The sequence below is a fragment of the Streptomyces sp. DvalAA-43 genome, assembly GCF_900091725.1.
Taxonomy (GTDB): Bacteria; Actinomycetota; Actinomycetes; order Streptomycetales; family Streptomycetaceae; genus Streptomyces; species Streptomyces pulveraceus.
Genome location: NZ_FMBW01000063.1, coordinates 1 through 57383 on the forward strand (window position 1 = coordinate 1; position 57383 = coordinate 57383).

44 protein-coding genes and 7 pseudogenes are annotated in these 57383 nt (G+C 70.2%); 22 read left to right on the top strand and 29 right to left on the bottom strand.

Annotation, left to right across the window (positions count from 1 at the left end; genetic code table 11):
* From GA0115234_RS24990 to GA0115234_RS25000, 3 genes and pseudogenes are all read right to left on the bottom strand, one after another.
* Positions 1 to 1945, bottom strand: a pseudogene (locus GA0115234_RS24990) (hypothetical protein); the annotation flags it as partial.
* An 86-nt stretch (positions 1946 to 2031) separates the two neighbouring features.
* Positions 2032 to 6183 (bottom strand): type VII secretion protein EccCa, encoded by a 4152-nt coding sequence (gene eccCa / locus GA0115234_RS24995; protein ID WP_093545718.1) that lies wholly within the window; start codon positions 6181 to 6183, stop codon positions 2032 to 2034.
* Between the two features lie 131 nt (positions 6184 to 6314).
* Positions 6315 to 6767 (bottom strand): WXG100 family type VII secretion target, encoded by a 453-nt coding sequence (locus tag GA0115234_RS25000; protein ID WP_093545721.1) that lies wholly within the window; start codon positions 6765 to 6767, stop codon positions 6315 to 6317.
* A gap of 171 nt (positions 6768 to 6938) precedes the next feature.
* Here GA0115234_RS25000 and GA0115234_RS25005 point away from each other — a divergent pair, with 171 nt between their 5' ends.
* On the top strand, positions 6939 to 7568 hold the full coding sequence (locus GA0115234_RS25005) for a hypothetical protein (RefSeq protein WP_093545724.1): 630 nt from the start codon (positions 6939 to 6941) through the stop codon (positions 7566 to 7568).
* Between the two features lie 151 nt (positions 7569 to 7719).
* On the opposite strand, the gene GA0115234_RS25010 is transcribed toward GA0115234_RS25005, so the two are convergent.
* The 5 genes from GA0115234_RS25010 to GA0115234_RS25030 form a co-directional block, all read right to left on the bottom strand.
* Positions 7720 to 8043 carry a WXG100 family type VII secretion target gene (locus GA0115234_RS25010; RefSeq protein WP_093545727.1) on the bottom strand — a complete coding sequence of 108 codons (324 nt, stop codon included), beginning with the start codon at positions 8041 to 8043 and terminating at the stop codon, positions 7720 to 7722.
* A gap of 90 nt (positions 8044 to 8133) precedes the next feature.
* Positions 8134 to 10851, bottom strand: coding sequence for a right-handed parallel beta-helix repeat-containing protein (locus GA0115234_RS25015; RefSeq protein WP_093545730.1), 2718 nt, complete (start codon positions 10849 to 10851; stop codon positions 8134 to 8136).
* Between the two features lie 91 nt (positions 10852 to 10942).
* Entirely contained in the window at positions 10943 to 12289 is a 1347-nt protein-coding gene (locus GA0115234_RS25020; protein WP_093545733.1) for an EsaB/YukD family protein, read from the bottom strand.
* An 81-nt stretch (positions 12290 to 12370) separates the two neighbouring features.
* Positions 12371 to 12685: a WXG100 family type VII secretion target gene (locus GA0115234_RS25025; protein WP_093545736.1), complete on the bottom strand. Its 315-nt coding sequence runs from the start codon at positions 12683 to 12685 to the stop codon at positions 12371 to 12373.
* An 82-nt stretch (positions 12686 to 12767) separates the two neighbouring features.
* The gene (locus tag GA0115234_RS25030; RefSeq protein ID WP_164494471.1) at positions 12768 to 13133 is read right to left on the bottom strand and encodes a WXG100 family type VII secretion target; all 366 of its coding nucleotides are present in this window, start codon (positions 13131 to 13133) and stop codon (positions 12768 to 12770) included.
* A gap of 422 nt (positions 13134 to 13555) precedes the next feature.
* On the opposite strand from GA0115234_RS25030, the pseudogene GA0115234_RS25035 reads away from it, so the two are divergent.
* A pseudogene (locus GA0115234_RS25035) lies at positions 13556 to 13741 on the top strand (transposase); the annotation flags it as partial.
* An 87-nt stretch (positions 13742 to 13828) separates the two neighbouring features.
* Here the strand turns inward: GA0115234_RS25035 and GA0115234_RS25040 are convergent.
* Entirely contained in the window at positions 13829 to 17704 is a 3876-nt protein-coding gene (locus GA0115234_RS25040) for a CHAT domain-containing protein (protein WP_141718470.1), read from the bottom strand.
* 119 nt (positions 17705 to 17823) lie between these two features.
* Between GA0115234_RS25040 and GA0115234_RS41500 the strand changes: the two genes are divergently transcribed.
* Together GA0115234_RS41500 and GA0115234_RS41505 are read left to right on the top strand one after the other, a co-directional pair.
* Positions 17824 to 18192 (top strand): CATRA system-associated protein, encoded by a 369-nt coding sequence (locus GA0115234_RS41500; protein ID WP_141718471.1) that lies wholly within the window; start codon positions 17824 to 17826, stop codon positions 18190 to 18192.
* On the top strand, positions 18182 to 19687 hold the full coding sequence (locus GA0115234_RS41505; RefSeq protein ID WP_107405809.1) for a CATRA conflict system CASPASE/TPR repeat-associated protein: 1506 nt from the start codon (positions 18182 to 18184) through the stop codon (positions 19685 to 19687). Before GA0115234_RS41500 ends, GA0115234_RS41505 begins: the two co-directional genes overlap by 11 nt.
* Before the next feature lie 935 nt (positions 19688 to 20622).
* Here the strand turns inward: GA0115234_RS41505 and GA0115234_RS25055 are convergent.
* Positions 20623 to 21150, bottom strand: coding sequence for a hypothetical protein (locus GA0115234_RS25055; protein WP_093545748.1), 528 nt, complete (start codon positions 21148 to 21150; stop codon positions 20623 to 20625).
* A 391-nt stretch (positions 21151 to 21541) separates the two neighbouring features.
* Here GA0115234_RS25055 and GA0115234_RS25060 point away from each other — a divergent pair, with 391 nt between their 5' ends.
* Positions 21542 to 22447 carry a replicative DNA helicase gene (locus GA0115234_RS25060; protein ID WP_093545751.1) on the top strand — a complete coding sequence of 302 codons (906 nt, stop codon included), beginning with the start codon at positions 21542 to 21544 and terminating at the stop codon, positions 22445 to 22447.
* 141 nt (positions 22448 to 22588) lie between these two features.
* Here the strand turns inward: GA0115234_RS25060 and GA0115234_RS25065 are convergent.
* Positions 22589 to 23472 (bottom strand): annotated as a pseudogene (locus tag GA0115234_RS25065) (IS982 family transposase).
* A gap of 70 nt (positions 23473 to 23542) precedes the next feature.
* Between GA0115234_RS25065 and GA0115234_RS25070 the strand changes: the two are divergent.
* Positions 23543 to 23932, top strand: coding sequence for a hypothetical protein (locus GA0115234_RS25070; RefSeq protein ID WP_093545754.1), 390 nt, complete (start codon positions 23543 to 23545; stop codon positions 23930 to 23932).
* A gap of 1112 nt (positions 23933 to 25044) precedes the next feature.
* Complete coding sequence (locus GA0115234_RS25075; protein ID WP_093546087.1) at positions 25045 to 25734, top strand: SDR family NAD(P)-dependent oxidoreductase; 690 nt, start codon at positions 25045 to 25047, stop codon at positions 25732 to 25734.
* Positions 25735 to 25901: 167 nt separating this feature from the next.
* On the opposite strand, the gene GA0115234_RS25080 is transcribed toward GA0115234_RS25075, so the two are convergent.
* Entirely contained in the window at positions 25902 to 26471 is a 570-nt protein-coding gene (locus GA0115234_RS25080) for a DinB family protein (protein ID WP_093545757.1), read from the bottom strand.
* Between the two features lie 381 nt (positions 26472 to 26852).
* Between GA0115234_RS25080 and GA0115234_RS25085 the strand changes: the two are divergent.
* Positions 26853 to 27268 (top strand): annotated as a pseudogene (locus GA0115234_RS25085) (carboxymuconolactone decarboxylase family protein).
* Positions 27269 to 27869: 601 nt separating this feature from the next.
* Here GA0115234_RS25085 and GA0115234_RS25095 read toward each other — a convergent pair.
* Both GA0115234_RS25095 and GA0115234_RS25100 read right to left on the bottom strand, forming a co-directional pair.
* Positions 27870 to 28706, bottom strand: coding sequence for an alpha/beta fold hydrolase (locus GA0115234_RS25095; RefSeq protein WP_093545763.1), 837 nt, complete (start codon positions 28704 to 28706; stop codon positions 27870 to 27872).
* Positions 28703 to 29296, bottom strand: a complete 594-nt coding sequence (locus tag GA0115234_RS25100) for a TetR/AcrR family transcriptional regulator (protein WP_093545767.1) — start codon at positions 29294 to 29296, stop codon at positions 28703 to 28705. The genes GA0115234_RS25095 and GA0115234_RS25100 overlap by 4 nt, the downstream gene beginning before the upstream one ends.
* A 1050-nt stretch (positions 29297 to 30346) precedes the next feature.
* Here GA0115234_RS25100 and GA0115234_RS25105 point away from each other — a divergent pair.
* On the top strand, positions 30347 to 32128 hold the full coding sequence (locus GA0115234_RS25105; RefSeq protein WP_161275658.1) for an RICIN domain-containing protein: 1782 nt from the start codon (positions 30347 to 30349) through the stop codon (positions 32126 to 32128).
* A 315-nt stretch (positions 32129 to 32443) separates the two neighbouring features.
* Here the strand turns inward: GA0115234_RS25105 and GA0115234_RS42475 are convergent, their stop codons facing one another.
* From GA0115234_RS42475 to GA0115234_RS25120, 3 genes are all read right to left on the bottom strand, one after another.
* On the bottom strand, positions 32444 to 32719 hold the full coding sequence (locus GA0115234_RS42475; RefSeq protein ID WP_176729267.1) for a hypothetical protein: 276 nt from the start codon (positions 32717 to 32719) through the stop codon (positions 32444 to 32446).
* Positions 32629 to 33024 (bottom strand): transposase, encoded by a 396-nt coding sequence (locus GA0115234_RS44435; protein ID WP_107405810.1) that lies wholly within the window; start codon positions 33022 to 33024, stop codon positions 32629 to 32631. The genes GA0115234_RS42475 and GA0115234_RS44435 overlap by 91 nt, the downstream gene beginning before the upstream one ends.
* 423 nt (positions 33025 to 33447) lie before the next feature.
* Complete coding sequence (locus GA0115234_RS25120) at positions 33448 to 33774, bottom strand: nuclear transport factor 2 family protein (protein WP_256088807.1); 327 nt, start codon at positions 33772 to 33774, stop codon at positions 33448 to 33450.
* A 390-nt stretch (positions 33775 to 34164) separates the two neighbouring features.
* Here GA0115234_RS25120 and GA0115234_RS25125 point away from each other — a divergent pair, with 390 nt between their 5' ends.
* A complete protein-coding gene (locus tag GA0115234_RS25125) occupies positions 34165 to 34572 on the top strand; it encodes a hypothetical protein (RefSeq protein ID WP_093545779.1) in 408 nt (135 codons plus the stop codon).
* A 246-nt stretch (positions 34573 to 34818) separates the two neighbouring features.
* Positions 34819 to 35226: a contact-dependent growth inhibition system immunity protein gene (locus tag GA0115234_RS25130; protein ID WP_256088808.1), complete on the top strand. Its 408-nt coding sequence runs from the start codon at positions 34819 to 34821 to the stop codon at positions 35224 to 35226.
* A gap of 24 nt (positions 35227 to 35250) precedes the next feature.
* Here GA0115234_RS25130 and GA0115234_RS25135 read toward each other — a convergent pair whose 3' ends face one another.
* The gene (locus GA0115234_RS25135) at positions 35251 to 35454 is read right to left on the bottom strand and encodes a transposase (protein ID WP_093545782.1); all 204 of its coding nucleotides are present in this window, start codon (positions 35452 to 35454) and stop codon (positions 35251 to 35253) included.
* 53 nt (positions 35455 to 35507) lie between these two features.
* Between GA0115234_RS25135 and GA0115234_RS44440 the strand changes: the two are divergent.
* A pseudogene (locus GA0115234_RS44440) lies at positions 35508 to 35663 on the top strand (GNAT family N-acetyltransferase); the annotation flags it as partial.
* A 120-nt stretch (positions 35664 to 35783) separates the two neighbouring features.
* Here the strand turns inward: GA0115234_RS44440 and GA0115234_RS25145 are convergent.
* A complete protein-coding gene (locus tag GA0115234_RS25145; RefSeq protein ID WP_093545785.1) occupies positions 35784 to 36458 on the bottom strand; it encodes a DUF4232 domain-containing protein in 675 nt (224 codons plus the stop codon).
* A 402-nt stretch (positions 36459 to 36860) separates the two neighbouring features.
* Here GA0115234_RS25145 and GA0115234_RS25150 point away from each other — a divergent pair, with 402 nt between their 5' ends.
* Positions 36861 to 37310, top strand: a complete 450-nt coding sequence (locus GA0115234_RS25150) for a hypothetical protein (protein WP_093545788.1) — start codon at positions 36861 to 36863, stop codon at positions 37308 to 37310.
* Between the two features lie 120 nt (positions 37311 to 37430).
* Here the strand turns inward: GA0115234_RS25150 and GA0115234_RS25155 are convergent, their stop codons facing one another.
* Positions 37431 to 38072, bottom strand: a complete 642-nt coding sequence (locus GA0115234_RS25155) for a hypothetical protein (protein WP_093545791.1) — start codon at positions 38070 to 38072, stop codon at positions 37431 to 37433.
* Positions 38073 to 38615: 543 nt separating this feature from the next.
* Positions 38616 to 39143: pseudogene (locus tag GA0115234_RS25160) on the bottom strand (NADPH-dependent F420 reductase); the annotation flags it as partial.
* On the opposite strand from GA0115234_RS25160, the pseudogene GA0115234_RS25165 reads away from it, so the two are divergent.
* Positions 39137 to 39460, top strand: a pseudogene (locus GA0115234_RS25165) (LysR substrate-binding domain-containing protein); the annotation flags it as partial. The pseudogenes GA0115234_RS25160 and GA0115234_RS25165 overlap by 7 nt on opposite strands.
* 512 nt (positions 39461 to 39972) lie before the next feature.
* Positions 39973 to 40110: a hypothetical protein gene (locus GA0115234_RS42480; RefSeq protein ID WP_161275659.1), complete on the top strand. Its 138-nt coding sequence runs from the start codon at positions 39973 to 39975 to the stop codon at positions 40108 to 40110.
* A 70-nt stretch (positions 40111 to 40180) separates the two neighbouring features.
* On the opposite strand, the gene GA0115234_RS25170 is transcribed toward GA0115234_RS42480, so the two are convergent.
* Positions 40181 to 41242 carry a DNA polymerase III subunit beta family protein gene (locus GA0115234_RS25170; protein ID WP_093546093.1) on the bottom strand — a complete coding sequence of 354 codons (1062 nt, stop codon included), beginning with the start codon at positions 41240 to 41242 and terminating at the stop codon, positions 40181 to 40183.
* A 584-nt stretch (positions 41243 to 41826) separates the two neighbouring features.
* Between GA0115234_RS25170 and GA0115234_RS25175 the strand changes: the two genes are divergently transcribed.
* Positions 41827 to 42477 carry a TMEM175 family protein gene (locus GA0115234_RS25175; RefSeq protein ID WP_093545794.1) on the top strand — a complete coding sequence of 217 codons (651 nt, stop codon included), beginning with the start codon at positions 41827 to 41829 and terminating at the stop codon, positions 42475 to 42477.
* 216 nt (positions 42478 to 42693) lie between these two features.
* Here GA0115234_RS25175 and GA0115234_RS25180 read toward each other — a convergent pair whose 3' ends face one another.
* Positions 42694 to 43494: an SAM-dependent methyltransferase gene (locus tag GA0115234_RS25180; protein WP_093545797.1), complete on the bottom strand. Its 801-nt coding sequence runs from the start codon at positions 43492 to 43494 to the stop codon at positions 42694 to 42696.
* Entirely contained in the window at positions 43491 to 43658 is a 168-nt protein-coding gene (locus GA0115234_RS42485) for a hypothetical protein (protein ID WP_176729269.1), read from the bottom strand. The genes GA0115234_RS25180 and GA0115234_RS42485 overlap by 4 nt, the downstream gene beginning before the upstream one ends.
* 398 nt (positions 43659 to 44056) lie before the next feature.
* Between GA0115234_RS42485 and GA0115234_RS25185 the strand changes: the two genes are divergently transcribed.
* The 4 genes from GA0115234_RS25185 (at position 44057) to GA0115234_RS25200 (ending at position 48197) form a co-directional block, all read left to right on the top strand.
* Positions 44057 to 45166 (top strand): trypsin-like serine peptidase, encoded by a 1110-nt coding sequence (locus tag GA0115234_RS25185; RefSeq protein ID WP_093545800.1) that lies wholly within the window; start codon positions 44057 to 44059, stop codon positions 45164 to 45166.
* A 169-nt stretch (positions 45167 to 45335) separates the two neighbouring features.
* Complete coding sequence (locus GA0115234_RS25190; RefSeq protein WP_093545803.1) at positions 45336 to 45998, top strand: M15 family metallopeptidase; 663 nt, start codon at positions 45336 to 45338, stop codon at positions 45996 to 45998.
* A 228-nt stretch (positions 45999 to 46226) separates the two neighbouring features.
* Positions 46227 to 47309 (top strand): hypothetical protein, encoded by a 1083-nt coding sequence (locus GA0115234_RS25195; protein ID WP_093545806.1) that lies wholly within the window; start codon positions 46227 to 46229, stop codon positions 47307 to 47309.
* 24 nt (positions 47310 to 47333) lie between these two features.
* Positions 47334 to 48197, top strand: a complete 864-nt coding sequence (locus GA0115234_RS25200; RefSeq protein WP_093545809.1) for a DUF3592 domain-containing protein — start codon at positions 47334 to 47336, stop codon at positions 48195 to 48197.
* A 166-nt stretch (positions 48198 to 48363) separates the two neighbouring features.
* On the opposite strand, the gene GA0115234_RS25205 is transcribed toward GA0115234_RS25200, so the two are convergent.
* The 4 genes from GA0115234_RS25205 to GA0115234_RS25220 all read right to left on the bottom strand — a co-directional run bounded on the left by GA0115234_RS25205 (position 48364) and on the right by GA0115234_RS25220 (position 51925).
* The gene (locus GA0115234_RS25205; protein ID WP_093545812.1) at positions 48364 to 49725 is read right to left on the bottom strand and encodes a HEAT repeat domain-containing protein; all 1362 of its coding nucleotides are present in this window, start codon (positions 49723 to 49725) and stop codon (positions 48364 to 48366) included.
* 515 nt (positions 49726 to 50240) lie between these two features.
* On the bottom strand, positions 50241 to 50432 hold the full coding sequence (locus GA0115234_RS41905; protein ID WP_141718472.1) for a hypothetical protein: 192 nt from the start codon (positions 50430 to 50432) through the stop codon (positions 50241 to 50243).
* Positions 50433 to 51056: 624 nt separating this feature from the next.
* The gene (locus tag GA0115234_RS41910; protein ID WP_141718473.1) at positions 51057 to 51287 is read right to left on the bottom strand and encodes a hypothetical protein; all 231 of its coding nucleotides are present in this window, start codon (positions 51285 to 51287) and stop codon (positions 51057 to 51059) included.
* Positions 51284 to 51925, bottom strand: a complete 642-nt coding sequence (locus GA0115234_RS25220; RefSeq protein WP_093545821.1) for a ScbR family autoregulator-binding transcription factor — start codon at positions 51923 to 51925, stop codon at positions 51284 to 51286. Before GA0115234_RS25220 ends, GA0115234_RS41910 begins: the two co-directional genes overlap by 4 nt.
* 571 nt (positions 51926 to 52496) lie before the next feature.
* Here GA0115234_RS25220 and GA0115234_RS25225 point away from each other — a divergent pair.
* Together GA0115234_RS25225 and GA0115234_RS25230 are read left to right on the top strand one after the other, a co-directional pair.
* The gene (locus tag GA0115234_RS25225) at positions 52497 to 53183 is read left to right on the top strand and encodes an HAD family hydrolase (protein ID WP_093545824.1); all 687 of its coding nucleotides are present in this window, start codon (positions 52497 to 52499) and stop codon (positions 53181 to 53183) included.
* 696 nt (positions 53184 to 53879) lie between these two features.
* The gene (locus tag GA0115234_RS25230; protein ID WP_093545827.1) at positions 53880 to 55346 is read left to right on the top strand and encodes a M1 family metallopeptidase; all 1467 of its coding nucleotides are present in this window, start codon (positions 53880 to 53882) and stop codon (positions 55344 to 55346) included.
* A gap of 69 nt (positions 55347 to 55415) precedes the next feature.
* Here GA0115234_RS25230 and GA0115234_RS42490 read toward each other — a convergent pair whose 3' ends face one another.
* On the bottom strand, positions 55416 to 57017 hold the full coding sequence (locus GA0115234_RS42490) for a trypsin-like serine peptidase (protein WP_176729270.1): 1602 nt from the start codon (positions 57015 to 57017) through the stop codon (positions 55416 to 55418).
* Positions 57018 to 57383 lie beyond the last annotated feature (366 nt).

Genomic DNA, 57383 nt, shown 5'->3' on the forward strand with positions numbered 1-57383 from the left:
GCCGGGCGCGGCGGGCTGCCGCGCCGGGTCGCCCGTGGTGGCGTGGTCGCCACCGGGACGCCCGGCGGGGGGCGGCGGCGACGTGATCCGTGCCGGACCCGGGCCGTACGCCACCGGTCACGCCCTCGGCCGGACTCCCGCTCGCGGGCGGCTTCTGCACGCCCTCGCCGCCGACCGCCTCGGAGCGCCCGCCCGCGGGCGGCCGTCCCGTCCCCCGGTTCCCGTCGCCGCCATGGCTCCCCGTGTCGGTGACACGCGAACCGGGCCCCTCGGACCGTTCCCCCACGGGGGGCGGCACGGAACCGCCCGTCTCCGTACGCCTTCCGCCGTCGCCGTGCGGAACGGGACCGCCCGCGTCCGTCCCCTCGGACCGCCCGGGCCCCGGCCGCGCGGGCGTGCCGGCCTGCGGTGTCTGGTCGGGAGCCTCGCCACGGGGAACCGGCGTGGACCGCGAACCCTGGTCCCGCACAGGCGGATTCGGCGCCGCCGATTCGCCACGCGGCCCCTGCGACTCCGCACGATCCCCGCCAGGACCCCCCGGAACCGGCCGACCCGGCGTCTCCGAACCACCCACCACATGCGGCTTCCCCGACTCCGGGGCGGGCGGCGGCACCGACCGCGAACCCTGGTCCCGTACAGGCGGGTTCGGCGCGGCCTCCGTACGCGGGCCCTCGCCCCGTACCGGCGGGTTGGGTGTCGCTGAGCCGGTGCGGGAACTCTCCCCGCGCGGGGGTGCGTCCGAACCGGCGCGATCGCCGCCGCCCTGCGTGCCCGGGACGGGCTTGCCGGGGATCTCACCCGCCGTGACGGTGTGGGGCTTTCCCGGCTGCGGGGCCGGGGTGGGCGGCGGGGCCGTACGAGAATCGTCGCCACTGGCGGGTCGGTCGGACGGTGTGGGGTGCGAGCCGCCCTGCGGGTTCGGCCTGCCGCTGAGCGGGACCGGGGCCCCGGTGGGGGTGTGGGTGCCGGAGCCCTCGCCGCGCGCCGGCTCCGGCGGCATACCGACGTCGCCCGGACGGCCGCCGGCCGGGCCACTGCTCGTGGGGTGGTTCTCCTTGGCGGAGACGCCGCCCGTGACGGGGGGCGCGCCCTCGCCCTTCCCCGGGCCGCCGGGGACAGGCACGGTGTGGTCGCCGCCGTGGCGGGTCTGGGCGGGCGGCGGCGTGAAGGTGTTCTTGCCGCCGCTGCCGCCGATGGGCGCGAACCCATCCGAGCCGCCCGGCTTCGTCACCGGCGGCGAGTGCGGCGGCGGGCTGCCCGCCTTCGGTACCCCGTCGGGCGTGATGCCCTTCGGGACGCCGTGGTAACCGCCGAGCCCTCCGGCGATGCCGCCGAAACCGCCGCCGATGCCGAGGGTCAGCGCCTCGGCGCCCCAGTCGATGTCGTAGTCCGTGTGCGCGATGGCCGCGCCCGCCGCGCCGATGCCGAGGTCGAAGGCGAGGCCCGAGGCGGAGCCGATGACGGCCCCGCCGATCGAGCCGACCACCGCGCTGCCGATGGGGCCGAGCCGCCCCACCATCGAGGCGATCACCGGGATGAGCCGGGCGATGAGCTGCCCGATCATGGCGAGCAGACCTTCGAGGAGCGGCCCGAGGTAGAAGAAGACGGCGCTGAGGATCGCGCCGAGGATGTCCGCCCACATCATGGCGTTGAGCTTCTTCGCGTACTCCTCCGCCGCCTCGTGGAGCTTGTCCGCGTACCGGTTGATCGACTGGCCGATGGTCCAGGCGGTCTCGATCGCGTCGTCGAGGTTCTTGGCGGCCGCGTCGGACCAGGCGAGACGGGCCGCGTTGCCCGCCGCGCCCTTCCACTCGATGCCCTCCACGTGCCCGTTGACGGCGACCCGGCGCTCGTGGAGCTCGTCTCCGAGCTGGATCCAGGCGTTGCCCAGGGCGTAGATGTCCTCAAGCTTGATGGTGTTGAGTACGGATTCCGCGGAAGCCATGGGAGCGCCCTCCTCGGGCGTACTGCTGGGGATCGGACGTCGGGGCGAGGACGGTCGCGGGGCCGGCGGCCCCGCGACCGGCGCGGTCAGCTGCGGGCGGCGACGGGTTCGTGGTGCGGCGGGCCGTCCTCCCGGGGGGCGGCGGCCGGGTCCCCGGCGGCCTCCTCCGGCAGGTCGCGCTCGTCGAGGGCGATCTGGACGACGGTGGGGCCCTGGCCCCGGCGGACGAGGAGACCGCGTCCCGGCTCGCCGCGCCGGGCGCGCTGCTCACCGATGAGGACGCCCTCGCGGTGGTCGCCGGAAAGCAGCAGCCCGCTCGTGCCGTTCTCCTTCAGCTTGCTCAGCAGCGGGTCGGAGAGGAGGGCACGCCCCGCGCCGCCGACCCTGCGGGCCAGGACGAGGTGGAAGCCAAGCTCCTCGGCCTGCGGGATGAACGGGGCGAGCGGGGCCAGCGGGCCCTGCCCCATGCCGCCGGTGGCGAGGTCGTAGTCGTCGGCGACGACGTACAGTTCGGGCCCCTGCCACCAGGTGCGCCCGGCCAGTTCGGTGGCCGTGACGTCCGGCGGGGGCATCCGGCTGCGCAGGGTCTCCACAAGGGCCTGGGCCTGTCCGGCGACGAGGTCGGCGTTGCCGCCGCGCGCGCCGATGTACTCGGGCGGGACGACGTCGAGGAGGCTGTGCCGGTAGTCGACCACCATGAAGCGGGCGTCGCGCGCGGAGTGGCGGGCGGCGAGGCCGCGCATCCAGGCGCGCAGGAAGGCGGTCTTGCCGGAGCCGGAGTCACCGAGGACCACGAAGTGCGGCTCGCCGGAGGTGAGATCGAGGCCGACGGGGGTGAGGTCGGACTCGCGCAGCCCGATGGGCACCTCGCGGCCGGTGAGGGCCGGGCCGTGGCCCTCCCAGTGCTCGGCGGGCGCGGGCACGGCGGCGGCGGCCAGTTCGCGGACGGTGACCCGCTGCGGCAGGACGCGCAGCGCCGGGGCCGAGGGCCGCTTCCAGCTCGCGGCGATCCGGGCGACGAGCTCGCGTTCCGCCTCCGCGAGTCCGTCCACGGAGTCGACGCCGTCGAGACGGGGCAGCGCGACGTGGTGGGTGAGGCCGGGCGGCAGGATGCCCCGGCCCGGGACGCTCTGGCCGAGCGCGCGGGCGGCCTGGCGGTTGATCTCGGACTCGGCGGGGTCGTTGAGGCGCAGTTCGAGGCGGCCGGGGATGCTGTCGCGCAGCCCGACACGGATCTCGGCCCAGCGGTTCGCGGTGAGCCACAGGTGGACGCCGACGCCGAGACCGCGCGCGGCGATGTCGGTGAGTGTGGCGGCGGCCTCATCCTCCGCGGCGTGCAGCGCGGCCCAGTTGTCGACCACGAGGACGACGTCGGCGGCCCGCACGCCCTCCGGCAGTTCGCCGCTCACGCGGCGGGCACGCAGGTCGGCGGCGGACTGGATGCGCAGGTCGCGGAACATCGTCTCGCGGGCGGTGACGATCCGGCCGACCTCGGCGAGCACCCGGCGTACGCGTTCCTCGTCGCGGCGTCCGGCGATGCCCGCGACGTGCGGGGCGTCGGCGAGCCCGTGGAGAGTGCCGCCGCCCATGTCGATCGCGTAGAACTGGAGTTCGTCGGGGGTGTGGGTGAGCATCGCGCTCAGCATCGCGGTGCGCAGGAAGGTGGACTTCCCGCTCTGCGGGGCGCCGACGAGGGCGAGGTGCCCCTGGCGGCCCGTGAGGTCGATGCCGATGGGGCGCTGTTCCTGGCGTGCCGGTACGTCGATGACACCGGCCGGGAACTTGAGGCTCCCCGGGAGCGGCCACAGCGGCCCGACGAGCCCGCGCTCCGGGTCCTCCTCGGGCTCACCGAGCAGCGGCAGCAGACCGAAGTGCGCGGGGAGCGGGGGCAGCCACACCTGGTGGCCGGGGGTGTCCTTGGTGAGCACGCGCTCGACGGCGAGGGCGAGTTCGGTCGTACCGCCCGTCCCGGTCCACTCCCAGGCGGGCTTCTCCTCCTCCTCGGGCGCGAGCGGCGCGAGTTCGCCGTGCACGGCGAAGGGCACCGGGGCGAGGGCCGCGGGGGACGCGTCGGGGTCGAAGCCCCGGTAGGGCGCGGAGACGTGGGCGACGCGGAAACGCTCGTACACCGTCTCGTCCACCTTGAGGTAGGCCGAGCCGGGGATGGCGGGCAGGCTGTAGGCGTCCGGAGTGCCGAGGACGGCCCGGGACTCGGCGGCGCTGAAGGTGCGCAGCCCGATCCGGTACGAGAGGTGGGACTCAAGGCCCCTCAGGCGCCCCTCCTCCAGGCGCTGGGTGGCGAGCAGCAGGTGCATACCGAGCGAGCGGCCCACGCGCCCGATCTGGACGAACAGGTCGATGAAGTCGGGTCGCTGGGAGAGGAGTTCACCGAACTCGTCGACGACGATCAGCAGGTACGGCAGCGGTTCGAGCGGCCTGCCCTCGGAGTCGGTGCCGCCCGCCGCCTGGCGCAGCTGGTACTCGCGCACCGAGTCGGCGTTCCCGGCCTCGCGCAGCATCCGCTGGCGGCGCTGCTGTTCGCCCTGGAGCGCCTGGCGCATCCGGTCCACGAGGGCGAGGTCGTCGGCGAGGTTGGTGATGAGACCGGAGACGTGCGGGAGTTCGGTGACCCCGGCGAAGGTCGCGCCGCCCTTGAAATCGACCAGGACGAAGGCGAGGTGTTCCGGGGAGTGCACCAGCGCGAGCCCCGTGACGAGGGTGCGCAGCAGTTCGCTCTTGCCGGAGCCGGTGGCGCCGACGACGAGGCCGTGCGGCCCGACACCGCCCTGCGCGGACTCCTTGACGTCCAGGACGAGGGGTTCGCCGGTGCCGGTGACGCCGATGGGGACGCTGAGCAGGTCCCGGTCGTCGGGGGCCCGGCGCCGGTCGGCCGGGTCGAAGGAGGCGATGTCGGGGATGCCGAGCATTCCGGAGAGGGAGACGTGCGCGGAGAGGACCTGCTCGCGCTCGCCGGAGAGCTGGAGCGGGGCGAGGGCGCGGGCGGCGGCCTCCAGGACGCCGGGGGCGATCTCGTCGGCGCTCGCCTTCTCGACGCTCGCGTGCAGGACCGGGTCCCGGCCCTGCAGGACGAGTCCGCCCCGCGCGTTCGTACGGGCGCGGACGTCGACGCGGCCCGGCTCCGAGCCTTCCTCGTCCACGAGGCACACGAGGTGCAGGCCGATCTCGGGTCCGGCCTCGGTGAGGAGTTCGTTGAGGAGCGCGGAGCGGGCCCAGACGGCCTCGGGCTCGTAGTCGTCGATGAAGACGACGAGGTGCCGTCGCGCGGCGGCACCGCGCTGGGTGAGCAGCCGGTTGCCGCGCTCGGCACGGGCCGTGACGGCCTGGTCGAGGACGGCGCGGAGGTGGTCGTTGAGTCCGGTGAGGTCGTCGGCGAGCATCGGCACGACCTCCTGCTCGCGCGCCCCGCCCTCCTGCTCGGCCGGTTGCGCGTGCGGCAGCCACTTCGCCCAGTCCCAGGCGGAGTGCCCGCCGGTGACGACGGCGACGCGTACGTCGTCGGGGGCGTGCAGCACGGAGAGTTGGAGCAGGAGTGCCTGGGCGAGTTCCCGGCCCCGGGCGCGGGGGCCGAGGAGGCTGACGACGCCGGAGTTGCCGAGGTCGAGCCAGGCGGCCTGGTCGTCGACGGCGGCGTGCTGGCCGACGAGTTCGACGGCGGCGTGGCGGCAGGCGGTGTCGAGCTCGACGGTCGGGTCGCTCTGCTCGGGCAGGCGCAGCGGCGCGGCGGGCGGCACGGTGCCGGTGCCGAGGCGCAGGCGGAGGAAGTCGTCGTCGCCGGGGCGGCGTTCCCACACCCGGCGGCGGCGCGTTGCCAGCGCCCACAGCCGGTCGGGGTGCGGGTGCCGCCAGGCGTCGGCGGCGCGCTGCTCGGCGCGCGAGTGCAGCGCCTGCTTGCGCATCCCCGACAGGTACTCCATGTACCGCTCGCGCTGGCGGAACTGGTTGCGGCGGCGGCTGCCGCGCAACTGCATCCGGACGCCGATGGTGATGCCGATGGAGACCACGACGAAGGCCATGCCGAGCAGGATCATCCAGGCCCGCCCGTAGGCGACCATGTAGGCCGCCATGCTGACGCTGGAGAGCAGCGGCAGCAGGAGCATGAGCCAGCCCGCCGCGCCCTGCGGCTGGGGTCGCTGGGGCGGGGCGGCGAGGGTCGTCCCGCCCTCCGGCACGGGGGGCGGCGTCATACGGACGGGGCGGTGGAAGGGGATTCGACTCACGGTGGCTGCCTAGCGGGCTGTCGGCGGACGGAGCGGGGCGCGGGCACGGGTGCGGCCCTGGCGGGGGCACGGGTGCGCGCGGGGGCGGACGCGGGGCCCCCGCGCGGTCGTGGGGGCGCGGGCGCCGCGGCTCAGTGGGGGAAGGTCATGGTGATCGCGGTCTTGTTGGTGTCGGTCTCCGCGCCGGGCGGGGTGTCCTTGGGGTCCTCCCCGTCCCCGCCGCCGGTCAGCGCGTCGTGGAACTTGCCGAAGGCGCCGGTGATGCCGTCCTCGGCGAGGCTGTAGTTGTGCTCGGCGGTCCCGACGCCGTCGGCGAGGGTGGGCAGGACGGCGGGCGTCGGGTCGTCCTTGAAGCCGAACAGCTCGCGCATCACGCGGTTCCACTCGTCCACGACGGCCTGGGCGTCGGCGGCTGCCTTGCCTTCCCAGCGCAGGCGCAGTCCGAAGATCCGGTCGCCGATGGCCTGGGTGGTCTCCGAGACCTCCTTGCTCAGGTCGAGGAGCCGCTTGGCCGAGGACGCCATCCCCTGGGGGGAGACGTCCAGGAGGGAGGTGTCGTAGTCGGTCTTGCCGTTGTCGGCCATGACGCACCTTTCCGGCGAAACCCGGTGCCCGGTACGGGACTTGTTCCCGTACTCGCCACCGCGTCCGCACTGACAATTCCGCACACAAGTGATAAACCTGGCAGAGTTCCCGGGGACCGGTCCCCGGCCGGCGTGCCACCGGGACGGTGCCGGACAGACGAGGGAGAGACCGTGAGCGGCCCGATAGATTCCAAGTACGACACGACGCCCCTGCCCGAGCCGGAGGAACCGGCCGACGGCAAGGACCCGGAGCCGAGTGCCGACAACGGAAAGGACCTCAGCGGCCTGGTCCCGGAGGACAAGGTCGCCTGGGACACCCCGCCCTCCTTCAATCTCGACCCGAAGGACGTCAACAGCAGCGGCTCCAATCCCCCCGAGCCGAAGCCGGGACCGCCCTCCGGAAACCTGCGCGTGGACCTCGCCTCGCTGCGCACGGCGGAGAAGTCCATGCTCGTCGAGGCGCGCGAGGCGGTCGCGAAGTACGAGGAGGTGCGCGCGCACGTCGCCTCGGTCAAGGACACCGTCTTCGGCCAGACCGCGAAGGACAAGGCCGACACCGGTGAGGGGCACACGAGCCTGGCCAGCGGCTACAAGCCGCCGCAAGAGGACTCGGACAACCCCTTCGCCCCGGCCGCCCGGGAGTTCGCCGCCGAGATGAACCCGGCGATGGAGCGCGCGCTGCTTCAGGTGGGCTCGGCGCTGGAGAAGTTCGGCGAGTACATCGCCCTGCTCAACCACTCCGGGCAGGTGTACGCGCACACCGACCGCGAGTCGCGCTTCCCGCCGCCGCCCGCCGGTTGAGCGGGGCGCGTGCCCGGCCCCGCCCCGCCCCGCGTGCCGCGCGGGGCGGCGGCGCGGCAAGGCGCCCGCTCGCGGCCGTACGGGCAGCGGCGCCCCGGGCGCGGCGAGCGCCCCGCGCGGCACGGCCGTACCGGCGGCGCGGTGCGAGCGCTCAGCCATGGGAGCCCTCGCCGTGCAGGTTCTTCTCGTTCTGTTCCTCGGCGGCGTGGTAGTTGTCGTAGCTGGTCTGCATCTTGACGATGATGTCGGCGAGGACCCGCTTCAGGTCGTGCTGGCACTTGTGGAACCAGGACTCGATCTCGTCGAAGGTCCCGTAGGCCGGGGTGTTCCAGTGCTCGCCGACGCCCTTCATGACGTGGTCGATCTCCTGCATGAGTTCGGTGACCAGCCCGGACGCCATGCGCACGTAGCCGAGCGTGTCCCTCAGTTCGGCGAGGTCCGCCTTGAACTCCTCGAACGTGATCTCCTCAGCCATCCGTGGCACACCTGCCTCTCCCCCGGTCCTCCGGGGTCTGCGGTCGCGGCGCGGCGTACGGGACGCGCGCGGGGGGAAGGGGCGCGCCGGTCACAGCGCGCCCTCGGGCGGGAGGTCGGCCGTCCGCAGCGTCGTGAGCAGGTCGGGCTCGGCGGCGGCCAGTCCGGCGGGGCTGAGATCGAGTTCCGCGACGCGCGCGGCGTGCCGCTCGGTCATCCGCTGGAAGACCTGCCGAGCGCTGCGCCCGTTGCCGAAGCGCTCGCCGCGCGGCAGGGTCTCGAAGTAGTCGTGCAACGCTTCCACGGTCTCGGGCGCGCAGGTGTACTCGTGCCGCGCGGCCTGGTACTGCACGATGCGCACCAGTTCGGGCGGGGAGTAGTCGTCGAAGTGGAGGGTGCGGGTGAAGCGCGAGGCGAGGCCCGCGTTGGAGCCGAGGAGCCGGTCCATCTCGCTCGGGTAGCCCGCGACGATGACGACGACCTCGTCCCTGTGGTCCTCCATGAGCTTGACGAGCGTCGCGACGGCCTCGGAGCCGAAGTCCGTCATCTGCCCCTGCGGGACGAGGGAGTACGCCTCGTCGATGAAGAGGACCCCGCCGAGGGCGCGCTTGAAGACGGCGGTCGTACGGGGCGCCGTGTGGCCCACGTACTCGCCGACGAGGTCGCCGCGGTCGGTCTCCACGAGGTGACCGCGGCTCAGCAGGCCGAGGGCGGCGAGGAAGCCGCCGTAGAGCCGGGCGACGGTGGTCTTGCCGGTACCGGCGTTCCCCGCGAAGACGAGGTGGCGGCTGAGCGGCGGCGGGGCGAGCCCGGCGTCCTGGCGCACCTTGACCATCCGCATGAGCCTGGTCAGCGTCAGCACCTCGCGCTTGACGCCGTCGAGCCCGACCAGGCGGTCGAGTTCGGCGTGGAGTCCGGCGAGTTCGGCCGCGGCCTCCTCGGGGTCGCGAGCGCCCTCCTCGTCCTCGCCCGGCCCGGTCCTCGCGGGGGCGCGGTGCGCGGGCACGGCCGTGAGGACGGCGCGCGCCTCGCCCGGCGACGCGAGCGAGGGCAGCAGCGGCTCCGCGACGTCCTCGACGTGGCAGTCCTCGGCGCGCACCTCGGCGCCCTCGGCGCGCAGCAGATCGGTCTCGGTGCCGGTGACGGCGCAGCGGCGCAGCAGGACGCGGGAGCGGGCGGCGGCGTAGACGGCGGGGAAGCGGCTGCCGGTGAGCCGGCAGTCCTCGTAGCGGCCCGCGCCGCCCACGTCGACGTAGAGCGCGTTCTTCGCCGCCCCCTCGACGGTGAGGCCGCGCACCTCGGCCTTGGCACCGGCGCGGACGACGACGCCGCTGCCGCCCGGGGCGGCCACGGTGCCGTCCTCGATCACGGCCGTGCTGTCCTCCTCGAGGAGCAGGCCCGCGCCGCCGCTGCCGGTGACGGTCACGTTCTCCAGCCGGGCACCGGTCCCCGGGCCGACCCTGACGCCCGTCTCGGCGCTGCCCTCGATCGCGCACCGCGCGAGCAGCGGGCGGTGGCTGGTGCGCAGCCGGACGCCGTCCCGGCCGCCGGAGACTCGGCAGTCGCGCAGGGCGGCGTCGCCGTCCTCGACCACCACCCCGGCGAGTTCGGCGCCGCTCACCTCGCAGCCCGTCGCGAGGAGTTCGGCGCGCGCGGTGACCCGCAGACCGTACTCGGGGGTGCCGGTGACGGTGCAGTCGCCGGCGCTCAGGCGTGCCGAGCCGCCCAGGTGGACGGCCGTGTAGGCGGTGTCGCGCACGGTGCAGCCGGTCAGTGCGAGGTCCGGCTCGCCCACCGCGTAGACGCCGTTGGCGCCGGTACGGGCGAAGGTGCAGTCCCGCGCGGTGACCTGCCCGGCGGCGCTCACGACGAGGGCGCTGTCGGCGCAGTCGACGGCCCGTACGGAGACGAGTTCGCCACCGGCCTCGCCCGTGACGAGCACGGCGGCGCCCTCGGTGTGGTGCACGTGGCAGCCGTGGAGGCGGACCGCGCTGCCGTCCTCCGCGAGGACCCCGGCACCGGCGGTGCGGAAGATCTCGCAGTCCCGCAGCCGCACCCCGTGGCCCGGGTCCCCGGCCTCGTGCGCGGCGCCCTCTGCCGCGGGGGCGCGACGGCCCGCCGTGCCGCGCGTCCACAGGCCCTGGCCGCCTGCCCCGTGGAGGCGGCACTCGTCGAGGCTCGCGGTGGCGTGGCCGCCGACGAGGACGGCCGACTCGCCGCTGGCGCGCACCTCGCAGCGGCTCAGGCGTACGTGCGCCCCGCCGCTCACCAGGACACCGTGCCCGGTGACTCCGTCGATCAGGGAGTCGGAGACCTCGGCCCGTGCCTCGTCCTCCACGCGCAGGCCCTCACCGGTGCACCCGGCGAGCGTCACGTCCTCCAGGACGGCGTGGCCGGTGCCGGTCAGGCGGACCGCCGCCGCCCCGGCGCGCCGCACGGTGCAGCCGCCGAGCCGGGCGGTCGTCGTCCCGGCGATCTCGACGCGCCCGCCGGTGATCTCGCAGTCGCGCAGCACCGGCTCGCCGCCGCGCAGCAGGACGACGGGGTCCCGGGGAACGTCGGATTCGAGGGCGAAGCCCCGCACCTCGGCGCGGCCCGCGTGCACGGTGAGGGCGGGCCCCCGGGCGGCGACGAGCCGCACGGTGCCCTTGGCGACGAGGCTGACGTCCTTGTCGAGCACCAGGCTCTCGGTGTAGGTACCGGCCTGGACGGTGATCACGGCGCCGGGCTTCGCCGCCCGTACCGCCGCCCCGATCGTGCGGTGGCCGCCCCAGCTCCCGGGCGCCACGCGCTCCGCGGCGAGCCTCACCGCGCCTGCCTCCGCCGGGCCCCCGTCCAGTGGCCGCCGGACGGGGCGGCTGACGGGGAAGGTACGGGAAAGCCGTGTCCCTGACGGCCCGTCACAGGCTGCTCCCGAGGTTGGCCAGCTTGTCGAAGAGGCCGAAGACCCCGGCGGCGAGCGGCACGCAGACGACCGCGAGGAAGGTCGCGAGGCCGCCCGGCCAGCTCGGGCGCTCCTGCTCGACGGGGCGCAGGGCCGCGCCGAAGGCGAGGAAGAGACCGCAGGCGAGCAGGACGAGCCCGGCGAGGAAGGCGGCCAGCGGCCCGGCCGTCCGCGAGTCGAGGGCGTACTCGGGGACGCGCACGGCGAGCGCCAGCAGTCCCACGACACCGGCCGCGAGCTGGGGGGCGACGGCGCTGAGCACCCGGACGGTCCCAGCGTGGAGAAGCAGGCCGAGGCTCACGCAAGCGGCGAGCGTGAGGCCGTAGACGTCGTCGTGTGCGGCGAGGACGAGCAGCGCGGCGGCCAGACCGGCGGCGGACACGGCGCTGAGCGTGGTCAGCAGCCGGTTGCCGCGGCGGACGATGTCCGCGACGTCGGTGGAGTCGATCACGGCGGCGCCGGTGTCCCGCCCCGAGGGGACGAGCACCGCGATCTGGCTGGTGACCCGGGGCAGGAGCCCGGCGAGCAGGAACAGCACCGTCGCGACCACGGCGGCGGAACCGGCGAGGCCGGCGTGCAGGACGGTCAGCGGGACCACGAACGCCGCGGCGACGAGCGTGAACAGCTGGAGCAGCACGGTGGCGGCCGAGGGCAGCGCGAGGAGCCCGGCGAGCGCGCCGATCACGGCCGTACCCGCGACGAGCACGGGTGTCGCGACGGGCCCGTGCACCGGGGCGCCGAGCCCCGCGCAGGCCATCAACGGGCAGGCGGCGAGCGCGACGAGCCGCCGCACGGCGAGCGGCAGCGGCCAGTTCTTGCGGGTGGCGTACCAGGCGAGGAGCGCGCTGCCCAGCGCCGCGACCGCGACGAGGGCGGCGGAGGCGCCGGAGAGCCGGTACGCGCCGAGCCACACCGCCGAGGCGAACATGACGAACAGCCCGGCGAGCACGACGCTCTGGGCACGGCGGCGGGCGCTCCACAGCGAGCCGTCCCCCCGGGCCTCCGCGACCTGCTCGTCGAGGTCGGTGACGCTCAACTCCTCGCTTTCGGAGGCGCGCTGGTCGCGCAGGTAGAGCACGGCGCCGTCGAGGATGCCCGCCGCCGCCAGTGAGACGCCAGGGGCGAGGGGCAGACCGCCCGACTCGGCGAGCGACCAGACCGGAGCCAGGTTCTCGGGCTCGGGCTGGCCGCACAGGGTGGCGAGCCGGGGGGTGTACTCGGCGATGGGGGCCTGCGCGGGAAGCGCGAGGTCGACGCGCCTGCGCTCGCCGACCACGGTAACCCGGCAGCGTTCATCGGGCACGGACGTTTCCTTCGGTGTGGGGCGTACGAGGCCGCCTCGGTGTGGGCGTACGAGGCCACCGGCCCGCGGGCCGCGGTGGGTTCAGTGCCGCCAGGTCGACATGTTCGACCACTCGGCGTCACTGTAGTTGTTCCAGTTGACATGCATGGCCTGCGCGATGCGGCCGAGCACGCCGTCGGGCCCGAAGAGGCCGTCGGCGGCCAGGTCCCACTCGTTCTGGAGATCCTGGTAGTACGTCGCGGCCTGGCTCTCGCGCCAGGCGTCGGCGAGCGGCGCGAGCTGCGACTTGAGCGCCTGGAGTTCACCGGAGATCTCCCCGGCCCTGGCGTTGAGCGTGCCGCCCGCGGCGGCGAGTCCCTCACCGACGTAGATCGGTGTGCCGTCGATATCGGCCATGGCTCCTCCTCGGATGCGCCCGGCCCGGTGGCCGCGCGCGGACCGCCGGGGGCGGTGTGCGCGAACCGGCCGGGGCGGCGAATCAGTTGAAGTTGGTCCCTGACGGGATCTTCGGCACGTCCTGGCCGAGCGCGGCGAGGTTGTTGAGGTTCTGCTGCTCGGATTCCTTGTAGTTCACGTAGTTGCCCTGGAGGCCCTTGGAGATGCCCTCCAGCGCGTCGTGGAGCATCCGCGCGTAGACGTCGTACTCGGCCATGAGGGTCTGGAACTGGGTGTGGGCGATGCCCTGCCAGCTCGCCTCCAGGCTCGTCACGTACGCCTTGAGTTCCGCGAGTTGCCCCGCGATCTCGGTCGCGGTGCGGGCCGTGTTACTGGAGGCGTTGGCCAAGTACTCGGGAGTCACCCGGTACGTGACGCCGCCGACGCTCACAGCGGGCTGTTCAGCCATGGGAATCCGCCCTTCTCGCCTGCCACCTGATGTAGTCAAACATCGCACAGGCCCCCTCCGCCCCTGGTGGACGCCACTGAGCAGCCCCTGGACAAGCCCTGAGCACACGCGGCACACGCGCGCCACCGCGTGCCCCGAGCGGAGGTGGGGGGGACGGACGGGCCCGATCGGCTCACCCGCCCCCGGGGCCGCGCCTCACACCGCCCTCTGCGCTTCCCTCTCCGCTATCTCCCCCACGAGCGCGAGTTGTCTGCGCTGGGCGCGTGTGGAGAGCTCCGTGAGCCGTTGCGGGCCGCGAGGACAGGCTTCAGGCGGGCGGACATCCGGGCCGACCCGCAACTCGTCCCCCACTGCCAGGACCAGATGGTGCGGTCTGAGCCGGGGCCGGTGAACCCGAGCACCACCCGGCGGTTTCCCGGCGTCTCACGATGCGCCGGATCGTCGACCTCTACCCGGGCGAGGCCAGGACCGACGTCCGCGACGCGTTCGTCATCGCGGACGCCGCCCGCGCGATGCCCCGTGGCCTGCGGGCGATCGAACTCGACGACGGGACGGTCGCCGAGCCGGAGGTGATCGTGCGGTTCGACGACGACCTCGCGGGCGGAGCCGGGGATGATGACCGCCCGGCGAAATCGTCCCGCACGAGCACTCGGTCCCCATCGGCTACGAAGAAATGCAACGGGCAGGAATGGGGGTCAGGGGCCGGTGTGGATGTACGGCGCCCAGAGCACCGGGGACTCCGGGCGGGCGGCGCGGAGCCGGAGGACTGCGGTGCGCAGGGCCGCGGCGGCGGGCAGTCGGCAGTCGCCGGGGGACGGTTCGTGGCGGAGCGCGCGGTAGAAGTCCCGTGCTATCTGCGGGGCGCGCAGGTCGCTGATGGGCCACTGGGTCGCGATCACATGGCTGAAGCCGGCGATGTTGAGTCCCCCGGCCAGGTGGGCGAATTCATCGGCCAGACCAGTGATGCCGCGGGCCGTCTCGCATGCGGAGAGGAAGGCGAGTTCGGCGCCGGAGAGCCGGAGTGCGGTCACATCGCGCAGACTGATCGATGCGTCCGTGCAGTGCAGTGCGCCACCGGCGAGCGAGTACTGCGAACCGTGGCCGGCGAAATGAAGCCGGCTGTGGCACTGGAGCTGTTCGAGGACCGACGCACGGGTGGCCAGGGGGCCGACCAACGCGGTCATGGTGGGGAACTCTTCGCGCAGCGAACCGACTTCCGGCACCGCGTGACGCAGCGCCGTCATGCCCGGGGCACTCGGCACGGCGACCCCGAGCACTCTTCCGACGCCGGAGGCCGGTCGGTCCCGCGCGGCCACGAGGGCGCGCAGGGTCGGGGCGTACGAGCAGACGGCACGGTCGAGAAGGCCGGAGGCGTCCGGGGCGGGGCCGCCCCCGGCGGGCGGGTATGCGCCTGCGGCGTGGAGCGGGAGCAGGGTGAGCGCACCGGTCGGACACCACCACAGGCGAGGTTCCCGTCCCTGCTCCGGGTGCGCCGGCCAGTCGAGTGCGGTAAGGACCGGCTCGGCGATGTCGGTCCAGAGCCACGCGAGAAGTGATCCCAGAACCTCGTTCTGCTCCTGCGCGGTGGTGTCCGCGTCGCTGCTGAAGACCTTGATCAGTTCCCGGGCCCGGCTGTCGACCACCTCGCGCGTGATCCTCTCCAGCGGGACGAGTCGGGGCGGCGCGTCGTCCTCGGCGGTCACGATCAGGGCGTCGCAGCGGTGCCGTCCGACGTTGACGATCACGACCGGGCCGTCGCACGCGGCCTCCCGCAGACGTTGGTACGGGGGCGGCAGCAGGAAATCCGGGATCAGCGCCCTGGCCCGTACCAGCAGACGGTCCCATTCGGCGGCGGCTTCGCGTCTTCCCTGCGCCTCCGATGCTGGCGCGGCTGCCGGGGCCTCCCGTACGTCGGTGGTCGTGCCCGCCCGGTCGAGCAGATGCCGGACCTCCTCCATGCGGTCGGCGAGGTCGGTGTCCCGTTCCCGGAGTTCGTCGAGTTCGGTGCGGGCGTCGAGGGCCTGTGCCAGCAGGACGCCACGCCCCAGTTCCAGTAGTTCCACCGCGGAGACGAGGTCGCCCTGCTCGATGGCGACGGCCGCGGCGTCCGGGGCGAGGCCATTGGCATCCGCCAGGAACTGGGCCCTGTCGTCCCGGTCCAGACCGTGCCAGGCTGCCTGGGGCAGCAGTTCGACGGCGTATCCGTAGCCCTGGCGGGCTTCGGTCCACCGCCGGTCCGCCGCGGCGAGTTCGCCCCAGCGCAGGGCTGCCCCCAGCCGTACCCACATCGGTCCGGTGAGAAGCCGTGCGGCCTCGCGGAAGGCGTCCATCGCCTCGGCCGACAGTCCCGCCTCGCGAAGCGTGTACCCGAGGTCGAGCAGGCACCCGGCTCTGCTCGCGTGGTCGGTGGGGCAGCGCGCGACCGCGTGGCGGCCCAGGTCCAGCGCCTCGCGCAGGTCGTGTTCCCGGCCGGGGTGCCGGGACCGGCGGCGGAGCATCCCGGTCAGGTTCGACAGGAACTTCACCTGGTCGGGATGGTCGTCCGGGGCAGCCTCCGACGCCTCCCTCATGGCCCGGATCGCGGTGTTCAGGTCCTCCTCGTTCCCCACTTCGTCGAAGCGATTCAGCAGGGCGATACCGAGGTTGGACACGTTCATCGCCCGCCGGTGCGAACCGGGCAGGGTCGCGGCGACCGCGAGCCGTGCGGCCTCGACGGCCCGGTCCAGGTCACCGGGTCGTCCGCGGTGCCGGTGGGCACTCAGCAGTGCCAGGCCCAGATTGGCCAGATACCGGTCCTGGAGGGGGTGGCCGGGCGGGACGGTCCGCACCGCCTCGTCGCAGGCGTCCACAGCGGCCGCCAGGTCGGTGCCGTCCCCGGTGTGCTCGAACCGGGCCTGCAGGGCGAATCCGAGTCCGTTGAGGCACGCGGCCCGGAGTGCCGCGTGGTCTCCGCTCATCCGCACGGCCTCGCGCTTGGCGTCCACCGCGGCCCGCAGATCCTCGAAGCCGCCGCGATGCTCGTACCTCGCCTGCAGAGTGCTGCCCAGACCGCTCAGCGCGACAGCTCTCTCCCGGCCCTCGGCGGGCGTGCCCGCCACGCACGCCGCGGCGGCGTCGACGGCGCTGTCGAAATCCGTCCGATCGCCCGTGTGCAGGGCACGCACCCGCAGAACGGTACTCATCGCATGCAGGACGAGCGGGCGGTGGGAGCTCCCGGCGGGCGCGCGCCGCTCGGCCCGGAGGCCGGCCGTCACCGCCTCGTCCAGGTCTCCACGGTCCCCGAAGTCCTCGAAACGGCGGCACAGCAGCTCGCCGAGCGTCGCCAGGGCGAGGCTGCCCTCCGCACCGTCGCCGCTCAGCGCCGCGCCCCGCCGCACGGCCTCGATCGCCTCGTCCAGATCCGTGACGCTCGCGGTGTGGTCGTCGTAGAGCGTGTGGAGGCTCGGCCCGAGAAGCAGTAGGGCCTCCGTCTCCTCGTCCGTGCCGGACGGTTCGCGGACGGCGGAGCGGAGGAGGTCGAGGGCGGCTCGGACGTCGCGTACGTCACCGGTCCGGTGGTGGCGCAGGACGAGGCACAGGGCGAGCTCCACACGCACCGATACCTCCTGGCCGATCCCGGAGGACCCCGTAAGAAGCCGCTCGTACAGGGCCCTCGCCTCGTCCAAGTCCGCCAGTTCCAGGGTGGGTTCGGCGCGGAACAGCAGACTCTGGGCGAGTAGCAGCCAGCAGCTTCCGAGCTCCGGGTCGCCGGGGGTGCCCAGTTCGACGGCCCGGCGTGCCGCCCGGACCGTGTCGTCCACGTCATCCGCGGGGACGGCGTCCCCGGAGCGTCGCCGCAACCGCAGCCTGATCAGCAGCGCCCTGGCCAGTCCCGCCCAGGCCAAGGGGTGGCGGGGTTCCTCCGGTCGGGTCAGGCCGATCACACGGCGGGCAGCCTCGATCGACAGGTCGAGATCGCCGGGGTCGTGTGTCCTTCCGTAACCCACCCTCGCGAGCTCGCTGAGATGGAAGTGGGTCACCTGAGCCTGTGGGTGTCCCGGCGGCATGGCCGCGGCGGCTTCGCGTGTCGCGGCGAACGCCTCCGCGTGGTGCGCGTCCGACCCGGTGTGGTCGAAGCGGTTCAGGAGCATCTGGGCGAGGTTGTCGAGGCGGCTGGGGCGCCGCTCCGAATCAAGGGCGGTGAGGGCGACGCTGCGCCGGGCCGCGGCGATCGCCTGCTCCACATCGGGCAGGTGGCCCGCGCCCCCGAACCGCTCCCAGAGAACAAGGCCCAGGTTGGACAACTGCTCGTCCAGGTAGGGGTGGTTCTGCTCCTCGCCCTCCCGTACCGCCTCGGTGCTGGCCTCCACGGCGCGGTCGAGCCATTTCCGGTCGCCGGTGAGCCGGGCCCAGCCGCGCAGCGCCCGGCCGAACTCGGTGAGGACCGGGGGCCGGAGGGCCGATCCGCGCGGTACGACCTCTCTGAGCGTCGACCACATCCGCAGCGAGGTCCGCAATGCTTCGGGGTCCTGGCGCTCCTGCCAACTGCGGTAGCTCTCGGAGCCGGCCTCGACCATCTGACGTATCGTCATGGGAACGTCCGCCGAGCCCGTCATGAACGCTTGCCCCCACTGGTGGATGAGTGCGCGATCGGCCGTAACCTCCTTATGATGACATGCTGTTGAGGTTCGGAAGAATGGTTGGGGGTTGTGTGACCGGCTGGCCGGACGCCTGTGAAGAAGTGGACCCGCTACTGGCCGCCGTGGGCGCGATCGAGTCGGCGAGTCCCCGCGTCTGGGCTCGGGTGGGCCTGGCGCTCGACGAGGTGGACACCGCCCTGGACGGCGGGGACGCCGCAGCCCTGCGACGCGCGTTGCACGCGTTGGAGGACTCCCTGCCGTCGGGGCGCATGCGGATGCTCGGCGGGGCAGGTGCTCCGGTCCCGCCACCGGCCGGGCTCGCCGACCGGGTCGAACGGCTCGTGAACCGTATCCGGGGAGCTGTCGCGGACGACGAGGACGCCTCGGTTCCGGTGGACTCCACCGAGTCGGCGGGCGGCCCGGACGACCGTGCCACGTAGCCGCTTCGAGGGCCGCGCCCTGATCGTCCACACCTTCGTTCCGCTGGCCGCGGCGGTACGGGACGAGGTGGGCGGGGAGCTTTCCGTGCGCCGGTTGTGGGAGCGGCTGGGTGACCGGTTGGGCGTGACCGATCCGGTCTCCGGCTTCGGCCCCGCCGAACTGCCCGCCCTGGCGCCGCCGACCGCGGCGGGCAGCGCCGCCGGCCACGCGTTGCTCGCGGCGGGCCAGTGCACGGGGCCGTCGCCCGCGCAGGCCTTCGCGTACCGCCGTGGCGATGCCATCGGCATCACGGTCGTGCTGTTCCCGGGCCCTGGCGTCTCCTGGGGGGATCTGTGCCGCCGCTGGGAAGGGGTGGCGCCGTTGCCCGAACGGCTGGGTTCCTCGACCACGTACGTCCACCGCGTGCTCGTCAGTGGGCGGACGCCGCCCGGCGCAGGACGGCTGGACCGTCTGCTCACCTCGGTGCCGGCGGCCGGGGTGTCGGCACCGCCGGAGGGGAATTGGCGGCGGTCGCCCGACGGATACCTGGTTCGGCTCGCGCGCTCCGCAGGTCCGGGAGCGGTCAGTACGGCCGTGGTCGTGGGGCCCGCATCGCGCGAGGCGGACTTCGACGCCTGGCTGTGGCACATCGGTCCGTCGGGTGCTGTCGCGCCCTTCCTCCGCTGTCTGGAGGGGGCGGCGCGGCTGCGGCACCACGCGTCCGTGCACCGCGCGCACCAACCGGCTCTCCACTCCCTGTGTCGGCGTCTCTCGGCCGCTTCGGAACGGTTGGCCGGGCTGTGCGGCCAGGTGCTGGCCGCCGGTTCCGGGCCGGACGAACTGATCGCCGCGGATGCGTCCATCGCCGCCCTGTACGTCGGCGACCAAGGGCTCAACCAATCGCTGAGAGACCTTCGCGACATGCGCCAGTCGGTGCGGATCACCTTGGACTCCCTGGCGGAGCTGCTGCCGTCCGCCGCGGGAGCGGGCGCCGACCCGGACCAGATCCTGGGGCGCTCGCTCCTCGCCCTGATCGACGACGACATCGCTCATGCCGAATCCGTCAAGCGCGAGGCAGACGAGATCTCCCGGACGACCGAGTCGATCGTGCGGCAGCGACTGGCGCTCCTCCAACAACGCACGACCGTCGTTCAGGGGGCGGTACTCGGGTCGCTGCTGACGGCGCTGGCCGCGGTGCAGACCCTCTCCTACGAACTGCCGTTGCCGGGTTCGCTGCACGCGCCGTTGATCACCTGGCTGTCCGTGCTCGCGCTGCTGCTGCCCGTTCAGTTGATGCGCTGGCGGCGGGCGGACGGAAGGGCCCGCCGGCCCGCCCGGTTCGACCGCCTGTCTGTCCTGTGCATGGGCGCGACGACGGGCTGGCTCGGCGCCTCGGTGTCCTCCGTCACTGCTCTGCACGTTCCGGCGCGTCCGGTGGTGAGCGCGGGCTGCGCGGTGGTCTGCGCACTCGGCTCCGTGCTGGCGGACCGGCGCTGGGTGTCGCGCGCCGTCTGAGAGCCGCGCCGAGGAGACTCCCGAGGCCACCCGTGCGGGAGCGTGGACCCTGCGCCAGCGGTGAAGACGGTGCGCAGCAGGGCCTTGTGGACGGCCCGCGGTCTTTGAGGCGGCGGGCCGTCCGCGGGGCCGCGGTCTTTGAGGCGGCGGAGGTTCCGGAGGCTGCTCCGGTGGCGAGCAGTGCGCCGAGGGCGTCGGCTGCGTCGGCTTTTATAGCGGCGCTGGAGCGCAGGACGTGCATGGGTGTGCCTCCTGCATGAAATGGGAGCGTTCCACGGCAGGAGGGGGCGCTCGGGAATCCCAGCGTCCTTTCCTTTCAGACACGCCGATCTCCGGCCGGGCGTCGGATGCGTTCGCGTATCCGGCCAAGTCGGTTCGGCCGGAACGAAGGTCGCGGACCGGTCAGGCGCTTCGGCCGGAACGCGTTCCGCGAGAGCCAGGTGGGGCAGTTGGTCTGACACGTGCGCCCCGGGGCGGCGGCTCCGCCGCGGCGCACCGTTCCAGATTTCTGGATCAACCGCGATATGCGGGGTGGCAGAGCAGCCGTGGTGGCGGGGCGCTCGGCAGGGTGAGGCGGTGGACCGGCGAGACGGGGTGTCGGGAAGCGGCTGGAGGCACACTGGCCGACCTGACCCGATGCTGCAGCGGCTCAGCCGTCGGCCCCGCAGCCGTGGTGCCGTACGTTCCTGCGACGGCTGGTGTGAAGCTCCATGGATACGATGCGGAAGCGCCCTGCCCCCGGCAGCCGCTATGCCGTGGTCAGGGCGGCACCGTCGTCTACTTCTTCCGGCCGCCAGCCCATGATGCCGAGCAGTAGTCGCTCCAGCGGTCCGCCGACAAGTGCGGCGTACGTCTGGTACGGGAGCGGGCCGGGGTTGGGGTCGTCGCAGCCCTGGCCGTGGCTGTGGCCGTACCCCCTGCCGCGCGGTGCGGGGCTACTTGATCTGGGTGGCGCCTCGGTCGACGAGGTCCTGGATATGGACCGGCCAGTCCCGCTCCAGGATCATGGCGACGGCGGCGTGGACATCGGCGCGTACCTGCGGGGTGACGTGTTCGACGTCGCCGCCCGCGTAGTGCAGGCGCAGGCCCTCGCGGCTGGCGTCGCACAGGATGGCGTGGGCCTTCCGCGACAGCGTCATGTAGAGCTGCGGGACCTGGGCCTTCACGAGTTCGTCGATGACGGCCTCGTGGTCGATGCCGAGCGCGCCCCAGCTCTTGCCCTGCTTGTCGAGCCAGAGGGTGACGTCGGAGAAGAAGACGGCCTTGCCCGGCCCGTCGCCGGGTTCGCGGGCCAGGTCGCCCGCGAGGTCGAGCGCGGTGCCGGCCTCCTTGCTGACGAGTCTGCGGGGGCTCGTCTGCGGGGCGATGGCCAACGCGCACTCTCCCCAGCCGTCTTGGGCCTGCTCCGGCCAGGGCAGCCCCAGCACGAGCCAACCGTCCGGTTGCAGCAGCTTGTTGCTCACCGTGTTTTCTTCCCCGTCGTTGGTGACGTCCGTGGTCTGTGCCGATCTTTCCGCCCTGCGGTGACGGCGGACAAGGCGGCCTCCGGCCCACCCGCACGCGGCCGGTGCGAACGTGCGAAGCGTCCGCCGACTCCCTGGCCGGCCCTGGACGAAGTCCTCGACGTGGCGCTTGGCCGCAAGCGCTTCGCGGTTCTGGCCCTGCCTTGGGAACCGGGCGGCGAGACACCGTTCCACATGGCGCAGCAAGCGCGGGCCGACCGAGACCACAACCGTCGCCTGAGAGGTGCTGCCGCGTACCGCGCCTACTACCGGAACTCCCCGAAGGCCGTGCCGCATCAGGCCTGATCATGTAGTTCATGCTCAGCGCACCATCACAACCCCAGGGGAGATCATGACCGACACCACCACGAATGAGGCCGCATCCGACAAGCCCGGCGTGATCAGCGACCTCCTCGGAAATCTGCTCGACGACACAGTGAGCATCGTTGAGAACCCCACCGCGTACACATCCCTCCATGGACTCCCCACCGGCTTCCGCGACCTCGACCGGGTGACCGGAGGTCTGACCCCCGGCTCTCTCACTGTCATCGCGTCCCGCCCTCAAGTGGGCCGTACGACACTCCTCACCGACATCTGCCGGAACACCGCGATCAAGAACAACGTGCCCACTGCGGTGTACTCCCTGGAGGAAAGCGGGGAGCTCTTCCTCATGCGGGTCCTGGCCGCCGAAGCACGTGTGGCCCGGCATCACATCATCTGCGGCACCATGACTGACGAGGACTGGACCCGGCTGGCCCGCCGCGTCCCGGATGTGTCCGCGGCTCCGCTCCACGTGAAGACTCCCGGCCGGCTGACCATGGCCACCCTCGAAGCCGAAGCGCGGGAACTCGTCGAGGAACACGGAGTCGCGCTCCTCGCCGTCGACGGGATCCAGGACATCCGGCCGGCCAAGCGCAGCGACCTCCGCGAACGCGAAGTCGGCGACGTCGTCCGCGATCTGAAGACCCTCGCCCGGGAACTCAGCGTTCCGGTCGTCGCCACCAGCCAGCTGAACCGAAATCCGGAGCAGCGGTACAACCGGCTGCCGATGTTGGATGACCTCCGCGAGTCCGGGGCAATCACGTTCGCGGCAGACACCATTCTGCTGCTGCACCGGGAGGATGCCTACGAGAAGGACACGCCGCGGGCCGGCGAGGCCGACTTCTACATCGCCAAGCACAGGCAGGGCCCGACCTGCGTGATCACTACCGCGTTCCAAGGGCACTACGGGCGGTTCGTCGACATGGTGCAGTCCTGATGGCAGGCGTTCATGGTCGGAGCCAAGTACGGAAGGCGACGAAATCCTGTGAGAGAGATCGGTTGATGGCAAAGAAGCAGAAGGTCACCGTGGAAGAGCATGCCAAACTCGGCCGGCGCCCAGATGATCTATACCAAGGGGTCAGTGATCGTAGGCGATCAGTGAGCGTAGGACGGTTTGTCCGGTGGCGTCGTTGTGCCGGATCGCGGCGGTCAGCGCGAGGATGCGTTGCATGACGCGGACTATGACACCTCCGGGTGTGCGCCCTCGGTGCCGTTCGAGGTCAAGCTGTCCTTTGAGGGTCTAGTTGATCGATTCGATGACCTGTCGCAGCGGCTCGAACAGGGCTGCGCCAGGCCGTTCCCGTTCACCGTTACGGGCAGGCCGCAGCAACCGGGCCCCATGCGCGGACAGTTCGCGTTCGGAACCACGGCCGAAGTAGTTCTTGTCGCCGATGAGAGTCTGTCGGGGGCGTTCTCGCAGAAGCTCGCATTCGGCTGCCAGGAGGTCAAGGAGAGGCTCTCGTTGGTCGGCCCCGGTCAGGGCGAAGGCGACGGGCAGGCCCTGAAGGGTGCAGACGAGGTGCAGGCGCAGGCCCCAGAAGAAGCGGCTGTGGCTGGCGCAGTAGCCGTATTCGGCTCAGCCTGCCAGGTCGGAGCGTTTGACGGTCTCGCGGGAGCGTCCGCATTCCACCGGAGTGGAGTCCACGAACCAGTGGTAGCCAGGATCCGGTTGACGCTTCGCATCAGACCGGCGGCCTTGCGCAGCCGCTTGTTGTGGCCGGGCTGCTGGGGCAGGTAGAGGAAGAGGTGGCGCAGGTGGGCACGGGCATGGCGGAGCCATTTGGCCTCGGAGGTGTAGCCGAGTATGGCCTGCATCGTGGCGAGGGTGACCAGTTCGGCATCGCTCAGGCGGGGTGTAGTGCCGACCGGCGGGCGCCACGGCGCCAGGTCGGGATGCTCCTTCAGGATGTCGTCGGTCGTCACATGGAGTGCTGTCGCGAGGGTGTGCACGTCGTTCGTCACAGAACGATCTTGGACACCCTCGTTCTCGTCTCCGCAGGCAACCCTTGGACCACACCACCAGGAGGAACCAGTGTCGTACTCGCAACTGCTCACCCCCGAGGAGAAGCTCGCCGACGCGAAGAAGCTGTTGAGCCTCCCGCGTATCGTCGTGATCTGCGGCTCCACCCGCTTCATGACCGAGATGAACGAGGCCGATCTGCGGGAGACCAAAGCCGGAAAGATCGTCGTCAAACCGGGCTGTGACATGAAGTCACCGCACGAACTCTGGTCCGATCCTGTCGAGGCCGAGGCGCTGAAGGTCCGACTCGACGATCTGCACCGGGCGAAGATCCGGCTCGCTGATGAGGTGCTCGTAGTCGGCGACTACATCGGAGACAGCACCCGGGCCGAAATCGCCTACGCCCGATCGCTGGGCAAGCCCGTGCGGTTCACGCACCCCGAAGTCGACCCTGACGCCTGACCGCCCGCCGCCACCTCGACAACCAGAGCCGACAGCCCGCCGCCCGACCGTCTCGCGGTGGCTACGGCCGCCGCCCACCCCACACCCTCCGCAGGCATCCCTTGGAATTGTTCATCCAGTGACCTGAGTCAGAGATTCGGTTGCAGTAGGCGGCGAAGGGCGGTGTGTCCCAGTGGCTGGGACGGGACCGAGGCCGCCGGCGGCGGGCCCGCCGCCGGATCCCCGAGGGTGAGCGCCACCAGCCTAAGTGGCCACTCGCGCTGGACCCTACGACCCGCCGTATGGCGGGCTCAGAGCAGTTGGGGATACGCGCGCTCATCCCACCAATGTGACCCGGGACTCTGGGACGCGGGCCGGGGTGACTCTGGGACGCGTCTGGAGGACGCTCCCTGTGGGGCGGAGCCGGATGGCTGTGATGTGCACTCCTGAGCAGCCACATTATGGCCATGGCCGCCCTGGCGGTACGGGGATTCGAGTGACGTGGATGGGTGGGTCCGCGAGCTTGGTCGCGCTCCCGGGCAGGTTCGGCTGGTTCGCCGATACGGCGTCACGGAAACTGATGGCGTCGGCCTTCATCCCGCAGACGGTCTCCGGCTTCCACGCGGAGGGGACCCTGCTCGACCTGGGCGGCGCGCAGTTGTCGCGGTTCGCCTACTCCCCGCTCAGGTCACGGCGTACCTGGCGGCTGATCCGCCCGGGGGACCCGGAGGATCCAGATGGGACTGGTGACCGCCGGAACCATCCGCTTCACCCAGGACGATCGCGAAGCCGGGGTACGGGCCGGAGACATGGTGCTGTGGGGCGCCTCGTACCCCTACGAGTCGAATTCGGGCGTGGACGGACACGAGGTCGAGGTGTTCGTGCACCAGGTGTCCAAGAAGTCGGCCATGCCGCTGCCGGACCGGCGGCTGACTCGGCTGCTCTCCCGCCCTCTCTCCGGCACCACCGGTCTCGGATCGATCCCTGTCGGGGCCGCGTTCGGCCAGGCCTTCCGCGCCATCTACGTAACCACACCACGCGACCTCCGTTCCGATGCCTTCCGGTGGAGCCACATGGCGGGCCGCGTCGTCAACCACTGGTCGATCGCATCATCTCGAAGGGAAACTGTGCCCATGACGACAACCTTGATCACCGGGGCCAACAAGGGCCTCGGCCATGAGACCGCGCGCCGCTTGACCGCCTTGGGCCATACCGTCTATCTCGGAGCGCGCAACGTCGAGCGGGGCGCGGCGGCCGCGGCTTCGCTCGGCGCCCGGTTCGTACAACTCGATGTCACCGAGGATGCCTCGGTCGCCGCTGCGGTGGCCACCATTGAGGCCGACGGTGGACTGGACGTCCTGGTCAACAACGCCGGAATCGAGGTGCGTTCACCGGAGGGCGCCATCATCGGTGCTGCGGAGCTGACCGCCGACGTGATGCGGGAGGTGTTCGAGACCAACGTCTTCGGCCTGGTCCGGGTGACCCACGCCTTCCTGCCGCTGCTGGAACGCTCTGCCGCCCCGGTCGTCGTCAATGTCAGCAGCAGCCTGGCCTCGCTGGCCCACGCCGGCAAGGGGTACCCGGGGGTCGCGTACCCGACCTCCAAGACCGCGGTCAACATGCTGACCGTGCAGTTCGCCAAGGCGTTCCCGCGAATGCGGATCAACGCGGTGGAGCCCGGCTACACCGCTACGGACCTCAACCAGCGCGAGGGCACGCAGACCGTCGAGCAGGGTGCCGAGATCATCGTTCGGATGGCTCAGCTATGGCCGGACGGGCCGACTGGCGGCTACTTCGATATGTCGGGCCCCTTGCCCTGGTAGGCGCCGAGGCTTGCGACGAGGCGCGCTGCACGGCTCGTCGGGCTGCTGGCGAACGAGTGCGCCGCTGGCAGCCGCCGGCTCGGTGCTGAGTGCACTGAAGCTCGCAGCCGCGGAGCGTCACGGAGTCCACGTAGGTTTCCGAAGCTCGATCGCCGGTTACCGAAAAGTCATATTCGGCGCGGTGCGGCTCCGTCCTGCCAGCGGTAGAGGTCGCGCAGCAGGGAAATCTCGGCGCCGTGATGGATCAGCTCCCTGTTGACGTGCAGGACGATGCCCTCCATGGGAAACCGCTCGGGACCCACCGTGGGCGGATTGTCCAGGTCAGCGTCCGAGAGCTCGCGGACCCCCGCGTTCCATCTCCCATACATCTCATCGAGCTGTTTCAGCGCCTCGTCAGCGGTCCCCGCATAGGCGAATGTCTGGGAGTCGACGTCCTGGCCGCCGAAGTGCCATCCGACCCGATAGCCCAGGCAGGAGACGATGATGTGCGCCAGCCGCCAGGCAATCGTGGTCACCGGTGCCGGCACCGGCACCAGGTCAGGGGACGCGTAGTCCACCATCCATTCCCCCGAACCTGCCGACATCGATGCGGCCGACGTGCCACGCGAGCGGATGCTCCAGCAGCCGCGCACCGGCTCCCAGAAGTACTCCTCGTCGGTAAGACCGTCCAGCCGTGGCCGCAGGTTCTTCCGCCAGTGCCAGTCCAACTGCTCCGCGAGCCGCTCGCTTCTTGTCATTTCCGCACACTACATACGACGGAGACCTGACTGCGACCCTCGCGGACGCCGTCGCCGGCCGTGGGCCGCGAGAGCGTACCGCACCGGGAGATGACACTGGGGGCCGATGTGCCCTTCGGGCCGCACCGCCGCGAGCGGCTGTACCATCAAGCGGCCCTCGCAGCCCGGCCGCATAGGAGGAGCCGAACCACCAGGCCGGCGTCTACCGGGGCGTGCTGCTGCGACGGTGGCGCAACATGCCGAGGCACACGATGTGGGACTTCCCCGACGATGCCGTCGAAGCGCCCCGGATCACTCGCCCCGCTAAGCCGTCGCGCCGGACAACAAGATCAAGCACTACGAGACGCTGCTCAACCAGCACCCGGAAACGGACACCACCGCATGAGCACCGCCCCCACCGCCAAGGCCCACCAAGACCGTTTCCAGCACGGCCTGGAGATCCTCACCCGCGTCGACGGCAATGCCCGCCAGAAGGCCGCCGATTCCCCCCACCATCAGCCGAACTCGGCCACCAGGTCGTTGCTTGGGCCCTCGGTGAGATCTACGACCGTCCCGGCCTGGCCCCGCGCGACCGCCAGCTGGTCACCCTCGGCATACTCACCGCCCTCGGCGGATGCGAACCGCAGCTCGATGTGCACATCAACACCTCCCTCAACGTGGGCCTCACACCCGAAGAGATCGTAGAGACTGTGCTCCACTCCGCCGTCTACTGCGGCATGCCCAAGGCACTCAACGCCACCTTCGTCGCCAAGAAGGTGTTCGCCGAACGCGGGCTCCTCCCCGTCGACGACCAGTGACGCACGCGAACCTGACGCGACCGGGCCCCACAGTCCCGGCCGCGTCACTCGTTCCAACAGCTCAACCGACCGTGAGAGTGCCCAACTCTCGCCGGAGCAGGACCGCCACCAGAGACGGTCGGCGAGCGGGAATTCCCCAACCTGCCGTCGCAGGTCACGAGGCTGGCGTGCGGCCACGTAGGGACACCACCTGCCGGAACGTGATCCACACCGCGCTGATGCCGCACTCCCCGGATCACGGCTGGGACCACCTCCCCGACGAAGTCGGCCGCACCGCCAGGGGCCGGGAGTGTCCGACCGGGCTGACGCAGGCACTGACCGCCGGCGGAGGCCGCCGGCTCCGCACTGGCCCGCGCCGAAGAGCCTGCCAGGACCGGCTGACCTCTGCACTAGATCCGATGGTCCATGGTCCGCCGCCCTCGTAGGCGGACCATTCCTTCGCTGAGCTCGCCGAAGTGCCTTGGTGACGTGACACCAGCTCGTACCCGCCATATGCCATAAGTGGCAATAGTCATGACTACGTACTCCAGGATGGCAGCTGCGGATGCGGCCTTCAGCGACCCTCTCCGGTGCGGTCGACCAGGGCGAGGCGGATTCGGTTCTAGACGCGGAACGCCTTGCGGAGGAGTTCACCGAACTCAGCGGGATGCGTGGTCAGGCCGATGTGCCCGCCGGGGAAGTGCAGGAGCTGTATGCCGAGGCGCACGGCCAGGAGAGCGGCCGGGCGATAGGCCAGCTCGCCGCTCGAGTCCTGTCCGCCGGCGAGGACGAGCTGATCCGACAGCGCCTCCAGCCGGTCCATGTCCGGGATGTAGGACATGAAGCTGGGAACAATGCGCCCGACGAAGTACGGCAGGTTGGCCATCGTCTGTTCGGCCCTCGCCGCCGCCTGTGGCGGAAGCTCGATCTCGGCTTTCGGCTCGTTGGTGTCGCCGTCCTTCTTCAGACCCTCGGCGAACACAGCCATCGCCGGCATGAGTCCTTGCGTGCGGAACGTTTCCTGCACACGTGCGATGAGCTCTCGATGAGCGGCGGCGTCCGGCAGGACCATTACCGCCGGGGGCTCGTGCACCACGACGCGTTCGACGCGTTCGGGATGAGCGGTGAGCAGGTGCAGGGCGGCGATCGCGCCCGAACTGGCGCCGAACACCCGGGCGGGCTCACCGGGCGACAGCAGTTCCAGCATGCGGAACGCGTCGTCGGCGTGTTCGGCCACGCTCTGCTCGGCCTCGGGGTCGTCCAGCGTGCTTCGGGACATCCCGCGCGGGTCGTAGGTGGCGACCGTGTATTCGGTCGCGAGGTCGTCGGCGATGTCATCGAAGGAGGCCGCGCCGCCCGTCCCTCCGGGGATCAGGAGCAGGAGCGGGCCGTGTCCGCGCACTTCGTAGTGCAGAGTCGCGCCGTTCACGCGCAAGCTGCCGGTGGTCGGTTCGGTCATGAGGAGTCTCCTTCTCGGGATGGGGGCCAGTGCTCCAGGAGGATGTGCAGGGCGTCGAGGGCCCGGAGCCAGGACTGTTGCGGCGAACGCTGGTGTGCGAACCCGCCCGCGGCTTCCAGGGCGACGAACCCGTGGAACGTGCTGCGCAGCAGCCGGACCACATCGGTCAGGTCCGGCTCGGCCAGTCCGTAGCCGCGCAGCATGGCGTAGGTCAGCTCGACCGCGCGCCGCGGTCCGGGCGCTTTGGCGGCCGGCTCGGGGTCGATCCGGATCGGGGTCTGCGTCGCCATGTAGCGGCCCGGATGCTCGTGGGCGTACTCCCGCCAGGCGTTCGCAAAGGCGACCAGCGCGTCCTTGCCCGCCCGTCCAGCGGTCGCCTCCGCGATATGGATGGTTTTCTCGTCCGCCGCCAGCAAAGCGATCCGTCCGCGCAGATCCTCCAGACCGCGGACGTGCGTGTAGAGACTCGCGTCCCTCACGCCGAGCCGCCGCGCCACCTGCGACATGGTCACATGGTCGAGTCCGACCTCGTCCGCCAACTCGGCGCCCGCGACCGTAACTCGCTCCGCCGTCAGCCCTGCCCGCACCATGCACCCTCCACATCATCCTAGGGATTCTAGGTTTAACCTAGGGTTCCTAGGAATGGCAAGCGGGAGGCACGTCGGCACGTACCTCGGTTGTCGATGGCTCTCCCACCGGATTCCGCTGCCGCCTTACGCGTCTCCGGCTTCCGCACAATCACCGGCCCTCGACCGAACGTCGACGCGGCGCGGGGAGCAACCGGCAGCGCCGATCAGGTCTCGTCACCCATCCAAGGGTGGGCTGGTCTCACCCCGGCGGGCCGTCCGGCCATGACCGCGCCATCGCCTCCGACATCCGCCGCAGACGCGGCGCGCGATCACGAGGCCGTTCGCTCCGCCCTGCCCGTACCTGGCCTGGCGGGGGCCGTGTTGGCGGCGCGTCGAGGCTCCGTTGGGCACCGAGCACACTCTTGCCCCATCGGCCGGAGGCCCGGATGCGCCGCACCCGGGCCCGGTCAGCTGGGACTCCGGCCCGGACACGTACGCGACGGCCACCGTCACCGGGTACGCCACCGTGGCACGGCGCTCGGGCAAGAAGGACGGCCGATGGTACGGCTGGGCGAAGACGGCCACGCAGTACTCCAAGTACGGGGTGTGGATCGACCGGTCCACGGACGGCGGCAGGAGGTGGGACGGGACGCGTGGATACCAGCACCGTGACGGGGCGAGGCGTACACGCCGACGCAGTACTGACCGGACGGCACCTGGCAGCGCGCCTGCGTGAATGTCAAGGGCGTTCGACTGACGTGCACGGGCTGGGTCGGCTGACGGTTGCCCGAAGCGGCCCTGGGCGCAGGCCCGGTACTCCGTTGGGCAACCCTGATGAGCTTGCGATGGTCCCGGGCTCTCGGCATTCCGCAGGGCGTGCCACCGGCAATGAGGCGACGTCTCAGTGTGCGCGGGAATCCTCCGCCGTGCGGATATCGATCTGCGTAGGCCCACGACTCGCCACGTCTCTCGCCTGGGTCGACGCAGCCTCGCGGACGGCCGGTGAACCGATGGGTTCCCCTCGCCATAACCCTTTCTCCAGAGGTTCACTGAGTCACTACCATGCATTGCGTGAAACAAACGTTCGAGCGCATGAAGCGCCGTCTTCTTCCGGTTGTCGGAGCCACCCTGACCGCGACCCTGCTGCTTCCGGTCCAGTCCGCGCAGGCGGCCACCGCGCTGGATCCTGTCCCGACCAATTACACGTTGACCCGCATTGACGGTGACAAGTCGGCACTCGTCTCCTCCGCCGAAAGTGCCGGCGTGGCGAAGGCATCCATCGCCGATGTGCTCGGCGCCCGGACCGGTCGCCCGTCCCTGTGTCACGGCACCGGGATGAACGGCGCGTTGAGATACGACGGATTCTGCTGGGACGACGCCGACGACCGGACCGGGTACACCGACAAGTACAGCGACCCCGCGCTCAACGGCGGCTGGATGCCTCAGGGCTTCTCCGGGTCGCACGACGCGACGGACAGTGGCCTGTACGCCGGACAACACCTGTACGCCGCGTCCTGGTACTTCGGAAACTACGAGAACAGCAAGGCGAACGAGCAGTACTCCCGGATCTCCCTGATCAAGTCGACCGGCGACACGGTGACGTACGGGCACGTGGCACTCGTGGAGCCCACCAACGGCGACTTCAAGAAGCCGATTTACCTCTCGCACGCGGACGGCCTTGCCTGGTACGGCGATCGCCTGTACGTGGCGAACGGCGTCGAACTGCAGGTGTACGACCTCAGGCACCTGTGGAGGATGACCGACGCCGGCCCCGGCACCAAGGGAGCTACGGGTCTGGGCAAGGACGCTCAGGGCAACGTGACTACCTCGGCGCGCTATCACTCCTGGGCGTTGCCGCTGGTGGCGCGCTACACCACGAAGCCGGAGTACGTCGCCGACGCTCCCGACACCGACGTTCCCGACAAAACCGAGCCCGGATCCCTCAAGAAGAACCAGCCGTTCCCCGATTCCACCGACACCTACGCGGGCAACCCGCGCAGCTGCGGACCCACGAACGGGGTTGTGTGCCTGAGCAGTCTGAGCGTCGACCGGTCGACCTCGTCCTTGGTCTCGGTCGAGAACCGGAGGGAGGGGGGAGCCCGTATCGTCCGCTGGCCCCTGGGCGAGCTCGCCGCCGACAGTGCCGTGGTGAACTCCCGCCCCACGGGGTACACCACGCCCGTGTTCAACGTGCAGGGTACGGCCACCGACGGCACGAACTTCTACATGAGCGGCGACTGCCCCACCTCGTGGCCCAAGGGCTTCTCCTGCGTCCACGTGGCCGCCTCGGGTCAGGCTCCCCGAGTCCTCACGCAGTCGGCGTGGCTGACGCAGGGCCTGTCGTGGGACCCGAACGCCAAGCGCCTGTGGGGCCTGAACGAGGCGCTGGAGGACTCCGCCGGTCCGCACCGCGTGGTGTTCTCCCTCGATCCCTCGGCAGGCAGGGAGGTCGACGGCTGGAGCTGGATCTCCAACTTCAACAAGCCGGGCTCCGTGTGCGCCACACCTGCGGGCGAAAGCACCGCAAACGGCACCGTCGTCACGGTGTACCACTGCACGGGGGCCGAGAGCCAGCGCTGGGCCTTCGTCGACGGCCGTCTCGTCCACAAGGCGAGCGGCAAGTGTCTGACCCCGCAGGGCGACGCGGAAGGCACCGACGGAACCGTGCTGACCTTGTGGACCTGCAATCCCTCGGCCCTCTCCCAGTTGTTCTACCGGGACGGCGCCACCATCACGAACAGGCTCGGCAAGGCCGTCACCCCCAAGGGCAACTCGCTCGCCGACGGCGTCTGGCTGACCCTGTGGACGAACAACCGCGCGAACGTCCAGGAATGGAGCCTCAAGGGGTTCTGAGGAGAGCGGCAGGGGCCAGCCGGACCCGTACGCTCGCCCCGCCGTGCCTCCCGCCCGGCAGCCGGGAGGCACGGGCGCCGAGGCCGCGGCGGACCTCCTGCTGCCGTACGACCGCCGCGACCTGGGCCGGCTCCTGCCAGAGAGGCGTGGCGCCCGCGAAGGGCACGGCGAGCCGACCGACCTGTTGGAGCCCCCCAGTAGGGCTTTGTCAGGTGGTGTCGTAGGGCTGCCATGGGGTGGGTTGTCGGCGGGTGGGGCAGGTTCCGGTCCAGGTGGCCAGGAGGTGTTGGAAGAGTGTCAGGGCCTGGTCGGGGGTCAGGCCCTGGCAGGGGCTTTTGGGCAGGTCCGCTGTTCGGTCAGGCGGTCGGTGAACAAGCAGCCCTCGAAGTGGTCCAGTCCGAGGGTGGTCTTTCGGACGAGATCGCGGGCGGGAATGTCGGCGGGCAGGTTGGAGATCCAGTGCCTGACCGGCTCGTCCTCCCCTTCCGGACACCGGGCGATCAGCCACCGCAGTGGAAGGACACCGTCCGGGGCGGGCTTCGGGCGACGGTCGGCCAGGCGGACACGCAAGAACACGAAGCGGGCGGACATGGCGGCTTTCGAGCCCTTGCGCCAGGTGACCGCGACCGCGCTGTCGCGTCGTTGGGCCAGGACGTGTTCGCGCAGGCCGGGAGGCCGGGTGCGATAGCGGGCAGCGACCTGGGGCCGAGTCCGCCGTACGGCAGCTCATAGGGTTCGGCTGTCTCGCTCCGGGCGGTCATCTCGCCCTTGGCCTGCAGTGCGTAGGCCGGGCCGCGGTCCTCCGGGCCGTGGCGGAAGTCGGCGTTCGCCCCGTAGCCGGTGTCCGCGACCAGTACCGCGGGCCGGAGTCCGACGGTGGCCGGTCCGTCGAGCATGTCCAGCCCTCGTTCTGTCGGGTGTGCGGAGGCCTGACTCCAACACCCCACGCCGATGGGCCGCTTCTCCCGCGGCGAGCATCGTCAGGCAGGCGTCGTGCTCGGGAGTGAGGGTGACGTCGACGATATGCATGCCGGCCAGGAACGCGGTGACCAGGTGCCCAGCTCGTGCGCCGCGGGGCCTTGCAGGTCTGTCTCCAGCGGCAGTATGAGGACATGGTTGGCGCAGCACCAACGGAAGGGCGCGGGATGGAAGGAGTCGGCGGGGCTGCCGTCCAGCCCGATGCTGAGGTAGCCGGCGTGTGTCACGACGCCAAGGGTGTCAGGGGAAGGCCCGGACGAAGTCGGCTTGCCGTTCCGCTGTGCGCCGTCCGGGGAGCGCACGACAGCCCTTCCTCTCCCACTGGCTACCGCCGCTTCGGCTCAGCCGAGGAAGTCGACGTGGTCGATCAGGCCGTCGCGGACCCGGTAGGCGACCAGCACACGGAGGGGGTCGTCCGCGATGCCGTGGGCGATCTCGTGGTCCACCACCCAGTCGCCCTCGGTGAGCCGGCCGACGATCTCGGCCCGGCAGCGGCCCTTGGCGAACATGTCGGCGTACGCCTCCCGCACGGCGTCGCGCCCGAGCAGGCGGTCGCCGCCGCGGCGGTTGATGCAGACGTCGGAGGCGTACGTCGCCGCGAAGGCTTCGAGGTCATGGCTGTTGTAGGCGGCGAGTTGGCGTTCGACGATGGTCTCTGGGGTGGTCACCAGTTGATCATGCATAGTGTTTCCTCGCTCGTCCAGGGAAGACAGGGATTACTCCGATCGGCACATGCCCACCTCGCACGACCTCCCGTTCGGCATCTGTCTGCAGCCACACCCACCCCAGGCCAGCCGACCGCCCACCATCAGCTTCGACGGTTCCCCCGAGCACGCACTGGACTGCACGTGCGGTCTGCACCTCGTCGCAACCCATCCCATCGACCAGACCGCATGTCACCCCCAAAGACTCCCGAAGCCGACCACCAAAAGAGCGTTTCATCCGCATATCCATGGTTGGTGCCGCTGGTAAGGGTGTGTCAGCGCTTGCGGGCTCTCCGCTGACAGGCGGGGGATGCCAGCGGAGACCCGTGAGAAGCGTAGTGCGAGGATGGCCCCATGAGGTTGACTGACGACGAAAGCGAAACCATCCATTACGTACGCTTTCAGTCGCCGCACCGGAACAAGCGAGGCCACTTCACCGGCGTCTTCGGTCTCATCAACACGCTGGCGCGGGAGGGGAAACTGTCGGAGGAACAGGAACTCTTCCGTCGCACCAACAACAGTTGGTACAACGCCGCGTACACCGACCCTTCGACCGTTGATCCCGGCATTTATGACCACGAGATCAACCCCGGTGCAGCAGCATGGTTCAAGCCGTCGGCCGAGCATCTCCTTGCACGGGTCCCTGGCTATCTTGTGATTCTCGCAGCCCACGGCGTCGATTGCCGACTGCTGCGTTCCACGGATCCGGGTCGAGTCATCTATGAGGACGACGTGCAGGTCGTGGTCGTGCCGTACGCGTAGGCTTCGCAGCTCTCGCGCACCGGAACGCCAACAATCGGTAAGCTGGCGGTATTCATGAATGCGCTGAGATATCAGGCACGCACCAGTTCGAGATGCATTCGCGGTTCGGCCATTCACTCGCAGAAACCCGTAACACGATCTTGCTATCTCAGACCGTGTTCGAGATCTCGCGTTGTGATCGGGCGGCCGGAGCGCAGCAATGGTCTCCGGCTACCCGACCACACGCATCCACGAGAGAATCGTCTGGTGACTGTATCTATCGACCGTAGTCGTTCCCTTGAGGAGCTTGAACGTGATCGCTGGCAGGCGCCCCCGGCTGACGCCACCCGTCTCATTGCGACGGCGCATGCCCTGCGGAGTCGGCCGGTCGGGACTCTGACCGCTGAGGACCTGCGCCTGCTGATCGGGCAGGACGTTGGACTGCCGGTGCTTCTTCCGCTCGCGGTGGAGATGCTTCGTGACAACCCGCTGGCCGAAGGCGACATGTACGAGGGCGACCTGCTGCGCGCGGTCCTGACCAGGAACTCAGCTGTCTGGAGCGCTTATCCGGAACTTGCGAGGCAACTGACCTTCATCGTCGGCGGCCTCTCCGACCTCTCGCCAGACCTGCGGAGCAAGGTCGAGCGGTTCGTAGGCGCCGTCCAGAATTCCTGACGCGTCGCGGGTGCCTGTCGTCTACTACGGGGCTGTCCACCGGATCATGGTCTCGGACCGGGCGGGATCGGCCTCGCAGTCACGGGCAAGCTGCCGGCGCGCGGTCATCCAGGCGAACGTCCGCTCAACGGCCCAGCGCTTGGGCTGGACCTGAAAGCCTCGCTGATCAGGCGCTTTACGGACGATCTCCGGCTCGCGGCCGAGGATCGAAGCGCTCCGATCGACCATACCTGCACAGCGCACAACAGGCCCGGCACGCAGACGACCGGTTCAACCTGGCCATCTCCGCTGATGGGCATCAGGCACTGGGAGAAGTCCTGCTCAACTGTGCCACCGGCAGCATCGTCGGCGCCGCCCACCGGGGTCAACGGCCGGCAGTGCGCGCTCTTCGAACGATGACCGAGTTCGCGTACACCACCATCGCCCTGCCGAGGGTGATCCTGGAGATCGAACCCGACAACCACCCCAGCATCGCCGTCGCACGATCGGCCGGCTTCTACCCCACCAGCTCGGCCCCGAGACCGTCATTGACAAGGGCAGGCCGCGCGCACGGGCCCCTACTCGGTCGTGTGCGTGGGGTAGACCTCGACGTCGGTGTAGGCGCCCTTGATGTCGCCCGCGCCCGCGGGCCACTTCAGGCTCACGGTGTGGGTCTCGTTCGGGGGCGTCACCAGGATGTTGGTCGGGGACGCGAGGCTGCCGCCGGTGTTGTCGATGTCGTAGGCGAGGTCGAAGACGGCGGCGTCACCGGGCTTCAGGGTGGTGACACGCGGCTGGGCGTGGCCACGCTCGATGGGGTTCGAGGTGTTGTCGGCGTCCTTGATGTCGACGCCCGCGAAGCCCGTCGCCGAGCAGGTGGTCGAACCCCGGTTGATCATGGTGATGTCGATCCTGCCGGAGTCCTTGTCGGGCGCGGCGTCCGTGGCGTCGATGGCCAGGTCCTCCGTCTTGCAGAACGTGACCTTGCCGCCGGTCTCCGTCGCGCCGTTCGCGGCTGCCTCTGCCTCGGTGTCCTCACCGGAGCCCGGCTTCGCGTTGCCGGCCTCCGGGCCGCCGGAGCCCGAGCCGCCCTCCGGCTTCGAACCACTGTCGGGGGACGAAGAAGACGAGGACAAGGACGAGGAGCCCTTGGAGGACGAGTCCTTCCCGGAGCTGTCGCTGCCACAGGCGGTGAGCGAGAGGGTGGCGGCGACGCCGATGGCGGCGAGAGCAGTGATGCGGGTGTACTTCACGGTGTTCCCCCAGGAGTAGCGCGGTGCATGTGGTCGGAAGTATTTGTATCTCGCACCGAGTCACAGGCGGTCCTCCGCGACGTCTTCGTTCTGTCACAGGCGTATTGACCTCACGGTCCGCCAAGGCGCGCCCGTACGGTCCACCAGTGGGCTCTCACTCCCCTGACCAGGTAATCCCCACGGCTTGTCCAACGTCGGCGCCCGGCCATCAACACACAACACCCCATGAAACACACCGAATCAGCCCGGTCCACAGCACCCAGGACCGGACGCCGAACCGGAGACTCCCACGAACAAAGCATTGCGAGACAGGTGCCGCCAGGCGGGGTGGCAGGCACCCCATCTGGTAGGCGTCACGAAATCGAGGCGACGAGACGCGTCCACCCTCGGCAGACTGCGGACATGTCCACCGACGCGAGCGGAATGATCGAGTGCAGGCCCTTGGCCCGGATCTGGGGAGAGGACGACGAAGACGCGGTATGGCACGCCGCCATTGACCTCTCCCTCCTCAACACCGGTAATGCCTATGGCGCCTTCGCCTGCCTCTTCGGCACCCGCAACTCCTTCGGGTTCCGGCCACTGGCCGAAGGCCGCGGTCTGCCGGTGGACGCCTCCGACGGGCTGCGGGACTCGTTCGCCACCTGGGGCGCGCAGCACTCTCACGGAGCGACCTGGATCGGCTGGGCCGAACTGGCAGCCGCCGACTGGGACGAGACCGACCGGTCCGGCACGCTCAGCCGAAGCACCGTTGCCGGGGCAGGGACCCATTGGGCGCCGGTCTGGGACGTGATGCGGACGCTGGCCGAGGTGCACGGGCCAGAGCACGTGCGACTCGTGGTCTGGTTCGACTGATCACGGACACGAACCCAGCACACACCTGACGGCCTCAAAGGTGCTGCACGCCACTCTGCGCAGAGAACACGAATCGCCCCGAAAGTCGGCGGTGGCGTTCCCTCATGCGCCCTCCGGGCCCTATGGTTTCGGCGGCACGGCCGTCGCGGGCAGGGCGAGGACGCGCGCGAGGGCGGCGGTGACGGGGGTGAAGTGGTCGGGCAGGTACTGCGACGCCCAGCCGGTGGCTACCGCAAGGAAGTCGGCCAGGTCGTTCTCGGCGCCGTCGAGCAGGTGGCGGAGGTCGGTGCTGGAGAGCTCGATCACCCGGCTGTCGCTCTGCTCGGCGTCGACGGTCAACCGGACGGTGTCGGCGAAGCGCTCGGCAAGTGGATCGGGGTCGTGGCCGAAGGAGGCGTAGCCGCTGCCGTCGACGGCCTCGTGCCAGTCACGCCAGTCCTCCAGCCCATTGCAGCAGCCGGGCAGGAAGGTGATGCCTGTGGAGCTGTCCGTGACTCGCATGCCACCGGCCGCGAAGAGGTTGTCGAAGGTCAGTAGTCCGTGCAGGAACGATCCGAGCGGGTCGGCGGGCCGAGGCGGCCGGTCGTCATGTTCAGGGTCGATGTCGTTGCAGCGGGCGATGCGCATCACCGCTGTCCCGACCTCGGCGGGGGCGAGCTCACCGCTGAGTGGCAGGTAGCCGAACGCCTCGATCTCGGCGACGGGCCAGAGGGCGAAGCCGTCAGGGGGGTAGATCTCCAGGACGGGCTGCATCACGATCATCCGGGAAGTGTTCCGCGTCCCTCGCCCGTACCGCCTCCCGATTACGCCGGGCGTTCACGCGCCGACGAGCCTCGAAGGGGGAGGGAGGCTGGGCGCTTTGTACCTCCCCGAGCACATACAGATGTACGTTGACGACTGCGGTTCAAGAGGTGCGCGAATCCTCTTCGTCGGCCGAGATGACGATGGCGGACGTGCCACTCCTCGACGGCCTGGTGGAAGTGCCTGGAGCCTCATGCGGTTCCTCGCGGTGGCGGCTGCTGGACATCGCCCATGCTGCGGTGCGCGAGCTGCAGGCCCAGGGCTGGAAGGGCGACCCGGAGAACCCGGCCGAGGTCTCGCCTGCCTCACCGAGAAGATCACGCGGTTCGGCGAGTACTCGACTACTCGACCCACGAGCTGGACCTGTCCATCCGGGCAACGGTGCCTGGCCCGCGCATCCCGCAGGGCGAGGCGGCCGCAGCCCCGGCGTGACACCCGGACTCCGGGCCCGGCCGCGTACGTGGCCCGGAGCGGCACGCGGTTCTTTCAGTCCAGCAGGTGAGGTCAGCGGGAGAGGGGGACGGCGAAGGGCTTCAAGCCGTGTCGGCGCAGGATGTGGGGCACGACCAGGATCATGGCCTCGGTGGCGCGGGCGGTGCTGATGTCGCCGAGGTCCTCGACCCATGCGGGCTGCCAGCCCAGGACGGCGAGCAGACCGGTGACGGTCTTCTTCGCGTTCTCGTCGTCGCCCGACACATGGACGGTCGGTGGGGTGGCCAGGGTTTCGGGAGCGGTCATGACCATGAACAGCATGGTGTTGAGGGTCTTGACCACGTGGGTGTCGGGGAGCGCGGCCTGGAGTTTCTCGGCGAGGCCGCTGCCGGGATAGCACAGGTCGTGGGGCAGGCCGTCATCGGCGTCGCGGGTGGCGTTGGAGACATCGATGAGGATCTTTCCGGTGAGCTCGGTGCGCAGGTCGGTGAGGCGGGCCAGGGAGCTGTCGCCGGGTGTCGCGTTGATCACGATGTCCGCGCTGCGGGCGGTGGTGCGCTGGTCGGCGAAGGCGATCCGCGGGGCGACCCCGGCGGCGCGGGAACCTGCGCGACTCGGTCGACGACGCCCTGACCGTGCACGGCCTCGAACGACGCGTCGTCGCCGCCGGGCCGACCACCGCCTTCGTGCTGCAACTCGCCCTCGACACCGACCTGTTGGTCACCCTTCCCGACGCGGTCACCCGCGCGGCCCGGGACCGACTCGGTCTGATCGCACTGCGGCCGCCGCTCCAGTTGCCCGATATCCCCTTGTACCTGCTGTGGCACCAGCGCTATGACGACGACCGCGCCCACACCTGGCTGCGCGACCTGGCCACCGAAACCGTCCAGGCACTGTTTGCACCGCCAAACGCCTGATCGTCACAGCAACCAACCCAGCCGAGGGCAGAGCCCAGGGCGGCGTCGTCCGGTGAGCCGGTCCGACTTGACCACGTGACGCCGAGATGGCAAGGCCCCGATTCGTCGCGGGCGTGGTGGCGGAGGCCGACGGCACGGTTGGTGTGTCAGCTCACCGGAGGGCTCTTACGGCCAGGCCACGCAGTCGACACCCAGGTGGTACGCCGGTCCCATGGGACGTGACAGACGGTCCATGAGACAGTCACGGCACGGCTCACCGATCGTCACCGAGAAGAAGGATTCATGAGAACGTCGCCCGTCGTCACCCGCCGCGAGGAGCTCGCAGCATCGGCCCACGATGATCCCGAAGGGATCCACCGGCCCTTCTGAATGGAGCAATAGCCAGGACTGCACCGTGCGTGCGGCGTGCGTGCGGCGTGTCCGGGTTGATGGGGCTTCAGGAGAACGGGGCCGGGAGTGGTCGTGCCGGCAGCGGAAGTTCCACAAGGCGGAGGAGTGTGGATGCCGGGTGGATGGAACAGCTCGATGGGCCGGGCATGTGGGTGAGTGAGGGCCGGGGTGCCGACGGCAAGGACCAGACGCTGGACTTCGGCCGGGCCCAGGGCCTCGTACTCCCCTGGACTCCCCAGCCTCCCCCGGCCTCCCGCTGATGGGCCACCAGCACCCTGGTCCCGCCGCCTCCGATGGGTCTGGGCGGGCCGGATCAGGGTGAACGTGCCGTCAGTCCTCCAGGCGGACCGGCATCAGGATCGAGAAGGTGCCCTCGTCGTCGGGCCGACGGATCGCGATCGGCGCTGTGGGAGTGCCGAGCTCCAGAATCAGCCGGTCCCGGGCCTGGGCGGTCAGCGCGTCCAGCAGGAACGCACGGTTGACGGCGACGCGGTCCGGGTCTTCGGCGCCGTCAGCGCAGAAGGTCACCGTGCCGCCATCCTCCACCCGGAGCACGCTGAGGTCTCCGGATTCTCCGGAACGGACAGGGCCGGTCTGCAGGGCCTTACGGAAGGCCGCCACCTCGACGACGGTGCGGTGCCCTGTGGCCTGGGGCAGGAGGCGGCGGTAGTCGGGGAAGTCGTGGTCGAGGCACTGACCTGCCGCCTGCCTGTCCCCGGCCTCCAGCGTCACGCGGTCACCGTCGACAGAGAGTCGCACGGGTCCCACGCCGTCCAAGAGCGCCCGCATCGCGTCGGCGAGCGGGGTGGGCACGATGACCTGCACCCGGCCCCCGTCGTAACCGGCGGTTCCGACCTGCGCGACAGCCATGCGGTACCGGTCGGTGGTCACGACGTGGAGGCTCTCGCCCTCGATGTCGAACAGGACCCCGCCGAGCATCGGCAGTTCCGGGTCGGTGCTGGCCGCGAAACGAACCGTGTCCAGCGCGGCTGCCAGCTCGGGCCCGGTGACGGACAGCCGGACGGTGGCGATGCGGAGCGAAGTCATGGCGTTCTCCCTGTGATCGAGCAGTACTCGGAGTGTGGAGAACTCGCTGCGGGCATCGGACAGCCCCTGTTCGAGGCGGCGCAGATGCGCCTTGAGCAGTTTCCGGACCAGATCGGTGTCCGCGCCGGACCAGCTGGCCAGCATCAGCCGGATGTCCGCCAGCGGCATCCCGGCCCGGCGCAAGCGGGCCAGCAGCAGGGCCTCTTCGAGCTGTTCGGGTTCGTACCAGCGATAACCGCTCACCGGATCCACCCAGGCCGGGACCAGCACACCGGCACGGTCGTAGAACCGCAGGGCGCTCACACCCAGACCGCTGTCGCGGGCCATCTCGCCAATGCTGCGCATGTCGTTCTCCACATCCAGCACTCTGGACCCTGCACAAGGTCGAGGGTCAACCCGGCTCCGGAGCGGAGCTCGCGACAGCGGAAGATGTCTACGGCACCACGCTTTGAGGGGCAGTAGTTCAGAGAAGAGTTCGTCTTGGGCGGTCCCAGCGCATGGGGAGCCGGATGGTCACTGTCGAAGTCGGACGGCACCGGGCTCCCGGGAGCCGGCCGAGGGCGAGGGCGGCACGTGGTGGGTGCTGCCGACAGCGGTCAGGAGATGTTCTTGGTTCGAGCTACGGGGCCTTCGGCCGGCCCATCGCGCCCCGGTGTGAGGGCTGGTTGCCGAGTGCTGTGCGCAGGCGCGCCGCGATCGGCTGGTGCTGCTGGGATCCTGGATCGCACCCTCACCGCCCTCGGTCCCGGTCTGCCCGGCGTCACCGAGGGGCGGGCCGGCGGGTGCTCCCCCAGTCCGCCTCTCGATACGACCGGCCCATGCCCCCGCGCGGGCCGGTCGTATCCCCGGCGTTCCCGCAGGGTCCGGCGGCGTGCCCGCAGAAGGCTTAATGGGCGGGCCGTGCAGCGGCGGTCGGCCAGGCTGTACACGTGAACGCGAGCGAGGATGGTCCGGACGCGCGGAACCTGGCCCGGCTGATCGCGCTGTCCGACGGCATCTTCGCCATCGCGATGACGCTGCTGGTACTCGACATTCACGTCACCGGCGACCTGGACACGGCCGGTTTCCACCGCATGCTGCACGAGTTGCTGCCGCACATCGGTGCCTACGCGCTGAGCTTCGCCATCCTCGCCGGCTTCTGGCGGGATCATCGGCGCATCTTGCAACTCGCCCACCGGGTAGAGGGGCTGTCGCTTCGGCTCGAACTCGCCGGGCTGGGTGCCATCGCGCTTCTGCCGTTCCCGACCACGTTGCTGTCCGAGTACGCCTCCAGGCCGCTCGCGGTAGCCCTCTACGCGGCCACCGTCATCGTCATCGACCTGCTCCAGCTCGCGGTACTCCACACCCTCCGACGCGAGCGGCGGACATCGGCAGCCAGGGCCGACGGGGTGGCCGAGGCGCGGTCCGGCGACCGGGACATCGTCATGGACCTGACGGTGACCGTGGCCGTCTTCGGTGCCACGGTGCCGATCGCCTTCGCCTCTCCAAGAGCGGCGCTGTGGACCTGGCTGGCACTGATCCCCATCAAGTTCGCCCTGGGCCGCCGCGCCCACGCACACCGGCAACGCAACGCCCACTGAACCGCGAGATTCCGACGAGGCCGGCCAATCCCTGACGGATCCTCATCTATGCGGACAGCGGAGCCGCGGGACAGCGGCGGAAGAAGGCGACGGTGCGGCACGTGCTGATCCGACGCTGGGCGGCCTCGTTTCGAGTCCTTGACGCTGCTCGTCCTTGCCGTCCTGCCAGACACATGGTCCGGGGCGTCCACCAACGCCCCGGACCGCGAGGCCGTATCACTTGCGGGCGACGAACCCCCACTGGTCAACGGGCTCAGTGCTCACCTCACCACTCGCCTCACCCGGATTCGGACGCCACAGGGAGATGGAGCCGAACCCCGGAGAAACCAGTTCCATCCCATCCGCGCTCGCGAGGATCTCCTCGGGCCGGCGCACCAAATAGGGCGGGGTGTCCCCGGAGGCATACGCCTCCTGTGCGGCCAGCGTCTCTTCCGTGGCGATCGTGTCGCAGAGAACCAGATGGCTGCCATCGGCCACGCCGGCCATGTATCGGTGCATGAGGTCGATGCCGGCCTGGGGAGCGACGTGTCCCAGTGTGGACAGCACCATGACGGCGACCGGCTGTGTCATGTCCAGGGTCTGTGCGGCTTCCTGGAGAACCTGTTCGGCGTCAAGCATGTTCGCGTGCACGTAGTTCGTCATGCCGTCCGGTGCGCTCGTCAGGAGGGCGCGGGCGTGGGCCAGGACCAGGGGGTCGTTGTCGACGTAGACGATGCGTGCTTTCGGCTGAATGCTCTGTGCGACCTCGTGGGTGCTGTTCTGGACGGGGAGCCCGGTCCCGATGTCGAGGAACTGAGTGATTCCCGCTTCGCCTGCCAGGTACTGGACGGCCCGGGTCTGGAAGGCGCGTGAGGCCAGGGCGAGGTCTCGTGTCTGGGGGTAGCTCGCGATGACCTGGTCTCCCAGGGCCTGGTCCACCGGGTAGTGGTCCTTGCCTCCGATCCAGTAGTTCCAGACTCGGGCCGAGTGGGGTATGCCGCTTTGGATCCGGGCTTCGAGTTCGGGGCTGTTGTTCATGTGCAACCTTGTTCCTTGTCATGGGCCTGGTCAGCAAGCTGACCACAGGATTTGCTTGTCGCGCTGATGCGGAAGTTCAGCTCCTGCGTGGCCTGAGGATCGTCTCGGTCGGCGCGTTCGATGGAGGCGCCGGGGGTGTGCATGTAGCGGATCTGTGTGAACACGGGCAGGCCGGTCCACGTGGCGTTGTCGTAACCGTAGCTGTCGCGGAAGGCTCTCTGCTCACTCTCTGCGCGGCCGGATCGAACACCTTGATATGTGTTCGCGAGATCGGCTTCGGGCCCTGGGCTTGATCCGCTTTGACGGACATTCGAGATCAGGGGTTCAGCCCCGGGAGGATGTCCGTCATGGAGCGCATGAGGAAGCCTCGCCGCTCGTTTCAGGCTGCGGCCGAGCCTGAAACGCTGATGGGGGGAGGAGCGCAGTCCGGTGGCCGTCCAGCTTCGGCTCGTACCACCAGCCCGGTCCGTCGGGCAGGGCCGGGACCGCCGACCGGCCGTGCCGACACCGCTTTCACACTCCTCTGACCGCTTCCTGACATCGCGTGACTACTGTCCCGCGCATGCGCACACCTCCTCACCGCCCATGCGGTCACCAGGACAGCACCCGCAGGGCCCTCCGGCACGCCATCGGCGCCACCGTCGCGGTGTCGGCGGCCGTCGTCGCACTGGTCACGCCGACCGCGGCCGCCAACGCCGCACCGCACAGCCCGTCTTCCACCAGCGGCAGCGCGGCGGAACCGGACACCGCCACCACCCACGCCGGCGCCACGACCGCACAAGAGCGCAGCCGGATCAACGCCTACTGGACCCCCGAGCGGATGAAACTGGCCGGCGCTCTGGTCCCCGAGATCACCCCCGTGCCCGAGGACGACAACACGCCGGACGACCCACGGCCGCTTCCCGTGAACACGCCGGACTCCGGAGCCGTGTGGACACACCGCGGGGCGGTGGAGAAGAACGTAGGCCGCCTGTTCTTCACCTTCTCCGACGGCTACGACGGCAGTTGCACCGCGACGGTCGTCACCAGCGCCAACCGCAGTACCGTCATCACGGCAGCACACTGCCTGAGAGGCGTCGGGTCGCCTTCCGCCGACGACACCTGGAACCACAACTTCTACTTCGTACCCGGCTATCGCAACGGAACGAAACCGCTCGGCGGCTTCAGCGTCAGGACCATGGCCACTTCTTCCCGCTGGGACGCCGATCCGGACACCACGGAGTCGTCGGACGTCGCTGCCGCCGGCTACGACACGGGACTTCTCGTGGCGAACCCCGCTGCCGGGGGGCGTCCGATCGCGGACGTCACCGGAAGCCAGAAAATCGGGTTCGGCCAGCCCGTCGAGGACGAGTTCGTCCACGCCTTCGGGTACCCGAACTACGGGCTCAACGACCCCGGGGACAAGTACGTCGGATCCCGCATGATCCACTGCGCGGGCACCAGCCATCCCGGTCCCAAGGCCCCCTTGCTGTGGGGTGAGGCCTGCGACATGTCGGCCGGGTCGAGCGGTGGCCCTCACCTGGCCCACTTCGATACCCGCACCGGCACCGGTACCGTCGTGGGCGTCACCACCACCGACGAGGAACTCGCGGGCGGGCAGAACCCCACGCTCTACGCAACGCGCCTCGGTGACAGCGCCCACCGCCTCTACGAATGGGCGCAGTCGCGTTAGGACCCTTCTCTGAAACATGGCCCGGATCCCGCCGCCGGGACCCGCCTGCGGGCGGGTCCCGGCGCGTGCCGGTCGGGAGTCTGTTCGTCCCCGCCGCCGGGCCGACCGCCTGTGCCAGTGCTGTGACCGGGAGGGTTCGCAGGGGTGAGTGCTGCGGGATGATCGCGTCATGACTGAGATCGTGTTGATGTCGGACCCGGAAATCGCTGCCATACCTGTTGCTGAGTGCGGTGAACGTCTTGTGGACGTCCGCCGAGGCGGTTCGCTGTTGGTCGATACGCGCGAGCAGGGCCCGGCAGACGCCTTCGCGTACCTGCGGGAAGGCGTGCTGGAACGCCTGGTCAAGGCCCAGGCAATCCTTCCGCGGGGCTTGCGGCTGCTGTTCGTCGAGGGGTACCGGCCTCCTTCTCTTCAGCGGGAGTACTTCGAGGAGTACGCCGAACATCTGCGAGCCGCCCACCTCGATTGGTCCACCGATCAGATCCACTCGGCGGCGAGCCGGTACGTGTCACCACCCGACATCGCTCCGCACAGCGCTGGCGCGGCCGTCGACCTCACCCTGGCCGACGCCGACGGGCACGAACTGGACCTGGGCACACGTATGAACGCGGATCCGGAGGAGAGCGGGGGCGCCTGCTACACCCATGCCGCCAACATCAGCGAGGAGGCCCGCGCCAACCGGAAGCTGCTGGGCACTGCGCTCACGGCTGTGGGGCTGGTGAACTACCCGACGGAATGGTGGCACTGGTCGTTCGGGGACCGCTACTGGGCGTTGGTCACGGGAGAGACCGCTGCCCTCTACGGTCCGAAGGAGACTGCCCCGTACAGCTGACCGACCCGACCTTGCCGGACTGATCGGCCGTACGACGGCGGGGCACCCCCAGCGGTCGGCTCGGACGTCACCGCACGTCCAACCGTCACGACCACCAACCCGGCGAGCGTTCCCGGGCACAGCACTTCGATGGCCGAGTCCGTACTCTGCACCGTGGTTCAGAGAGAGGACACCAGGGCCCATCCACAGGTCTGTCGGCCGTTACCCATGACGTGCACAATCGGCCATATGACGATGACCGCGGGCGCGCCGCCCACGCACAACAGGCCTGTCGGCCTCGCTCTGGGGTTCCTGACGGGCGGGGTGATCGGGGCGTCGCTGACCGCCTTCATCGGTGGCTGTGTCGTCGAGAGGGCGCCGCTGATCCTCACGGGGCTGGTCCTGCCCGCGGTCTACGGGCTTCTCTTCTTCCTCGCCACACTGCCGCGCCGTGCCCGGGAAGCGGCCGTCGTGCCGCGCACGGCGCTCGCGGTGATCGAGAGCCTGGAGGCCATCGGGGGTGAGACCAGCGACGTGCCGGTGCGGTTCGATCTGTCGGTGGTGCCGGACGAGGCGCCCGCGTTCCGTGTCGAGATACAGCAGGACGTCAATCTTGTCGAGCTGCCCGACTACCGGCCGCGCGGGGTCCTGGTGGTGGAGTATCCGCCGGACCGGCCGTGGAAGGCGCGGATCGTGAAGCGTCCGACGCCGCAGTGGGAGGAGCGGGCGGCCGTGGCCCAGGTGGACTCGGTGCCCGGTCCGGCCATGAAGAGCGAGACCTCGGAGGGCTGTTTCGGCGCCCTTCTCACTCTCCTCGGGCTGGTGCTCGGCGCGGCCGCCGTACTCCTGCTGTTCCGTGCCGACCTGTTCGACTCCCACGAGGCCGACAGCGGCATCCCCAAGCCGTCCGTCTCCTCCTCGTCGTCCACGACCACTGTGACGTCGGCGACGGGCACGGTCACCCTGGGGCCTGGCCAGTCGATGCTCGACAAGGGCGAACTACGCAAGGCCGTGGAGTCGTTGACGCGGGACGCGGACCGGCGTCAGGCGCTCACCGTCGTCGTACAGGACCACCTGCTGACGGTCGTCTTCTCCCCCACCGGCGTGAAGAGCGCCGCGTTCGACCCGCGGTCCCTGCCCTACGACCGCGTCCCCGGCCTGGTCGAGGAGGCCAGGACCGCCCTCGGCGTCGGGTCCCCGCGGAGCTGGCAGCTCACCGTCGACGGCGTCACCGGCTCGCTCACGCTCAGGGTGGTGGTCACCGGCGGCGAGGGCACGGGAACGCTGGAGGCGGACGAGCGGGGCAAAGTGCTGCGGCGTAGCGGCAATTGACCGGATCGGCAGGAGGAGGGGCACATGGGGTGGGACGAGTCTCTGGTGCTGTGGTGTGCGGTGTGGGGAGTGGTGGCGCTGGTCGGGTACGGCATGTCGCTGGCCGGAGTGACCAAGGCGCAGCGGACGGTCCGGCTCACCGGGCGGATCGAGCGGGTGCGGGAGCCCCGGCACGGCGGGTCCCGGAAGGGCGGGATATCGGTGGTCGTCTCCTACAGCGACCCGGTCTCCGGGCAGGAGGTCACCGTGACGAACGACGGTGAGCGGGGCGATACGATCATCAGCTGTGCGTGGGAGGGCCGGGAGATCGGGGTCAGCCACCCGCGAGGCAGACCGCACGCCTACCGGTTCTCCAACACACCGGAGGAGCCCAGTCGTGGGCTGGGCTGGCCGAGTTTCGCGGTCTTCCTGGTCTACGTCGGGCTGGTGGTCCTCGCGGCGGTCGACCGAGGGTGGCCGTGGGCGCTGATCGGCTTCGGCGGGCCGTGGGCGGTCTCCGGCGCCGTTCATCTGCCCGGGGCAGTACGCGCCAGGAACCGGCGCATCGAGCGACTGGCCGCGATGGACAGCGCGCGGGGACGGGTCGTCGCGGTCCTGAAGGACGTCAGCGTCGACGACGACGGCCACACCTCGACCACCATCACCCCGGTCGTGTCGTTCACCACCCGTGAGGGCACGGCCGTCACGGCCTACTGCACGGCGAACCTGCCGCACCCCGCCGGCGCGTACGGCCGTGACGTCACGGTTCACTACACGTCCGCCGACCCGGCCGAGTTCACGCTGGACCGTGCGGCCGAACACCGCTCGGAGAAGCGGCAGATGACGTTCCACGTCCTGGCGATCGTCGTGCTCGTGGCGACGGCCGTGGCCGGAGCGGTGATGCTCTGAGGCCCAGGAGAGGTTCTCTGGTGACGCCCAAGAGGGACGGGCGAGCAGTTCGGCGAGGCGGGTTCTGGGCCATGCGATGACCCGCATGTCGCCCTCGGCCAGGGCGTCGAGGACTTCGGCGAACAGCAGGGCGTACGGCTGACCGTTCGGCGTCGGGGCGTCGGCGTCATTCGGCGGTGGAGTGGTCCTCTCGGTCCCACTTCCACCTCCAGAACGCGGAGAGACGGTGGTCGTGCTCGAAGCCGGGGCGGGAGAGCGGGCCCACTCGTTCGATCGCCTCCCCGGTGCGCGGGTGGTCCCGTCGCAGGAGACCGTAGGCGGCGTTGAGCCGTGTCCTGAAGTCGTCCTCGTCGAGCAGATCCACAAGGGCGTCGGCGACCGCCGCGGTACGGTCCGTGCTGTCCGCGACGGCCTCCGCGGTACGGGCCCGCACATCGGCCACCGGATCCCGGAGCAGCCCGACGATGACGTCCGTGAAGTCGGGGCTGCCGTCGTGGGCCTCGATCAGTGCCCGGCCGGCTTCGGCACGCACTCCCCCGTCCTCGTCCCCGGCGAGCGACAACAGGGCGGCGCGAGCTGCCGCGCCGAGGGGAGGGGGCGGGGTATTCGGGCTGCGCAGGAGGTCGGGGACCTTGGTACGGACACGCGCGTCCGGGTGGTCGGCGTACCGCAGTCCCGCGGCCTTCGACTTCCGGTGTTCCGTCTCGCCCAGGGCGTGGAGCACCTCGGCGAGGACGCCGGGGTCGTCCTCCCCCTCTGTCGCCCAGGCGACGAGCAGTTCCGCCGTCTCCTTCTCGTAGGAGTTCCGCCAGCTCGACGGTGACAGGAGGTACGAGTGGAGGACGTCGAGGACGAACCGGCGGTGCTCCGGATCCGGGTCGTGGCGGTACGCCGTGACGGCCGACCACGTCTCCTTGCTGCGGCGTTCACTGAGGACCCACCGGGCGGACGACCAGTCGACGTGGTCCGGGTCGCGCCGTGCCACGGCCCTGACCACCAGCTCGTCCACGGGCGTCAGAACGCGGAAGGCCCATTCCAGGTCTGTGAGGATCGCGCCGTGCCCGCCGCGGACCGTCAGGCCACCGAGCGTCAGCTGCGACACATGGTTGTACTCGTCGTCCATCACCAGAGACCGACGCACGGGGCCGGACCCACCCGCCCTGCCGCGGAGTTCGTCCTCCGCGCTCCGCTCGTACCAGCGCCGGGCCAGGGCGAGCAGTTGTTCCCTTCCGGCCTCCGAGAGGCGCAGCCGGGGCTCCCGGCCCAGCACGGCTTCCACCACCGCTGGAGAGCCGCCGTCGATGGCCCGTATCAGCGGAGTCGTTCCGTCCGGCAGCTTCCGGTCCGGATCCGCGCCACCCTCGACAAGTGCCTCCGCGACGGCAACGTCATAGGCGGCGACCGCCAGGCACAGCACCGGCAGGCCGTCGTCCGTGACCGTGTCGGGGACCGCTCCGCCCTCCAGCAACGCGGTCACGGCATCCGCGTCCCCTCGCCGGACCGCCGCTACGAGCTGTGTATCGTCCATGTTCCGTTGAGCCCTCGTCTCGGAATGAATCGTCGGCCGGTGGGCCCGACCCAGGTGACGGTAGTCGGCGGGGCGACGCCGAGGCCCGTCCATGAGGTCGCCGTCGGACGAGGGCCCGAAGTCCGGGCCGTCACGAGGAACCACGCCTAGCACCTCATGAGCGCTCCACCAACTTGGCGAGAACCGCCAAGTGGAGGGCTCAGTCACACTCGGTTCGGCGCTGGTGCGCGACCTGCCGGTGGGCCGCGAGGGCGCGCGGGGCAGTCGGCCGAGGCGTTCTCCCGGGTGCCGACCGGCCCGGCGGAGGCAGCCGAACGGCACCGCTCGACGCGCTCGGCCTCCGGGAAGACTCCGCCCGGACCCTGGCCGACGAACTCCGCACGCGGATCGGCGAACTACGGGGTCTGCTGTGGGAGGTCGAGACCCACCTCGAACGCCTCGTGATCACCAGGAGGACCGTCACCGCCCTCGCCGATCACGGAGGACATCCGGATCCGCGTGCGTCGCGTCGCGGCTCAGCTCCCCCTCGGCACCTCGATGTCGTAGACCAGCGCATACACGATGTCCCGGGCCTGGCGTAGGTCGTAGCCCGTCGTGTCCACGATCACCTTGAGCGCCCGGAGGGTGTCGCCACCCAGCATGAACATCCGCGCGTCGGTCTGCGCCTCGGCCGGAACCGGCAGGACACGGGCTCGCCGTGGATCCACGCTCCGCGGGATCCTCGGCAGCCCGCCCTCCTTTTTTCTGCCCCCGAACACCTTCAGTCCCCAACCCCTCGCCCGTACGACCAGTTCGTGGAGCGCATCTTATGCGGACGGGTGCTCCGGCAGATTCGGACGGCGGTGCAAGGGGGTCCGGAATCGGATGAGCCTCTGATCTGCCCCACGGATCCGGTCGAACTGGATACGTTTTCGTCTGGAGAGCACCGACAAGTCGTTCTGGTGCGGTGTGCTGTTGGGCGGCTGATGACGAGGCGGCGCGACCCGCGTGTCTGCCACTTCGCCCACGTTCCCGATCCTGACGGGGTGCGGCCTCAGTGCGGGCAACGGGCCCGTGGTGTCAGCAGCGCGGACCACCTGTATGCGAAGACCGCCACCCGGGCCCGGCTGACCGCCGGGGTCACACCCCTGCGGCACCACTTCGTCGACCGGGACAACGCTCCGATCGGGTCCGTCGTGGACATCGAGCTCGACGGCCGCGATCTGCGTGTTCACATGAACTGTCAGGTGCCGCCCGACCGGGATGGGCAGGACACCGGAGAACTCGTCCTGGGTGATCAACGAAGTTGCGGTGGAGGAGATCGCTCCCCCACCTGACGGCGGACTCTGCCCTCAAGGCAGCGCTCCGAACGTCGGTCCCGAGGCCACCCCGATCAGCAAGATGGCGCCCATACCGGAGGAGCCGTCATGCGCAAGGCCACCACCGCCACCGCGCCGTTCACTCCGATGCACCCGAACGATGTCTCCGACGCGTTCGCCTGCATCCGGGCCGTGCAGGCCCACGAGGTCGACACCATCTGTGCGGCCGTCGAGGAGATCGGACCGCAGCTGCGTCAGGTTCATCCGGTGGGCGTCGGCCGGCGGTGTGCCAGGGCCCGTGCCACCAGAGCGGCGGGCTCGGGGCGTGCCTGCAACGCCTTCAGGATCAGCAGCCACCACCGGTGCAGCCGGTCGGAGAGGTCCTCGTGACCCGCCATCTCCTCGGTGAGGTCGTACAGCCCGAAGAACGCGCACACCAAGGTCGTGGCGGTGTCCGACGGCTCGACCTCGTCCGCCAGTTCGCCGTCGGCACGCGCCTCGGCCAGAAGGCGCGTGACGGCAGCCGTCCAGACGGCGAAGGGCGTGGGTATGGCGATGTCGATGGTGCGGCGCTCAGCCCACAGACGCGCGCCGGCGCGGGTCATGACGTCGTCGCGCAGCGCCTTGGCGATATCGAAGCTGAGGGCGACCAGCTTCTCCAACGGCGGGATCCCGGGGGCGGCATAGCGGTCGGTCAGCGACGGCCAAGCCGCGAACTGTTCGCGCACGACCGCCAGTGCGAGCTTTTCCTTGCTGGAGTAATGGAAGTAGACGGCTCCGCTGGTGCGACCCGAAAGGTCGCTGATCTCATTGATGCTCGTCCGTACGTACCCCTGTTCAACGAAAAGGCGTGCTGCGGCTTCCAGCAGAGCCCTTCGGGTCGCGCGCGCCCTGTCCTGCATACGTGTTTCACCTTCGTTCATCAGTTCGCATTTTTCGATCGGGAAAAGTCGTGCGCCGCGGCGCACTGACGGCGCTCCGCGCCGTTAATGCGTGGAGATTATTATTGTTCTTAGGTTGTGGGTGAGTACGGCCAATGGCGGAAAATCACGCTCCCCCGGCGCGCCGCTGAGCACGGGCACCTTCCCCGGGGCCCGGCGCGTGCACCCAAGTCCCGTTACCTACAACGGAGTTGCAGGGGTGAAGTGCCTCGTTCACCTGTCGTCGACCGTTGCGCGCGCGCCGCGAGTACTTGAAAAACGACGGGCCGTCAAACACTCAAAATGATGATTGCGGCCTCTCCATCGGGAAATTAACGTAGTTATCACGATGTTTCTGGGGTCATCCGGAGAAGATCGGATGATTTCCATCGCTGGAGGGCCCGGAGGAGAAGCATCGGCCTTCATGCGTGGTCGAGCGGGGTTCGTTCGACGGCGTACCTTCTGCGGCCGAGCGGGCCTCTCCGCAGTCCCCTGCTTCGTACTGCGAGCACTGACCAAGCGGGGTGGCGCGCTCTTCGAGAACGGCAGGCAAATGACAACTCGTCACATCCTCACCTGGTCCCCGGCTGCCATCGTCTTCGACTGTGACGGAACCCTGATGGACACCGAACGGCACTGGCAGGACGCTCGCAGCCGGGTCTTCCGAGAGTTCGGACTGAAACCGCGCCCAGGCTTCGCCGAGCGGGCCAAGGGCGTGCACTACACCGAGTGCGGCAGCCTCATGGCCAGAGAGTCCGGAAAGCCGCAACTCGCCGACGACATGGCGCAGGCGCTCCTGCGACACTTCATGGCGCTCGTCGCCGAAGACCCCGTGACCATGCCGGGCGCGGCGGCACTGGTCCGTCTCGCCGCCGGCCATGTCCCACTCGCGGTCGCCAGCAACTGCCCTTTGGACGTGGTCGAGTTCTGCCTTGCACGGGTCGGCCTGCGCAGCTACTTCGCTCATGTCGTCGTCGCGGGTGACGGACTGCTGCCGAAACCCCATCCGGACGTCTACGCCACCGCAGTCCGGCTGTGCAGCGTGCGGCCGGAGGAGGCGATGGCAGTGGAGGACTCGGTCACCGGCGTCGAGTCGGCCCGGAGAGCAGGCATGCGCGTGCTCGGCGTGGGACCTCGACCGGCTGAAGAGGGAGCTGACCGGGCCGATCTGTGGCTGCGCACTCTGGCTGAACCGGAGCTCCAGGCATGGGCCCACGCCTGGGCGGGCGGGGCCGGCTAGTCCTCCAGCGCAATTTCGTTCTGGCCGGATCGAGTGCGGATCCGGGCGGAGTGCGCTCGTCGAGCGGGCCGGGGCGTCGAGGTCCCGGCCTGCTTCTGCGGCGATTTCCTTGACGGCCTTCAAGAGCACGGCAACCGTCTCATCGAGCGGTCGACGAAGGTGCGGCCCCCTCGGGCCCGTAGCCGGCGGTGAAGTTCCGCGGCCGGGATGCAGCGCGAAGGCGTGGAGGTGCCGGGCCGGGCACGCATCGAGCAGGGCCTGGGCGTACATGGAGCCCATGCCCTGCCAGTCCGACGGACATCAGCTGGACCAGAGACGGCGCAGCAGTTCCCACTAGTCAGTGCCGCCGAAGAGGTAGTCGGCCGCGCTTCCGAACCTGCGGAGACCAGGACCGGTTCCGTAGGCGGCGGGCTCTGCCTCCGGACACGAGAACGGCGGCAGAACAGCGATCGCCCACAGAGATCCGAGAGCAGAGGTATGAGATCAGAGGTATGAAACCCAGAACCGCCAGCTTGGCAACAGGTACCGACCGGGCGGTGGGTGGTCCGCGCGGCCCGCGCTGATCTTGATCATGGATCATGAACGTCGCCATGTCAGCCGAAAGGCGCGTAGAGAACTTTTGCCCGTCCTGAAGCAACCAATGGACGATGCCGGCTTTCTGACGTCTCGCGTCCTGCGATCGATGGGAGACACGAGATGCAACCACATAGGGCGAAGGGCAGCCGGCCCCGGTCGGCGGTCGCGGGCCGGCTGTCCGGCTGGGCTCCGGCCACCGCGCTCCTCCTGGCCGTGACGGCATCCTGCACCGGCTCCGCACCGGAAAACGGTGCCGTCGTCGGAAAGCCCGGCACGGCCGGAGTGGGGGATCGGCTGTTCCCGGCGCTCGGCAATGGCGGCTATGACGTGGGGCACTACGGGCTGACGCTGGATTACGTGCCCGAGACCAACCATCTGAAGGGCACGGCGGTCATCACAGCACGGGCGACGCAGGACCTGAGCCGCTTCAACCTCGACCTGTCAGGACTGCGGGTACGCACCACCACGGTGCAAGGAGCCAGGGCCCACGTCGCCCGCTCTGGAGACGAGTTGATCGTGACTCCGGCGAAGACGGTGAGGAAGCGCGAAGTCTTCAGGACAGTCGTCACCTACGACGGCACACCGCGCGCACTCAAGGACGACGACGGAGGCATGGAAGGCTGGATCGAGACCGACGACGGCTCGACGGCCCTGGGGCAGCCGTCCGGCTCCATGACCTGGTTCCCGGGCAACCATCACCCGTCGGACAAGGCCACGTACGACGTCACGGTCACCGTGCCCAAGGACGCGGATGGCGACCCCTACGACGTGATCAGCAACGGTGAGCTGATCACGGAGGAGGACACGGGCAGAACGGTGACCCGGCACTGGCGCACCGAGGAGCCCATGGCCAGCTACCTCGCACACGTCTCCGTCGGTTACTTCGAGATCCACAAGGGCCGGACGGACGATGACGTGCCCGTCTACGTCGCCATCGACCCCGACGAGGCCGAGGGCTCCGCCGATGTCGCGGACCTGGTGCCCGAGATCGTCGACTGGGCAGGCAAACGCTTCGGCCCCTACCCCTTCTCCTCGGCCGGTGCCATCGTCGACCATCTGCCCGGACTCGACTACGCCCTGGAGACCCAGACCAGGCCCTACTTCGGCGAGGCGCCCGAAGAGACGCTGCTCGTGCACGAGCTGGCACACCAGTGGTTCGGCAACTCCGTCACCCCGCGCAGGTGGCAGGACATGTGGCTCAGCGAGGGTCTGGCCACCTACGCGGAGTGGCTCTGGGAGGAGGAGCGGGGCAGCAGGAGCACCACGGAGATCTTCGAGGACTTCTACGACGGCACGGACGCCGAGAGCGAGGGCATCTGGGCGTTCCCGCCGGCGGATCCGCCCAGCGCGGGGCGCGTCTCCGACCCGCCCGTCTACGGACGCGGTGCCATGGTCGTGCACAAGGTGCGCGGGGCCGTCGGGGACGAGACCTTCTTCGACATCCTTCGTACCTGGACCGAGCAGCACCGGCACGGCAATGCCGACACCCGGCAGTTCATCGCCCTGTGCGAGAGAGAGTCGGGGAAGGACCTGACCGCGCTCTTCAACACCTGGCTCTTCGACAGGAAGAAGCCCTCCCGGATGTGAGGAGGGCGGCGATCCGACGAGAGAAGGGCTCTCCCCAGGGGGAAAGCCCTTCTCCAGTCGGCAGGAGGCCTACGCAGGCGGGTACACCAGCGTGATCTCGCGGTTCAGGCCGGTCTCGTCGGCATCCGGGTACATGGACACCTCACCGTCGGACCAGCGCACCAGGAAGTCGTCCGGGTGGCGGTTGTCCGTGTAGTCGCCGGCGCCCAGGACGGTGGCGTGCGTCCAGAGCCGGTTGGGTTTCTTGACCTGGACCTCGCCGTGGAAACCGTTCTGGTCGATGTCCTTGTAGAGGGTCAGCTCGCCGTCCGTCCAGCGCACGATGAGGTCGTGCTGGTCGTTGCCGGTGAAGTCGCCCGACGTGATCGTCGAGGCGTGCGTCCAGGTACCGTTGGGCGCGGCGAGTTTCTTCTCACCGTGGAAGCCGTCGCGGTTGACGTCGGTGTACAGGGTGACTTCGCCGTCGCTCCAGCGGACCAGGAGATCGTCGGCCCACTTGTTGGTGGTCGTGTAGCGACCACCGGTTATGGACGTGGCGTGCTTCCACAGGTCGTTGGGCTTCTGCAGCTGTACCTCGCCGTGGAGCCCCTTCTCGTCGACATCGGGATAGAGCGTCAGTTCGCCGTCCGTCCACCGGACGATGAGGTCGTCGCGGTCGGCCCCGGTGAAGTCGCCCGCGGCCATGGTCGCGGCGTGCTTCCAGGTGTCGTTGGGCGCGACGAGACGGATCTCCTTGTCGAAGTTGTCGGCTTCCTCCCCGGCACCGCGGTACAGGGTCAGCTCCCCGTCGGACCAGCGCACGATCAGGTCGGAGTAGTCCCAGGATCCCGGATTGCCGTCGGTGAAGTAGCCACCCGCCATGACCTCGGCATGCTGCCAGGTCTCGGCCTTGCCCAGGACACCACGGCCCGCCGGCTGACGGTTGTTGACCGCGTCGTCGTACAGCGCCTTGGCGTCACCGTCGAGGTAGGAGCTGTAGGAGATGTCGTCCTTGTCGCCGCCCGTCTTCCAGCCGCCGATGACGCCGATGACGCCCCACTCGCTGCCCCGCTTGATGAGGAACGGCCCACCGGAGGCACCACCCGAGTACTTGTCACAGGCGATGCGCAGGAAGCTGCCCGGGATCTTGGGGTCGGTGCTGTCGTAACGGACGGTCTTGTCCGTGCAGTCCAGCGGGCGCTTCTGGTTGGCCGGGTAGCCGATGAGGCGGGTGGGGTTGTGGTCGTACCCGGCGTTGATCATCAGCTCGGCACCGCCGACGACATCCTCGACGTTCTTGCCGCCGCGCGGTTCGAGCTGCAGGAAGTTGAAGTCGAGGTCGGCCGCGGCGTCCGGGCCCTTGGCCAGGTACCGCTTGTCGACGTAGATACGTCCGGGCTTGACGGTGAAGGAGCCGTGCGGCTTCTTCCCGTCGTCGTACTGCGGGACGAACGCGAGGTTCTTGCGCGCGTCCTGGTCGTCGAAGCAGTGACCGGCGCTCATCACGATGTTCTTGCCGGGGCTCTTGACGACCGTGCCACCGCAGAAGCGGCCGGTCTCGGTGCCGTCGTTCCAGAAGAAGGTGCCGACGATGGGCAACCCTTCGAACGGCTGGCTGGCGGCGCGATCCATCCTGGTCGGAGCGGGAAAGTGCTTGGCCTCCTGCTCCTTGACGGGCTTCGCGGCCCGCATGCGCTCCGGGGTCCAGTAGTCGTCGGCGTCAGCCGGCGTGAACCCGCGCGCGTCGTCGTCCCCGCCGGCCGGGACAGGGGTCGACGGAACGGAGGGCTGCTCCTCCGGGGCGGCGGTCGGCGAAACGGAAGACCGCTTCTCCCGAACAGGGGCCGACGGAACGGAGGACTCCGTCGGTGGGACCGAGGCCGGCGGAACAGAAGGCCGCTCCGGGACGGCGGGCGGCGAAGCGGAGGACTGCTCCGCCGGGGTGCTCGGGACGGCGCTCCCCGAGGGAGTCGGATCGCCTTGGTCGGCAATCGCCGGAAAGCCCGGCAGTAGCATGAGTGCTGCGGCGCCCGCCGCAGTACCCAGCGCTCTGCGTAA

Excerpts from the sequence above, each read along its gene's own strand:
- GA0115234_RS25185 (WP_093545800.1), top strand. The coding sequence starts at position 44,057 with ATGCGCACACCTCCTCACCGCCCATGCGGTCACCAGGACAGCACCCGC.
- GA0115234_RS25220 (WP_093545821.1), bottom strand. The coding sequence starts at position 51,925 with ATGCAGGACAGGGCGCGCGCGACCCGAAGGGCTCTGCTGGAAGCCGCA.
- GA0115234_RS25225 (WP_093545824.1), top strand. The coding sequence starts at position 52,497 with ATGACAACTCGTCACATCCTCACCTGGTCCCCGGCTGCCATCGTCTTC.
- GA0115234_RS25010 (WP_093545727.1), bottom strand. The coding sequence starts at position 8,043 with ATGGCTGAGGAGATCACGTTCGAGGAGTTCAAGGCGGACCTCGCCGAA.
- GA0115234_RS25030 (WP_164494471.1), bottom strand. The coding sequence starts at position 13,133 with ATGGCTGAACAGCCCGCTGTGAGCGTCGGCGGCGTCACGTACCGGGTG.
- GA0115234_RS25075 (WP_093546087.1), top strand. The coding sequence starts at position 25,045 with ATGACGACAACCTTGATCACCGGGGCCAACAAGGGCCTCGGCCATGAG.
- GA0115234_RS25000 (WP_093545721.1), bottom strand. The coding sequence starts at position 6,767 with ATGGCCGACAACGGCAAGACCGACTACGACACCTCCCTCCTGGACGTC.
- GA0115234_RS25155 (WP_093545791.1), bottom strand. The coding sequence starts at position 38,072 with ATGATCGTGATGCAGCCCGTCCTGGAGATCTACCCCCCTGACGGCTTC.
- GA0115234_RS42490 (WP_176729270.1), bottom strand. The coding sequence starts at position 57,017 with ATGCGGGCCGCGAAGCCCGTCAAGGAGCAGGAGGCCAAGCACTTTCCC.
- GA0115234_RS41910 (WP_141718473.1), bottom strand. The coding sequence starts at position 51,287 with ATGAACCTGACGCAGCTGCGGTCCGATCTCCTCGACGGCCGCACAGAT.
- GA0115234_RS42480 (WP_161275659.1), top strand. The coding sequence starts at position 39,973 with ATGGAACAGCTCGATGGGCCGGGCATGTGGGTGAGTGAGGGCCGGGGT.
- GA0115234_RS25060 (WP_093545751.1), top strand. The coding sequence starts at position 21,542 with ATGACCGACACCACCACGAATGAGGCCGCATCCGACAAGCCCGGCGTG.
- GA0115234_RS25080 (WP_093545757.1), bottom strand. The coding sequence starts at position 26,471 with ATGACAAGAAGCGAGCGGCTCGCGGAGCAGTTGGACTGGCACTGGCGG.
- GA0115234_RS42475 (WP_176729267.1), bottom strand. The coding sequence starts at position 32,719 with ATGTCCGCCCGCTTCGTGTTCTTGCGTGTCCGCCTGGCCGACCGTCGC.
- GA0115234_RS25205 (WP_093545812.1), bottom strand. The coding sequence starts at position 49,725 with ATGGACGATACACAGCTCGTAGCGGCGGTCCGGCGAGGGGACGCGGAT.
- GA0115234_RS25100 (WP_093545767.1), bottom strand. The coding sequence starts at position 29,296 with ATGGTGCGGGCAGGGCTGACGGCGGAGCGAGTTACGGTCGCGGGCGCC.
- GA0115234_RS25170 (WP_093546093.1), bottom strand. The coding sequence starts at position 41,242 with ATGCGCAGCATTGGCGAGATGGCCCGCGACAGCGGTCTGGGTGTGAGC.
- GA0115234_RS25200 (WP_093545809.1), top strand. The coding sequence starts at position 47,334 with ATGGGGTGGGACGAGTCTCTGGTGCTGTGGTGTGCGGTGTGGGGAGTG.
- GA0115234_RS25150 (WP_093545788.1), top strand. The coding sequence starts at position 36,861 with ATGTCCACCGACGCGAGCGGAATGATCGAGTGCAGGCCCTTGGCCCGG.
- GA0115234_RS25025 (WP_093545736.1), bottom strand. The coding sequence starts at position 12,685 with ATGGCCGATATCGACGGCACACCGATCTACGTCGGTGAGGGACTCGCC.
- GA0115234_RS25180 (WP_093545797.1), bottom strand. The coding sequence starts at position 43,494 with ATGAACAACAGCCCCGAACTCGAAGCCCGGATCCAAAGCGGCATACCC.
- GA0115234_RS25040 (WP_141718470.1), bottom strand. The coding sequence starts at position 17,704 with ATGACGATACGTCAGATGGTCGAGGCCGGCTCCGAGAGCTACCGCAGT.
- GA0115234_RS25135 (WP_093545782.1), bottom strand. The coding sequence starts at position 35,454 with ATGGTCGATCGGAGCGCTTCGATCCTCGGCCGCGAGCCGGAGATCGTC.
- GA0115234_RS25190 (WP_093545803.1), top strand. The coding sequence starts at position 45,336 with ATGACTGAGATCGTGTTGATGTCGGACCCGGAAATCGCTGCCATACCT.
- GA0115234_RS44435 (WP_107405810.1), bottom strand. The coding sequence starts at position 33,024 with ATGCTCGACGGACCGGCCACCGTCGGACTCCGGCCCGCGGTACTGGTC.
- GA0115234_RS25125 (WP_093545779.1), top strand. The coding sequence starts at position 34,165 with ATGAGGTTGACTGACGACGAAAGCGAAACCATCCATTACGTACGCTTT.
- GA0115234_RS25230 (WP_093545827.1), top strand. The coding sequence starts at position 53,880 with ATGCAACCACATAGGGCGAAGGGCAGCCGGCCCCGGTCGGCGGTCGCG.
- GA0115234_RS25095 (WP_093545763.1), bottom strand. The coding sequence starts at position 28,706 with ATGACCGAACCGACCACCGGCAGCTTGCGCGTGAACGGCGCGACTCTG.
- GA0115234_RS25195 (WP_093545806.1), top strand. The coding sequence starts at position 46,227 with ATGACGATGACCGCGGGCGCGCCGCCCACGCACAACAGGCCTGTCGGC.